This is a genomic window from Stenotrophomonas sp. Pemsol (assembly GCF_003586545.1).
GTDB classification, from domain to species: domain Bacteria; phylum Pseudomonadota; class Gammaproteobacteria; order Xanthomonadales; family Xanthomonadaceae; genus Stenotrophomonas; species Stenotrophomonas sepilia.
On sequence record NZ_CP025780.1, the window covers coordinates 4,211,657 to 4,268,280 of the forward strand.

The 56,624-nt window shown below is 67.5% G+C and carries 50 protein-coding genes and 1 riboswitch (2 of these 51 running past the window's edge); of the genes, 29 read left to right on the top strand and 21 right to left on the bottom strand.

The window, feature by feature from the left end:
- Both PEM_RS19400 and PEM_RS19405 read right to left on the bottom strand, forming a co-directional pair.
- Positions 1–741 carry the 5' portion of a glycosyltransferase family 2 protein gene (locus tag PEM_RS19400; RefSeq protein WP_119706159.1) on the bottom strand. It extends 399 nt beyond the left edge of the window, so the window shows 741 of its 1,140 coding nt (coding positions 1–741); its start codon is at positions 739–741; its stop codon lies beyond the left edge, outside the window.
- Positions 741–1,352, bottom strand: coding sequence for a PIG-L deacetylase family protein (locus tag PEM_RS19405; RefSeq protein ID WP_053500821.1), 612 nt, complete (start codon positions 1,350–1,352; stop codon positions 741–743). Before PEM_RS19405 ends, PEM_RS19400 begins: the two co-directional genes overlap by 1 nt.
- 165 nt (positions 1,353–1,517) lie before the next feature.
- Here PEM_RS19405 and PEM_RS19410 point away from each other — a divergent pair, with 165 nt between their 5' ends.
- Together PEM_RS19410 and PEM_RS19415 are read left to right on the top strand one after the other, a co-directional pair.
- The gene (locus PEM_RS19410) at positions 1,518–2,105 is read left to right on the top strand and encodes an O-methyltransferase (protein ID WP_111127429.1); all 588 of its coding nucleotides are present in this window, start codon (positions 1,518–1,520) and stop codon (positions 2,103–2,105) included.
- Positions 2,106–2,190: 85 nt separating this feature from the next.
- Entirely contained in the window at positions 2,191–2,934 is a 744-nt protein-coding gene (locus PEM_RS19415) for a pseudouridine synthase (RefSeq protein ID WP_111127426.1), read from the top strand.
- Positions 2,935–3,009: 75 nt separating this feature from the next.
- Here the strand turns inward: PEM_RS19415 and PEM_RS19420 are convergent, their stop codons facing one another.
- Complete coding sequence (locus tag PEM_RS19420) at positions 3,010–3,543, bottom strand: DUF2059 domain-containing protein (protein ID WP_005420757.1); 534 nt, start codon at positions 3,541–3,543, stop codon at positions 3,010–3,012.
- 133 nt (positions 3,544–3,676) lie between these two features.
- Here PEM_RS19420 and arfB point away from each other — a divergent pair, with 133 nt between their 5' ends.
- From arfB to dcp, 3 genes are all read left to right on the top strand, one after another.
- Entirely contained in the window at positions 3,677–4,108 is a 432-nt protein-coding gene (gene arfB / locus PEM_RS19425) for an alternative ribosome rescue aminoacyl-tRNA hydrolase ArfB (protein ID WP_005420755.1), read from the top strand.
- Positions 4,109–4,112: 4 nt separating this feature from the next.
- A complete protein-coding gene (locus PEM_RS19430; RefSeq protein WP_005420754.1) occupies positions 4,113–4,715 on the top strand; it encodes a lysophospholipid acyltransferase family protein in 603 nt (200 codons plus the stop codon).
- Positions 4,716–4,825: 110 nt separating this feature from the next.
- Entirely contained in the window at positions 4,826–6,982 is a 2,157-nt protein-coding gene (gene dcp / locus PEM_RS19435; protein WP_111127423.1) for a peptidyl-dipeptidase Dcp, read from the top strand.
- A 116-nt stretch (positions 6,983–7,098) separates the two neighbouring features.
- Here the strand turns inward: dcp and PEM_RS19440 are convergent, their stop codons facing one another.
- Both PEM_RS19440 and PEM_RS19445 read right to left on the bottom strand, forming a co-directional pair.
- A complete protein-coding gene (locus PEM_RS19440) occupies positions 7,099–7,545 on the bottom strand; it encodes a 3-dehydroquinate dehydratase (protein ID WP_004153636.1) in 447 nt (148 codons plus the stop codon).
- A 3-nt stretch (positions 7,546–7,548) separates the two neighbouring features.
- Positions 7,549–7,950 carry a hypothetical protein gene (locus tag PEM_RS19445; RefSeq protein WP_019661885.1) on the bottom strand — a complete coding sequence of 134 codons (402 nt, stop codon included), beginning with the start codon at positions 7,948–7,950 and terminating at the stop codon, positions 7,549–7,551.
- 257 nt (positions 7,951–8,207) lie between these two features.
- Here PEM_RS19445 and lepB point away from each other — a divergent pair, with 257 nt between their 5' ends.
- Positions 8,208–8,834 carry a signal peptidase I gene (lepB, locus tag PEM_RS19450; protein ID WP_111128746.1) on the top strand — a complete coding sequence of 209 codons (627 nt, stop codon included), beginning with the start codon at positions 8,208–8,210 and terminating at the stop codon, positions 8,832–8,834.
- A 124-nt stretch (positions 8,835–8,958) separates the two neighbouring features.
- Positions 8,959–10,215: an MFS transporter gene (locus tag PEM_RS19455; RefSeq protein WP_111128745.1), complete on the top strand. Its 1,257-nt coding sequence runs from the start codon at positions 8,959–8,961 to the stop codon at positions 10,213–10,215.
- A gap of 93 nt (positions 10,216–10,308) precedes the next feature.
- On the opposite strand, the gene PEM_RS19460 is transcribed toward PEM_RS19455, so the two are convergent.
- Complete coding sequence (locus PEM_RS19460) at positions 10,309–11,217, bottom strand: LysR family transcriptional regulator (RefSeq protein WP_005420736.1); 909 nt, start codon at positions 11,215–11,217, stop codon at positions 10,309–10,311.
- A 326-nt stretch (positions 11,218–11,543) separates the two neighbouring features.
- Positions 11,544–12,512: a LysR family transcriptional regulator gene (locus PEM_RS19465; RefSeq protein ID WP_111128743.1), complete on the bottom strand. Its 969-nt coding sequence runs from the start codon at positions 12,510–12,512 to the stop codon at positions 11,544–11,546.
- Between the two features lie 110 nt (positions 12,513–12,622).
- Between PEM_RS19465 and aceB the strand changes: the two genes are divergently transcribed.
- The 4 genes from aceB to PEM_RS19485 all read left to right on the top strand — a co-directional run bounded on the left by aceB (position 12,623) and on the right by PEM_RS19485 (position 19,595).
- Positions 12,623–14,245 (top strand): malate synthase A, encoded by a 1,623-nt coding sequence (gene aceB / locus PEM_RS19470; protein WP_005420731.1) that lies wholly within the window; start codon positions 12,623–12,625, stop codon positions 14,243–14,245.
- Between the two features lie 64 nt (positions 14,246–14,309).
- On the top strand, positions 14,310–15,611 hold the full coding sequence (gene aceA, locus PEM_RS19475) for an isocitrate lyase (protein WP_111128742.1): 1,302 nt from the start codon (positions 14,310–14,312) through the stop codon (positions 15,609–15,611).
- Positions 15,612–16,048: 437 nt separating this feature from the next.
- Complete coding sequence (locus tag PEM_RS19480) at positions 16,049–17,089, top strand: GGDEF domain-containing protein (protein WP_032954692.1); 1,041 nt, start codon at positions 16,049–16,051, stop codon at positions 17,087–17,089.
- 4 nt (positions 17,090–17,093) lie between these two features.
- The gene (locus tag PEM_RS19485) at positions 17,094–19,595 is read left to right on the top strand and encodes a putative peptide modification system cyclase (RefSeq protein ID WP_111128740.1); all 2,502 of its coding nucleotides are present in this window, start codon (positions 17,094–17,096) and stop codon (positions 19,593–19,595) included.
- A 7-nt stretch (positions 19,596–19,602) separates the two neighbouring features.
- On the opposite strand, the gene PEM_RS19490 is transcribed toward PEM_RS19485, so the two are convergent.
- On the bottom strand, positions 19,603–19,899 hold the full coding sequence (locus tag PEM_RS19490) for an NHLP-related RiPP peptide (RefSeq protein WP_065178400.1): 297 nt from the start codon (positions 19,897–19,899) through the stop codon (positions 19,603–19,605).
- A gap of 138 nt (positions 19,900–20,037) precedes the next feature.
- On the opposite strand from PEM_RS19490, the gene PEM_RS19495 reads away from it, so the two are divergent.
- Positions 20,038–21,204 (top strand): putative peptide maturation dehydrogenase, encoded by a 1,167-nt coding sequence (locus tag PEM_RS19495; protein ID WP_069138098.1) that lies wholly within the window; start codon positions 20,038–20,040, stop codon positions 21,202–21,204.
- A gap of 19 nt (positions 21,205–21,223) precedes the next feature.
- Here the strand turns inward: PEM_RS19495 and PEM_RS19500 are convergent, their stop codons facing one another.
- From PEM_RS19500 to PEM_RS19510, 3 genes are read right to left on the bottom strand one after another with little or no spacing between them, the layout of a single operon-like run.
- On the bottom strand, positions 21,224–23,206 hold the full coding sequence (locus PEM_RS19500; protein WP_111128748.1) for an acetyl/propionyl/methylcrotonyl-CoA carboxylase subunit alpha: 1,983 nt from the start codon (positions 23,204–23,206) through the stop codon (positions 21,224–21,226).
- A 26-nt stretch (positions 23,207–23,232) separates the two neighbouring features.
- A complete protein-coding gene (locus PEM_RS19505; RefSeq protein WP_111174940.1) occupies positions 23,233–24,843 on the bottom strand; it encodes a carboxyl transferase domain-containing protein in 1,611 nt (536 codons plus the stop codon).
- A 10-nt stretch (positions 24,844–24,853) separates the two neighbouring features.
- Positions 24,854–26,017 (bottom strand): isovaleryl-CoA dehydrogenase, encoded by a 1,164-nt coding sequence (locus tag PEM_RS19510; protein WP_005420715.1) that lies wholly within the window; start codon positions 26,015–26,017, stop codon positions 24,854–24,856.
- A gap of 158 nt (positions 26,018–26,175) precedes the next feature.
- Between PEM_RS19510 and PEM_RS19515 the strand changes: the two genes are divergently transcribed.
- The 3 genes from PEM_RS19515 to PEM_RS19525 all read left to right on the top strand — a co-directional run bounded on the left by PEM_RS19515 (position 26,176) and on the right by PEM_RS19525 (position 29,136).
- A complete protein-coding gene (locus tag PEM_RS19515; RefSeq protein WP_005420712.1) occupies positions 26,176–26,793 on the top strand; it encodes a TetR/AcrR family transcriptional regulator in 618 nt (205 codons plus the stop codon).
- Between the two features lie 195 nt (positions 26,794–26,988).
- Positions 26,989–27,507, top strand: a complete 519-nt coding sequence (locus tag PEM_RS19520) for a c-type cytochrome (protein ID WP_005420711.1) — start codon at positions 26,989–26,991, stop codon at positions 27,505–27,507.
- Between the two features lie 174 nt (positions 27,508–27,681).
- Positions 27,682–29,136, top strand: a complete 1,455-nt coding sequence (locus PEM_RS19525; protein WP_111174941.1) for an ExeM/NucH family extracellular endonuclease — start codon at positions 27,682–27,684, stop codon at positions 29,134–29,136.
- Positions 29,137–29,197: 61 nt separating this feature from the next.
- Here PEM_RS19525 and PEM_RS19530 read toward each other — a convergent pair whose 3' ends face one another.
- The gene (locus tag PEM_RS19530) at positions 29,198–30,055 is read right to left on the bottom strand and encodes an EamA family transporter (RefSeq protein WP_119706160.1); all 858 of its coding nucleotides are present in this window, start codon (positions 30,053–30,055) and stop codon (positions 29,198–29,200) included.
- Positions 30,056–30,098: 43 nt separating this feature from the next.
- On the opposite strand from PEM_RS19530, the gene PEM_RS19535 reads away from it, so the two are divergent.
- From PEM_RS19535 to PEM_RS19550, 4 genes are all read left to right on the top strand, one after another.
- Positions 30,099–30,770, top strand: a complete 672-nt coding sequence (locus PEM_RS19535; protein WP_111128864.1) for a CocE/NonD family hydrolase — start codon at positions 30,099–30,101, stop codon at positions 30,768–30,770.
- Positions 30,767–31,867 carry a cell division protein ZapE gene (zapE, locus tag PEM_RS19540; RefSeq protein ID WP_065178408.1) on the top strand — a complete coding sequence of 367 codons (1,101 nt, stop codon included), beginning with the start codon at positions 30,767–30,769 and terminating at the stop codon, positions 31,865–31,867. Before PEM_RS19535 ends, zapE begins: the two co-directional genes overlap by 4 nt.
- Positions 31,868–32,491: 624 nt before the next feature.
- On the top strand, positions 32,492–34,894 hold the full coding sequence (locus PEM_RS19545) for a ribonucleoside-diphosphate reductase subunit alpha (RefSeq protein ID WP_095378594.1): 2,403 nt from the start codon (positions 32,492–32,494) through the stop codon (positions 34,892–34,894).
- 147 nt (positions 34,895–35,041) lie between these two features.
- A complete protein-coding gene (locus PEM_RS19550; RefSeq protein WP_005420683.1) occupies positions 35,042–36,061 on the top strand; it encodes a ribonucleotide-diphosphate reductase subunit beta in 1,020 nt (339 codons plus the stop codon).
- A 102-nt stretch (positions 36,062–36,163) separates the two neighbouring features.
- On the opposite strand, the gene PEM_RS19555 is transcribed toward PEM_RS19550, so the two are convergent.
- Entirely contained in the window at positions 36,164–36,799 is a 636-nt protein-coding gene (locus PEM_RS19555; RefSeq protein ID WP_111128866.1) for a LysE family translocator, read from the bottom strand.
- Between the two features lie 90 nt (positions 36,800–36,889).
- On the opposite strand from PEM_RS19555, the gene PEM_RS19560 reads away from it, so the two are divergent.
- The 3 genes from PEM_RS19560 (at position 36,890) to PEM_RS19570 (ending at position 39,401) form a co-directional block, all read left to right on the top strand.
- The gene (locus tag PEM_RS19560) at positions 36,890–37,291 is read left to right on the top strand and encodes an acyl-CoA thioesterase (protein WP_065724127.1); all 402 of its coding nucleotides are present in this window, start codon (positions 36,890–36,892) and stop codon (positions 37,289–37,291) included.
- A 43-nt stretch (positions 37,292–37,334) separates the two neighbouring features.
- A complete protein-coding gene (locus PEM_RS19565; RefSeq protein ID WP_069138089.1) occupies positions 37,335–38,141 on the top strand; it encodes an NAD-dependent protein deacetylase in 807 nt (268 codons plus the stop codon).
- A gap of 159 nt (positions 38,142–38,300) precedes the next feature.
- On the top strand, positions 38,301–39,401 hold the full coding sequence (locus PEM_RS19570; protein ID WP_005420676.1) for an NADH:flavin oxidoreductase/NADH oxidase: 1,101 nt from the start codon (positions 38,301–38,303) through the stop codon (positions 39,399–39,401).
- A 3-nt stretch (positions 39,402–39,404) separates the two neighbouring features.
- Here the strand turns inward: PEM_RS19570 and PEM_RS19575 are convergent, their stop codons facing one another.
- The gene (locus tag PEM_RS19575; RefSeq protein ID WP_069138218.1) at positions 39,405–40,316 is read right to left on the bottom strand and encodes a LysR family transcriptional regulator; all 912 of its coding nucleotides are present in this window, start codon (positions 40,314–40,316) and stop codon (positions 39,405–39,407) included.
- Between the two features lie 114 nt (positions 40,317–40,430).
- On the opposite strand from PEM_RS19575, the gene purU reads away from it, so the two are divergent.
- On the top strand, positions 40,431–41,282 hold the full coding sequence (purU, locus tag PEM_RS19580) for a formyltetrahydrofolate deformylase (RefSeq protein WP_005420671.1): 852 nt from the start codon (positions 40,431–40,433) through the stop codon (positions 41,280–41,282).
- A 287-nt stretch (positions 41,283–41,569) separates the two neighbouring features.
- Here the strand turns inward: purU and pncA are convergent, their stop codons facing one another.
- The 4 genes from pncA to PEM_RS19600 form a co-directional block, all read right to left on the bottom strand.
- Entirely contained in the window at positions 41,570–42,196 is a 627-nt protein-coding gene (pncA, locus tag PEM_RS19585; RefSeq protein WP_111128867.1) for a bifunctional nicotinamidase/pyrazinamidase, read from the bottom strand.
- A 55-nt stretch (positions 42,197–42,251) separates the two neighbouring features.
- On the bottom strand, positions 42,252–42,923 hold the full coding sequence (locus PEM_RS19590) for an epoxyqueuosine reductase QueH (RefSeq protein WP_069138087.1): 672 nt from the start codon (positions 42,921–42,923) through the stop codon (positions 42,252–42,254).
- A gap of 138 nt (positions 42,924–43,061) precedes the next feature.
- Positions 43,062–43,276: riboswitch (cobalamin riboswitch) on the bottom strand.
- A 98-nt stretch (positions 43,277–43,374) separates the two neighbouring features.
- Positions 43,375–44,784, bottom strand: a complete 1,410-nt coding sequence (locus tag PEM_RS19595; protein ID WP_111128869.1) for a nicotinate phosphoribosyltransferase — start codon at positions 44,782–44,784, stop codon at positions 43,375–43,377.
- Between the two features lie 65 nt (positions 44,785–44,849).
- The gene (locus PEM_RS19600) at positions 44,850–45,905 is read right to left on the bottom strand and encodes a bifunctional nicotinamide-nucleotide adenylyltransferase/Nudix hydroxylase (RefSeq protein WP_111128870.1); all 1,056 of its coding nucleotides are present in this window, start codon (positions 45,903–45,905) and stop codon (positions 44,850–44,852) included.
- 188 nt (positions 45,906–46,093) lie between these two features.
- Between PEM_RS19600 and PEM_RS19605 the strand changes: the two genes are divergently transcribed.
- Positions 46,094–47,986 (top strand): patatin-like phospholipase family protein, encoded by a 1,893-nt coding sequence (locus PEM_RS19605; RefSeq protein ID WP_111128950.1) that lies wholly within the window; start codon positions 46,094–46,096, stop codon positions 47,984–47,986.
- Positions 47,987–48,344: 358 nt separating this feature from the next.
- Here PEM_RS19605 and PEM_RS19610 read toward each other — a convergent pair whose 3' ends face one another.
- Positions 48,345–49,712, bottom strand: a complete 1,368-nt coding sequence (locus PEM_RS19610) for a short-chain fatty acyl-CoA regulator family protein (protein ID WP_095378603.1) — start codon at positions 49,710–49,712, stop codon at positions 48,345–48,347.
- A 115-nt stretch (positions 49,713–49,827) separates the two neighbouring features.
- Here PEM_RS19610 and PEM_RS19615 point away from each other — a divergent pair, with 115 nt between their 5' ends.
- The 5 genes from PEM_RS19615 to mmsB are packed head-to-tail and all read left to right on the top strand — an operon-like array spanning position 49,828 to position 55,367.
- Positions 49,828–51,333, top strand: a complete 1,506-nt coding sequence (locus PEM_RS19615) for a CoA-acylating methylmalonate-semialdehyde dehydrogenase (RefSeq protein ID WP_053498738.1) — start codon at positions 49,828–49,830, stop codon at positions 51,331–51,333.
- 14 nt (positions 51,334–51,347) lie between these two features.
- Positions 51,348–52,514, top strand: coding sequence for an acyl-CoA dehydrogenase family protein (locus PEM_RS19620; protein WP_095378605.1), 1,167 nt, complete (start codon positions 51,348–51,350; stop codon positions 52,512–52,514).
- On the top strand, positions 52,511–53,308 hold the full coding sequence (locus tag PEM_RS19625; RefSeq protein WP_111128872.1) for an enoyl-CoA hydratase: 798 nt from the start codon (positions 52,511–52,513) through the stop codon (positions 53,306–53,308). Before PEM_RS19620 ends, PEM_RS19625 begins: the two co-directional genes overlap by 4 nt.
- The gene (locus PEM_RS19630; RefSeq protein WP_111128874.1) at positions 53,305–54,480 is read left to right on the top strand and encodes an enoyl-CoA hydratase/isomerase family protein; all 1,176 of its coding nucleotides are present in this window, start codon (positions 53,305–53,307) and stop codon (positions 54,478–54,480) included. The genes PEM_RS19625 and PEM_RS19630 overlap by 4 nt, the downstream gene beginning before the upstream one ends.
- A complete protein-coding gene (gene mmsB / locus PEM_RS19635; protein ID WP_005420650.1) occupies positions 54,477–55,367 on the top strand; it encodes a 3-hydroxyisobutyrate dehydrogenase in 891 nt (296 codons plus the stop codon). The genes PEM_RS19630 and mmsB overlap by 4 nt, the downstream gene beginning before the upstream one ends.
- A gap of 231 nt (positions 55,368–55,598) precedes the next feature.
- Here the strand turns inward: mmsB and PEM_RS19640 are convergent, their stop codons facing one another.
- Positions 55,599–56,024 carry an organic hydroperoxide resistance protein gene (locus PEM_RS19640; protein ID WP_004153735.1) on the bottom strand — a complete coding sequence of 142 codons (426 nt, stop codon included), beginning with the start codon at positions 56,022–56,024 and terminating at the stop codon, positions 55,599–55,601.
- Between the two features lie 111 nt (positions 56,025–56,135).
- Positions 56,136–56,624: the 3' portion of a cation transporter gene (locus PEM_RS19645; protein ID WP_069138079.1), read on the bottom strand. Its footprint extends 468 nt past the window's final position; the window shows 489 of its 957 coding nt (coding positions 469–957); its start codon lies beyond the right edge, outside the window — the gene reads right to left on this strand; the stop codon is at positions 56,136–56,138.

Below are 56,624 nucleotides of genomic sequence, written 5' to 3' on the forward strand. Positions count from 1 at the left end.
GCGCCGCCATTCCTCCACCAGCGTGTTGCATTCCTGCGGGTAAACCACGCAGCGCACGCTCTGGCGGACGCGGTACCCCTGCGCGACCAGCGACCAGGACATGTCCAGGTCTTCCACGCGGGTGCGGTCGGAGAAGCCGACCTTGCGCAGCACCGAGGTACGGAACAGGCCACACGAACCGGAGACAATGAAGGGGGCGCCGCCCAGCCACTGCTGGAAGCTGCGCTTGATGACGATCATCGGCAGCTTCAGGCTGGCGCGCACATGCGGCAGGAAGCCGGCACCCTGCAGGCTGGACGACGGCACGCCACCGACCGCATCGGCACCGCGCTCGATCTCGTCCAGCAGGTGGCCCAGGCCGTGGCCGCGCGGATCGATATGGGTGTCGGCGTCGGTCAGGAACACCTGCTCGGCGGTGGCGTGCTGCAGGCCATGCATCAGCGCGCCGCCCTTGCCGGTGTTGGACTGATGCACCGCCACCAGGCGCCCGGGCCAGTGCGCCTGCAGCGCATCGAGCACCTGCGCGGTGTTGTCGGTGGAACCATCGTTCACGCAGATCACCCGCGCCACGTAGGGGTTCTGCAGCAGGCTGGTCAACGAGCGCTCCAGGCAGGGGGCTTCGTTGTAGGCCGGCACGATCGCATCGATGCTGTACAGGCGCGTGCTGGGGCGGCGCAAGGCCTGCACACACACACGCACCAGGATGAAGGCACACATGGCCAGGAACAGCAGCGTTTTCATCACAGCACCAGCCGGTAGGGCACGAAGCCTTCACTGGGGCCGATGCCGATCTGCTGGCCGCGGAACTGCGCATGGCAGCGCAGGTGATCCTCCTGCATGTAGTGGCGATCGCCCTGGCTGGCATGCTCGCGCAAGGCATGGATCTTCAGGTCCAGCTGTGCGCTGATGTCCTCGAATACCTGCGGTGCGAACTGTGGCAACGTGCTGGGGCTCTCGTAGCAGAGGATCTGCGGGATGCTGCGGCAGGCGATGATCGACGCTTCGTGGACGGTGCGATGGTCCTGGTGATGGTCTTCGCCGCACATCGTGTAGACGCGATGCGGTGCGATCTGCGCGCAGGCCTGCTCGAGCGCCGCGACGATGTCGTTGCGGCAGGCAGGAAAGCGGGTATCCGGGAAGTCCCGCTGGATCACCTCGGCCACACCCAAGCGCCGCAACGCGCGGTGCGATTCGTCGCCGCGGTCGATGCCGGCATGGCAGCCACGGCCCCCACGGCTGAGCACCAGCGCATGGATGCGTGCACCGGCGCGGGCCAGTTTGGCCAGGCTGCCGCCGCAACCGAGTTCGATGTCGTCGGGGTGGGCGCCGATTGCCAGAATGTCGAGAACCATGGCCGTGTCCTTGCGGAAACCAAGAGGGCAGCGGGCGGGTGCACCGTCCCGCGTGAAGAAGGCGGGAACTATCGCAACGTGAGCGCGGCGCGGGGCTAGGAGGAGTACGAAATGTGGCCGGACGGGCCACAATGCTCACCCTTGCTGCGGCAATTGAAAGAAGCGATGACGATGCGGCTTTCGGAATTGAAGAACGAACTGATGCACTTCGGTGCTGAAAACGACGCGCATGAAACCGAGCGCGCTCGGCGCATGCTCAACATCACGCCGGACACCGGTGAATTCCTGTCGGTACTGGTGCGTTTCGGCACCGCGCGCCGGGTGCTGGAAATCGGCACCTCCAATGGCTACTCCACGCTGTGGCTGGCCGAAGCCGCCGCCGCCATCGACGGCCACGTGACCACGCTGGAATTCGCCGAGGACAAGGTGGCGATGGCGCGATCCACGTTCGCGCGCAGCGGGTTGGCCGCGCACATCACGCTGGTGCATGGCGATGCCGGGCAGTGGTTGGCAGAGGCCGGCGAAGGCTGCATCGACCTGTTGTTCCTGGATTCGGACCGCGGGCAGTACGCCGGCTGGTGGCCGCAACTGCGCCGCGTGCTGCGGCCAGGGGGCCTGCTGGTAGTGGACAACGCCACCTCGCACGCGGAAGAGATGAAACCCTTGTGCCTGCTGCTGGACGCTGATCCGGACTTCAGCACCAGCGTGGTGCCGGTGGGCAACGGCGAACTGCTGGCCGTGCGCAACGCCTGATTGCCACGCCACAGACCCGGGGTCAGATCCCTTTTCCCGTGGAAAAGGGATCTGACCCCATACAGGGCACCCTTATAATCCCGCGGTGAGTACCGAACCTGACACCCTCGCCGCGGTCGAGACTGAAACCGCGCCCCTGCAGCTGCTGCACCTGGATGAGCGCCTGGCCGTGGTCAACAAGCCTGCCGGGCTGATGGTCCACGACAGCAAGCTGGCCCGTGGCGAAGATGATTTCCTGGCCGACCGCCTGCGTGAGCAGCTGGGGCGGCCGATCTTCCTCGTGCACCGCCTGGACCGGGCCACCAGTGGCTGCCTGCTCCTGGCCTTTGACCGCGAAACCGCCAGTTCGCTGGGCAAGGCACTGATGGGTGGCGAAGTGGCCAAGGACTACCTGACAGTCTGCCGAGGCTGGCCGGCCGAGCTGTCCTGGCGGGTGGACCATGATCTGGACGGTGGGCCGGGCAAGCCGGTGAAGAAGCCGGCGATCACCGATTTCCAGCGCCTGACCACTGGCGAGCTGTCGGTGCCGGTGGGCGAATTCAGCAGCTCGCGCTACGCGCTGCTGCGCTGCCAGCCGCAGACCGGGCGCTTCCGGCAGATCCGCCGTCACCTCAAGCACCTGTCACATCACATGATCGGCGATACCAGCCACGGCGATGGGCGCCACAACCGCATCTTCCGCATGCAGGGCGTGCACCGCATGCTGCTGCACGCCGAGCGCCTGCGTTTTCCGCATCCGGAGGGCGGCAACGTGGATGTCAGTGCGCCGCTGGACCGCCAGTTCCAGAAGGCACTGGACCTGTTCGGCTGGCAGGTGGACGCAGTTTGACGGTAGTGCCGGCCGCTGGCCGGCAGCTGCGTGATTCCAAGTGTACTGGGGAGCCGGCCAGCGGCCGGCACTACCTCATTCTCGTTTCTTTTCCGGCTCGTTGACGATCGCTTCCAGGTCTTTCTGCAGGTCCGCAAACAGCGGCTGCATGCGCGCCTGGATGGCCACCATCACGTTCTGCATCAGTGCCGGGGTCTTGTCCAGCAGGCTCTGGCCTGCCGCGCTCTCGTAGAACTCGGCCATCGCCAGCACGTCTTCCTTGCTGAACGTCTTCTTGTACAGGTCCACGTACATCGGCCGCAGCTGCTGCCACGACATGGCCTGGCGCAGGGTCTGGCTGGTCCGCGCCTGGATCCGCTTCAGCTGCTCCTGCTGCTGGGCGGTGAGCTGGCGCTGCGCGGCCACCTGCTGGAACTGCTGCTGCTGCATGGCTTCGATCTGCGGCACCATGGTGTCGATCATGCTCTGCGCGCGCGAGGCCGACAGCAGGCGGTTGATGTCGCCGTCGGTCGGCGGGGCGGCCAGGGCCGGGACGCTGGCCGTGGCCAGTGCCAGCAGCAGGGCGGCGCGGCGCAGCAGGGACGGCAGGGCGGGTGCGAAGCGGGTCATGCGGGCTTCCTGCGGTACATGGGACCGCCAGCATACCCGCAGCCCAGGCGAAGGCGGCGTGTTCGGCGCCTGATCGGCGGCATACGGGGCGCGATGGCGCACTCCACCACGTGCCTGCCGCTACAATGCGTGGATGGGCAGTGGACCGGTCACCATCAGCGCGCAGCTTGAAATCCCCGACGGCGAGATCGTCGAGCGGTTCGTGCGCGCCAGCGGCGCCGGCGGCCAGAACGTCAACAAGGTGTCCACTGCGGTGGAACTGCGTTTCGACGTGGCCAACTCGCCCTCGTTGCCCGAACCGTTGCGCGCGCGGCTGTTGGCGCGGCGTGACCGGCGCATGACCGGCGAAGGCGTGCTGGTCATCGACGCGCAACGTTTCCGCACCCAGGATCGCAATCGCGAGGATGCGCGCGAGCGGCTGGCGGCCTTCATCCAGGCCGGGCTGAGCGTGCCCAAACCGCGCAAGGCCACCAAGCCGACCCTCGGGTCGAAACTGCGTCGTCTGGACGCCAAACGCGGGCGCGCGCAGATCAAGCGCGGGCGCTCATCACGTGACTGGGAGTGATTGCTTGAACAACCCGACTTCGTTGCTGCCGGCCGTGCCGCCGCAGATGCCGCAGGTCAAACCCAACGCCTTCCTGCGCTGGCTGGCGCGCTGCACCCTGCGCATGGGGGGCTGGAAGGTGACCGGCACCCTGCCTGACATCCCCAGGCTGGTCTTCATCATCGCCCCGCATTCGTCCAACTGGGACGGGCTGTGGGGCATGGCAGCGAAGATCGCGCTCGGCATGAAGGTGAAGGTGCTGGGCAAGGCGTCGCTGTTCTGGTGGCCGCTGGGCCCGCTGCTGCACCGGCTGGGCGTGATTCCGCTCGATCGCAGCTCGCCACAGGGCACGGTGGGCCAGGCGGTGGACCTGCTGCGCAACAACGAGAAGATGTGGTTCGCCATCACGCCCGAGGGCACCCGCAAGGCGGTGAAGGAGTGGAAGGCCGGCTTCCTGAAGATCGCCCGGATGGCCGACGTGCCGATCCTGACCGCGTATTTCCACTATCCGGAAAAGACCATCGGCATCGGTCCGCTGTTCACCCCGAGCGGCGACGATGTGGCCGACATGGCTGCCATCCGCGAGTTCTACCGGCCCTGGATCGGCAAGACCCGCGGTACGGTCTGAGCCTGCCGCAGGCCGCCGCATAGACGCCACGTCCGGCACATGCCGGGCGAGCGCGACAGGAGTAGGGTGGAGGGCTGGTATCCATACCGTCTGCCCAAGGAGCGTTTTACATGTCGCGTACCGTAGTCCTGGCCGCCGCCATCAGCCTGGCGCTGGCGGCCTGTTCCGGCAAGGAGTCCACCCCCGTGTCCGATGCCCAGAAGACCCCGGCCCCGCAGCCGGCCGAAGCCTCCACCAATCCGCTGCTGAGCGCCAGCACGCTGCCGTTCCAGGCGCCGCCGTTCGACAGGATCAAGGACAGCGACTACCTGCCGGCCTTCGAAGAAGGCATGCGCCAGCACCTGGCCGACGTGCGCAAGATCGCCGACAGCAGCGAGCCGGCCACCTTCGACAACACCATCGTGGCGATGGAGCGCAGCGGCGAGACCCTGACCCGCGTGTCGCGCATCTTCTTCGGCCTGGTCCAGGCCGACACCAACGATGCGCGCCAGAAGATCCAGGAAGAAGTGGCGCCGAAGCTGGCCGCGCACCAGGACGAGATCAACCTCGATCCGAAGCTGTTCGCGCGCGTGAAGTCGCTGTACGACCAGCGTGACACGCTGGAGTTGGACCCGGTGCAGAAGCGCTTGGTCGAGCACTATTACGATGGCCTGGTGCGCGCCGGTGCGCAGCTGTCCGACGCCGACAAGGCGACCCTGCGCAAGCTCAACGTGGAAGAGACCACGCTCTCCACCCAGTTCCACACCCGCCTGGTGGCCGCGACCGCCGCTGCGGCTGTTGTCGTTGACGACAAGGCCAAGCTGGCCGGCCTGGACGAGGGCGCGATCAACAACGCTGCGGCCGCCGCCAAGGACCGCAAGCTGGATGGCAAATTCCTGCTGCCGCTGCAGAACACCACCCAGCAGCCGGTGCTCGGCTCGCTGAGCGATCGCGACCAGCGTGCCGCCGTTCTGAAGGCCTCTGAAACCCGCGCCGAGCGCGGTGATGCCAACGACACCCGGCAGACCGTGCAGCGCCTGGCCCAGCTGCGTGCGCAGAAGGCCAAGCTGCTCGGCTTCGACACCTTCGCCGACTATCAGCTGGGCGACCAGATGGCCAAGACTCCGGCTGCCGCGCTCAAGCTGCTGACCGACACCGTGCCGGCCGCCACCGCCAAGGCGCGCGCCGAGGCCGGTGAGATCCAGAAGGTCATCGACGCGCAGAAGGGCGGATTCCAGGTCGCCGCTTCGGACTGGGACTTCTATGCCGAGCAGGTGCGCAAGGCCAAGTACGATCTGGACGAGTCGCAGATCAAGCCGTACTTCGAACTGGACAACGTGCTGCAGAACGGCGTCTTCTACGCCGCCACCCAGCTGTACGGCATCACCTTCAAGCCGCGCACCGACATTCCGACCTACAACCCGGACATGAAGGTGTACGAAGTGTTCGACAAGGACGGCACCTCGCTGGCGCTGTTCTACACCGACTACTTCAAGCGTGACAGCAAGTCCGGCGGCGCCTGGATGGACGTGTTCGTCGAGCAGGACGGCCTGACCGGTGCCAAGCCGGTGGTCTACAACGTCTGCAACTTCACCAAGCCGGCCGCCGGCCAGCCGGCGCTGATCAGCTTCGACGACGTCACCACGATGTTCCATGAGTTCGGCCATGCGCTGCACGGCATGTTCTCCAACGTGAAGTACCCGTCGATCGCCGGCACCGCCACCTCGCGTGACTTCGTCGAGTTCCCGTCGCAGTTCAACGAGCACTGGGCACTGGACCCGAAGGTGTTCGCCAACTACGCCAAGCACTACAAGACCGGCGAGGCGATGCCGCAGGAACTGGTCGACAAGATTCTCAAGGCGCGCAGCTTCAACCAGGGCTATGCGACCACCGAATACCTGTCGGCCGCGCTGCTCGACCTGGCCTGGCACACGCAGAAGGCCGATGCACCGCTGCAGGATGTCGGCGCCTTTGAAGCCAGCGCGCTGAAGAAGTTCAAGGTCGACCTGCCGCAGGTGCCGCCGCGCTACCGCACCACCTACTTCGACCATATCTGGGGTGGTGGTTACTCGGCCGGTTACTACGCCTACTTCTGGGCCGAAGTGCTGGACCATGACGCCTACCAGTGGTTCACCGAACACGGTGGGCTGACGGCGGCCAACGGCCAGGAGTTCCGCGACAAGATCCTCTCGCGCGGCAACAGCGTGGAGCTGTCGACCCTGTACCGCGATTTCCGCGGCAAGGACCCGTCGGTGGAACCGTTGCTGAAGTTCCGCGGGCTGAAATAAGAAAGCGGAAACGGCGGGGGCAACCCCGCCGTTTTTCTTTGTGTAGAGCCGAGCCCATGCTCGGCTGGCTTTTTCTGGAGACGCAGCCGAGCATGGGCTCGGCTCTACACACAGCGTTACGTCCCCACGTGCACGCGGTTCGCCTGCTCGGCCAGGCCCAGGTGATCGAGCGCGATATCCAGCGCCAGCACATAACTCTGCGCGCCATACCCAGCAGCGATGCCCAAGCGCTGGCCGACACCGGCCGGCAGGCACGGTTCGGCCACTGCGCCGTCGTCATGCACCTCTACGTACGCGTTGTGCAGATAGGGCAGCAGCCGCTGCAGGCGCAGACTGTTGGCACACGCACCCGGATCGAGCAGCGTCACCTCGCCGCGGCTGTGATCGGCCACGCGCAGCGCATCAAGCAGTTCCTGTTCCGAACCGCAGGCACGGATCGCCACGCTGGTTCCGGCGTCGATCGCGCGATGCACCAGCGACTTCAGGACCGGTGCCGGCAGCGGCATCGCGGTGCGGATCAGGGCGCCGGCCGCTTCCGGGCCGCGGATGATGAAGATCGACATGACTCAGCCCTCCTGCGCCAGGCGGCGGCCGACAATGGCCAGCGACAACGGGTAACCGGCCTGCTGGCTGCGCTGGTCGACCACCACGGCGGCGGGGCCGTGCTGCAGGCGCAGGCGTGCATCCAGGCCAGGTTCGCTGGGTGCCTGCAACTCGATGTACTGCGCCGGCAGCCGTTCCAGCGCCGCCTGCAGCGCGCCACCTTCGGCCTGCCATTGCGCCTCGTCGGCGGCACCGACATCCAGCAGTACCCAGTCGGCCGAGCGCGCCTGCGGCTGGCACAGGCACTGGCGTACCTCGGACAGGCTGGCGCAGTCGCTGCACAGCACGCGATGGCCGGCGAGCTGTGCCGGCAGTTGGGGGCGCGGTGCCGACGAAGAGGCGTGGCGGATCACCAGGAGGGTCATACAACACCTTGCGGAATGCGCCGTGTGGCGCGGTGGGCACACGATGCGCGTGCTGCCCGTAAAGGTGCGATGCCCGCCGCCGGGCCGGGGCGTAAAACCTGCGTAACCCTTCCTGTAGAGCCGAGCCTACGCTCGGCTGGCTTGCGCCGACGCTCGAAGAGCAGCCGAACGCGGGCTCGGCTCTACAACAAGCCGGCGCGGGAACCTCTCCCGCCCGGATGTGGTCTGATGCAGCTACCACTCACCCGGAGCCTGTCATGGATGCTGTTGCCCGTCCTCCCTTTTCCGAACGCGCGCTGGTCTGGCTGAAGAAGGAAGCATTGCCGCTGCTGGTGATGCTCGGCCTGCTCGCCGCCGCCCGCGATACCCTGGCCAACCACTATGTGGTGCCGAGTGGCTCGATGCAGCCGACCCTGCAGCCCGGCGACCGGGTGGTGGTGGACATGCGTGCCTATGGCCTGCGCCTGCCGTTCACCGGCAAGGAACTGATGACCACCGGCGTTCCGCAGCGTGGTGAAGTGGCGGTGTTCGATTCACCGGCCGACGGCACCCGCCTGATCAAGCGCGTGGCGGCAGTGGCGGGCGACCATGTGCAGATGCGCGAGGGCCATCTGAGTATCAACGGCCAGCCGTTGCAGATGGCCGACCTGCAGGACGTGGAAGCCTTCGGCGAGCGACGTGCCCGCCTTGATCTGGACATGGGCGGCGGTCCGGACATCGCCGACCTGGTGGTGCCGGCTGGCAAGGTGCTGGTGCTGGGTGACCACCGCGGCAACAGCTTCGATGGCCGCTTCTTCGGCTTCGTCGACGCCGACAAGCTCTACGGCCGCGCGGTGGCGGTGTACTACCGCCGGGGCGACGGCTTCGAGTGGCAGCGCCTGTAAGCTGAATTGATACTTCTCGTATATCAATCATTACCTATCAGGTTATGGATCGACTGGATAGACGGGCCTAGTCTGAGGCCCGTTCCCTCCCGCGCTTGGCCGCCCCCACCGGCCCATCGATCCCATGACTGGCGAAACCGCGGCGGCCGTCGAACGCCGCCCCCCCACTGTCGACTCCAGCGCCGAGACCCGCATCCAGCAGGGCACACCGGCCTTCCGCCGCACCGCGCTGGCACTGTTCCTGACCGGCTTTTCCACCTTCGGCCTGCTGTACACGGTGCAGCCGCTGCTGCCCGAGTTCAGCCGCCATTTCGGCGTGTCCGCCGCCGGCAGCGCGATGTCGTTGTCGCTGACGACCGGCACCTTGGCCGTGGCGATGCTGCTGGCTGGTCTGCTGTCCGATGCGGTCGGCCGCCGCCCGTTGATGATCGTCGCGTTGCTGGTCTCGGCCATGCTGTCGCTGAGCTCGGCGCTGGTGGATGACTGGACCACGCTGCTGGTATTGCGCACGCTGCTCGGCCTGGCGCTGAGCGGCGTGCCGGCGGTGGCGATGACCTACCTGGTCGAGGAAATGGACAGCCGCGCGCTGGGCCTGGCGATGGGCCTGTACATCGGCGGTAACGCCATCGGTGGCATGAGCGGACGCCTGCTGGCCGGCATCATCGCCGACCACTGGGGCTGGCGCTGGGGTATCGGCGTGGTCTCGATCATCGCGGTGGCCAGCACCGTGCTCCTGTGGCTTCAGCTGCCGCCGTCGCGCCACTTCCATCCCCGTCGTGACGGCCTGCGCCAGTTGCCGTCGCGCTGGCGCACGCTGTTCGCCGACCCGGGCCTGCCGTGGCTGTTCGCCACCTCGTTCGTGCTGATGGGCGTGTTCGTCACCCTCTACAACTACCTGGGCTACCACCTGCTGGCGCCGCCGTACCACCTCAGCCAGACCGTGGTCGGCCTGATCTTCAGTGTCTACCTGGTGGGCACCTTCAGTTCGGCGTGGATGGGCCAGCAGGCAACGCGCTACGGGCGCGGCCGCATCCTGTCGATCTCGTTCGCGTTGATCGGCGCGGGCATCGCACTGCTGGCAATGCCGTGGCTGAGTGCGATGGCACTGGGTATCGCACTGGTCACGTTCGGCTTCTTCGGCGGCCACTCGGTGGCCAGCAGCTGGGTTGGCAGCCGCGCCGGTACGATGCGCGCCGAAGCCTCGGCGATGTACCTGTTCGCCTACTACCTCGGGTCCAGCGTGCTGGGCGGGGTCGGTGGCCTGGCCTATGCGGCCTGGGATTGGCTGGGTGTGTGCCTGTTCGCTGCCGTGCTGACCCTGATCGGTGGTGGCATCGTCTGGGCACTGCAGCAGCGCGCGCCGCAGCCGGTCACCGCGTGACCCACCGCGTACGGTAGTGCCGGCCGCTGGCCGGCATGCCGGCCCATGTGGGGTTGCCGGCCAGCGGCCGGCACTACCCGGGTGGGTTGCACTTCACCCTTCGGCGAACGCCTCACGCAGCAGCGTGGCGAAATTGCGGATCAGCGGCGTTACCCGTTCGCGGTGCCAGGCCAGCTGCACTTCCGAATGCGCGCCGGCATCGGCCAGTGCCACGAAGCGCGATCCTTCCACGCGTATGTGATCGCATGACGACGGCAGGATCGCCGCACCCAGGCCCGCAGCGGCCAGGCTGATCAACGTCGATGCTTCACCGGCTTCCTGCACGATGCGCGGCGTGAAGCCCGCCGCCGCGCACAACGCGATCATGTGGTCGTGGATGCCCGCGCCGGCGCTGCGGCGGAACGCCACGAAAGGCTCCTGCGCGAAGTCGCGCAGCGACAGCGTGCCCTGCTTCGACAGCCTGCGCAGGGCAGGGTGGTCGGCGTGCACGATCAGCGCCAGCGGGTCGACGAACAGGCTGTGCGCCACCAGTTCCGGCGGCAGCGCGCGCTTGCGGATGATGCCCACGTCCAGTGAACCGTCGAGCAGCGCGTCGATCTGCTGCAGCGTGTTCATCTCGCTCAGCTGCAGCCGCACCTGCGGGTACTGCTGACGGTAGCGCAGGATCGAACGCGGAATCTGCGGCGACAGCGGCGTGGCGCGAGTCAGACCGATGTGCAGTTCACCCTGCTCACCACGCTGTGCACGCTGCACCTCGTCCACGGCCGTCTCCACCTGCTGCACGATGGCGCGTGCACGTTCCTGCAGCAGTTCGCCCGCAGGCGTCAGCTGCACGCGGCGATGGCTGCGCACGAACAGGCGCGCGTCAATCAGTTCTTCCAGCTGGCGGATCTGTTGGCTGAGCGGCGGCTGTGACATGCCCAGCCGCTCCGCCGCCTGGCCGAAGTGCAGCGTATCGGCGACGGCGAGGAAGTAGCGCAGGTGGCGGAGTTCGATGGACATGGGTCCAGTTTATTCATCGTCAGCCGGAAATGAATCAGAGGCGGGGTCAGAGCCCGTTGCGCAGCAACGGGATCCGACCCCGTGCCGACCAACGGTCGGCACCCACCATGGGAAGCATTTCCCACAGTTCGCAGAAAACGGTCGAAGGCGGGGTGGGTCCGGTTGCGGGGGCGTGAGCGCCATGGATGGCGCGACCGAGCCTCCATGGACGGATTTACGGCGTCCCCCGTAACCGGACCCACCCCGCCATCCCACGGAAAGCCCGCTGTCGCCGTTGCTGTTGCTTCGGCCTCTGCAGGTGCAGGGCGCAGCCCTGCCGAACACCCCTACCGCTCGGAATGCCCGCTCTGATCGTAATCGCGCGGACTGAACAACTCCGGCTGGATCAGCTCGATGAACGCCCGCGCCTGCGCCGACAGCGCCTTGCCCCGGCGCACGATCACCCCGTAGCTGCGCTCGGGGAACCAGCGCTTCATCGACCGCGCCGCCAGCCGCTCGTGGTCGGCCACGTTCAGGCACAGCGCCGGCACGATGGAAATGCCCATGCCCATCGCCACGTACTGCTTGATCACTTCCCAGCCCCCCACTTCCAGCGCCACGGTGTAGGCGATGCGGTGGCGCTGGAACACCTGGTCCACCAGGCGGTAGGTGATCTGCCGCTTCGGCGGCAGCACCAGCGGATAGCGCGCGATGTCGGCCAGCTCCAGCTCGCCGCCCTTGGCCAGCGGATGATCGTGCGGTGCGATCAGCACCTGCTCGAAGCGGTAGGCCGGGGCGTAGGTCAGGTCGGCCGGCACATCGGTCATCGAACCTATCGCCAGGTCGGCGGCATCCTCGCGCAGCAGGTCGGTGCCGTCGGCGCTGATCGCGTTGTGCAGGGTCAGGCGCACGTCCGGGTGGTGCAGGCGAAAGCGTTCGATGATCTTCGGCAGCAGGTACAGGATGGTCGAGCTGTTGGCGGCAATGTTCAGCTCGCCCGCGTCCAGGCCGCGCACCTTGTCGCGGAAGCGCGCCTCCAGCCCGTCCAGGTTCTCCACCAGCGGCTGTGCCATCTCGTACAGCAGCTGGCCCTCGCGGCTGGGCACCAGGCGCCTCCCGCTGCGCTCGAACAATGGCACCCCCAGCTCCCGTTCCAACGCCTGCAACTGCAGGCTGATGGCCGGCTGGCTGACGAAAAGTGCCTCAGCCGCCCGTGAGACGGAGCCGAGGCGCACGGTCTGGCAGAACGCGCGCAGCGGCTTGAGCCGGTCGGATTTGTAGGAAAAACGAGGACTTGGCGGGGTGCGTGTGCTCATCGTGTAACGAGTATTAGCACAACTTATGTAAAACATTGCAAAAACTGTTTTGCCAAATACTGAGGCCGGGCGGCACCGTGGAGACGTTCCCCCACCGCTGGAGTAGCCCCATGTCCGCCGTCGCTTCCGCCGTTCCCACCCCCGCCACCAAGGCCACCCCCGGCATCGCCCTGGCGACCCGCGTGGCCGGCCAGGACACCGTGCTGCCGGCGCCGCTGCTGGCCCTGCTGGTGTCGCTGCACCGCGCGGTGGAACCGGGCCGGCAGGCGAGGCTGCAGGCCCGCCGTGAACGCCAGGCGTTCTTCGACCAGGGCGGCCTGCCGGACTTCCGTGAAGACACCACTGCGATCCGCAGCGGCGACTGGCGCGTTGCGCCGCTGCCGGCCGCGCTGCAGGACCGCCGCGTCGAGATCACCGGCCCGACCGACCCGAAGATGGTCATCAACGCGCTGAACTCCGGCGCCAAGGTGTTCATGGCCGACTTCGAGGATTCGACCTCGCCGACCTGGCGCAACCTGCTGGCCGGGCAGCAGTCGCTGGCCGCGGCGGTGCGCGGCGATCTCGAATACACCGCCCCCAATGGCAAGCATTACACGCTGCGCCCATACGACGAACAGGCGGTGCTGATCGTGCGCCCGCGTGGCTGGCACCTGGACGAGAAGCACGTACGCGTCGACGGCCAGTTCCTCGCCGGCGGCCTGTTCGACGCAGCGGTGTTCGCCTTCCACAACGCCCGCTCCCTGCAGGCCAAGGATCGTGGCCCGTACTTCTACCTGCCCAAGCTGCAGAGCATGGAAGAGGCGGCGCTGTGGGAAACCGCGCTGTCGCACATCGAAGGGATGCTCGGCTTGCCGCACGGCCAGATCAAGGTGACCGTGCTGATCGAAACGCTGCCGGCGGTGTTCGAGATGGACGAGATCCTGCACGCGCTGCGTGATCGCATCGTCGGCCTGAACTGCGGGCGCTGGGACTACATCTTCTCGTACCTGAAGACCTTCCGCCGCCACGCCGACCGCGTCCTGCCTGAACGTGGCCAGGTGACCATGACCCAGCCGTTCCTGAAGGCCTATTCGGAACTGCTGATCCAGACCTGCCACCGCCGCGGTGCGCATGCGATGGGCGGCATGGCCGCGCAGATTCCGATCAACCACGATGCCGCCGCCAACGAGCAGGCCATGGCCCGCGTGCGCGCCGACAAGCTGCGTGAAGTCAGCGCCGGCCACGACGGCACCTGGGTCGCGCATCCGGCGCTGATTCCGGTGGCGATGGCGATCTTCGACGAGCACATGCCCGGTGCGAACCAGCACAGCGTGCTGCGCCAGGACGTGCGCGTCGGCCGCGACGAACTGATCGCGCGGCCGCCGGGCACCATCACCCGCGCCGGCTTCGAAGGCAACGTGGAAGTCTGCGTGCGTTACCTGGCGGCGTGGCTGGATGGCAACGGCTGTGTGCCGATCCATCACCTGATGGAGGACGCGGCCACCGCCGAGATCAGCCGCAGCCAGTTGTGGCAGTGGCTGCATACGCCGGGCCAGCAGCTGGACGATGGCACCGCGATCGACCTGGCCCTGCTGGATTCCACCCTGTCGCAGCTGCCGGCACGGCTGGGCGATACCGCCGCGCTGCCCGGTGGCGCGCGCATCAGCGAGGCCATCGCCCTGCTCGGCGAACTGAGCCGCAGCGAAGAACTGACCGATTTCCTGACCCTGCCGGCCTACGCGCGCATCGATTGACTGCCGCCCGCGTCTACCGCCGTTTCCCTCCCCGCTGCACGCACGAACCGAACTGGAGAAAGACATGAGCAAGCTGCCCACTGCCGAACAGATCCAGCACGACTGGGATACCAACCCGCGTTGGGAAGGCATCCAGCGCAACTACAGCGCCGCCGACGTGGTGCGCCTGCGCGGCACCGTCCACATCGAGCATTCGCTGGCCCGCCTGGGCGCCGATAAGCTGTGGGCGTCGCTGCACGAGCGCGAGTTCGTCAACGCGCTGGGTGCACTGACCGGCAATCAGGCCATGCAGCAGGTCAAGGCCGGCCTGAAGGCGATCTACCTGTCCGGTTGGCAGGTGGCGGCCGACGCCAACCTGGCCGGCCAGATGTATCCGGACCAGTCGCTGTACCCGGCTGATTCGGTGCCGGCGGTGGTCAAGCGCATCAACAACACGCTGCTGCGCGCCGACCAGCTGCACCACGCCGAAGGCAAGGATGACATCGACTTCCTGCAGCCGATCGTGGCCGATGCTGAGGCCGGCTTCGGCGGCGTACTCAACGCCTTTGAACTGATGAAGGCGATGATCGAGGCCGGCGCCGCCGGCGTGCACTTCGAGGACCAGCTGGCCTCGGTCAAGAAGTGCGGGCACATGGGCGGCAAGGTGCTGGTGCCGACCCGCGAGGCGATCGAGAAGCTCAACGCCGCACGCCTGGCCGCCGACGTGATGGGCGTGCCGACCCTGCTGGTCGCGCGCACCGATGCCGAAGCTGCGGATCTGCTGACCAGTGACATCGACGGCAACGACAAGCCGTTCACCACCGGTGAGCGCACCGTCGAAGGTTTCTACAAGACCCGCAACGGCCTGGACCAGGCGATCAGCCGCGGCCTGGCCTATGCACCCTATGCCGACCTGGTGTGGTGCGAGACCGGCAAGCCGGACCTGGAGTTTGCACGCAAATTCGCCGAGGCGATCCACGCGAAGTTCCCGGGCAAGCTGCTGGCCTACAACTGCTCGCCCAGCTTCAACTGGAAGAAGAACCTGGACGACGCCACCATTGCCAAGTTCCAGCGCGAACTGGGCAGCTACGGCTACAAGTTCCAGTTCATCACCCTGGCCGGGTTCCATGCGTTGAACTACGGCATGTTCAATCTGGCCCACGGCTACGCGCGCCGCCAGATGAGTGCGTTCGTGGAACTGCAGGAAGCCGAGTTCGAAGCGGCCGAGCGCGGTTTCACTGCGGTCAAGCACCAGCGTGAGGTCGGTACCGGCTATTTCGATGCGGTGACCCAGGCGATCCAGCAGGGCCAGTCGTCGACCACCGCGCTGACCGGATCGACCGAGGAAGAGCAGTTCCACGGCGGGCGCAGCGAACGCGCGGCGTGATCCGGTGCGCAGCGTGATCCGGTAGTGCCGGCCGCTGGCCGGCAATCACAGGATGCTCCGGGCGCTGCGTGGCAGCCGGCCAGCGGCCGGCTCTACCGGGGCCTGGAAATCCGATCAGGGTGGCCAGGGAAGGGCCAGGCAACGCCGGCCGGTCGGGGGACCTGCCGGCGTTGTTGTATCGATGCAAGGGGGGCAGCCAGCGGGCAGCGTCAATCAGGCGCACCCCGGGTTCCGGCAACTTGGCCGAAACCCTGTGAAACCCGGCATCGAATTGATCCAGCAGGGGTTTTGCCCGGGCACCCGTGACCAGAACGGGCCACCATCGATCTTCACATCAATCAAGATCGGCAGAACGGTCAAAATGAGATAGGGCGCACACTTTAAAGCGGTGCTATGCTCCGCGGCTCACCAGGGGACGCTGGCGGCGGGTGCAGGGAATGACCGGCAGGGGTGCGGCCGAGAACAGTGATGTGACGACAGGTATCGCCCGGGTGGCGATGGCCGAGATCGTGCACGCGCTGTTGTCAGATGCCGAGGTGGCATTGTTTGCCAGATTCGCCCGCGCATGCAAGCTCCGTGCCGGACAGTGGCTGTTCCAGCGTGGCCACCGCGGCGAGCGCATGTATGTGATCCTCGAAGGCCAGATCGAACTGGACTTCGGCGAGGACCTGGTGATCAAGACACTCGGGCAGCATGAGTTCTTCGGAGAACTGGGCCTGCTGGTCGGCGACCACCTGCGCAGCGCCAGCGCGCGCGCGCTGGTCGACTGCGATGTGCTGGAACTGGGGCCGGCTGATTTCCACCGGCTGGTCGAATCCGATCCGGGCCTGGTGGCCTACTTCCTGCGCCGCACGATCATGCGCGTGCTGGCCAACGAACAGGCCCTGATCAGCCAGTTGCGCCGGCGCAACCACGATCTGGAAACCGCGCTGGACAACCTCTACATCACCACCCACCAGCTGACCCACACCCGCGAGCTGGTGCGTACCGATGAACTGACCGGTCTGCACAACCGCCGTGGCCTCACCCTGTACCTGCAGGAGTGCCGCGAGCGTGCCGAGGGGCCGCCGCAGGCGCTGCTGCTGATCGATTGCGACCGTTTCAAGCAGATCAACGACCGCCACGGCCACCAGGCCGGCGACCGCGTGCTGCAGAGCATGGGCAACATCCTGCGCTCGATGGCTGGCGAACAGGACCTGGCCTGCCGGCTTGGCGGTGATGAGTTCTGCCTGATGCTGCGCCGTGGCAACCGCGAGATCGTGCAGCACGCTGCCGAGTTCATCCTCAGCGCGGTGCACGGCCTGCTCGAGCGCAGCCATGGCACGCCGCATGTAAGCCTGGTCAGCATCGGAGCCAGCCTGCTGGATGCCGACGCGGACTGGAGCGAGTGGTATGCCAGCGCCGATCGGGCGCTGTACCGGGCCAAGCGTGATGGCGGCAACTGCCTGCGCTGGGTGGATGATCCGGACGGCCAATAGGGAGATGCAGGCGATGAATGGCGACAACGGAACGTCAGCCCCGCATAGCCCACAGCTACGCGCCCTGCTGTTCACTGATCTGTGTGATTCGCTGCAGCTGGTCGAGCGGATCGGCGACGTGGCGGCGGCGAGCCTGTTCCAGGAACACGACCGCCTGGTGCTGGTGCTGCAGCACCGCTGGAATGGCCAGCTGATCGATCGTTCGGACGGCCTGTTCATGCTGTTCGAGCGCGCCATCGATGCCCTGGGCTTCGCCCTGGACTACCAGCGCGAACTGCATGCGCTGGGCCAGCAGCGTGCGATTGAACTGCGCGCGCGTGCCGGCCTGCATGTGGGTGACGTGCTGACCTGGGAAAACAGTGCAGAGGCGGTCCGCGCCGGCGCCAAGTCGATGGAAGTGGAAGGCTTGGCCAAGCCGATGGCGGCGCGCCTGATGATGCTGGCGCGGCCCGGCCAGATCCTGTTGTCGGCGGTAGCCGAATCGCTGACCCGCCGTGCCACCGATGCGTTGGGCGAGCGCGGCACGCGCCTGTTGTGGAAGTCGCACGGGCGCTGGCGCTTCAAGGGCGTGCCGGTGGTACAGGAAGTGATCGAAGTGGGCGAGATCGGCTCCGCACCGCTGCGCATGCCGCGTGCCAATGCCAAGGCCCGCCGCGACCTGCCGTTGTGGCGGCAGCCGCTGGTGCTGGCCGCCGAAGGCCTGGTGCTGGCGGTGGCGGTGCTGGGCGGCTGGCTGCTGCTGCGGCCGGAACCGGCGATCGCGTTCGCCGAGCGCGACTGGGTGGTGCTCGGTGATGTCGACAATCTCACCGGCGACCCGATCTTCGACGACTCGATGCGGCACGCGATCCGGATCGCGCTGGAGCAGTCGCGCTACGTGAACGTGCTGTCGGAGGGCAAGATCCGCGAAAGCCTGGAAATGGCGCGGCTCTCGGGCGATACCCGGCTCAGCCGCGATACCGCGGCCAACGTGGCGGTGCGGGAAGGCGCGCGCGCCGTGCTGCTGCCGACGGTGCGGCAGAAGATCGGTGGCTACGAGCTGGCCATCGATGTCGCCGCACCCGGCAGCGGCCAGGTGATCCAGACGTTCACCGCCACCGTGGATCGATCCGATCAGATGGTGTTCGCGGTGGACGATGTGGTCGGGCGCCTGCGGCGCGGACTGGGCGAATCGGTGGCGAGCCTGGAACAGTCGTTGCCGCTGCCGCGGGCATCGACCCAGGACCTGCGCGCACTGCGTGCATTCGCGCTGGCGGAGAGTGCACTGGGCCAGCGTCGCTTTGAGGAGGCGCGCAACCTTTACCAGGCGGCGATCGATATCGATCCCGGTTTCGCCCTGGCCTACATGGGCGTGGCCAAACTGCATGCGCGCGTCGAGGAAGGGCGGCGAGCACGCGAAGCCATGCAGCATGCGCTGGACCTGCAGGATCGGCTGCCGCCACGCGAGCGGCTGTACCTGAAGGCCTGGACGGCCGAGCTGGAGCCGGGTGGCTGGGCGCTGGAGCAATGGCGCACGCTGGCCAAGGTCTATCCGGATTCGTTCGCGGGGCTGTCCAACACGTCCTGGTACCTGCTGCAGGCCAACCAGTTCAGCGAGGCCGAGCCCTATGCGCGTGCCGCCGCAGTGCCGCAGGATCCGCTGCGGCTGTATCCGCTGGTTCACCTGGTGCGGATACAGATCGCTGCCAATCAACCGCAGCTTGCCGCCGAAACACTGGCACAGGCGCAGATCCTGCGCGGCCGTGATGACGCCGATGAGACCGGCGTGGATGTGCTGGTGGCGCAGGGGCAGTACGCCAAGGCAGCGAAGCTGTTGCCGCAGATCCATGCCAGCGATGCCCTGCAGCAGCGGATGAAGCTGCGTGCGAAGCTGCTGCTGGCGGCCGCGCAGCGCGACTGCCCGGCGATGCAGCGGGCGATACGCGAAGATGCAGCGGCGCCGACGCTGGTCGATCTTCAGGTGCAGCAGCGCCTGCAGCACGCCAGCGTGGCGGCGTTGTGCCCGGGCGCTGACCGTGCCGGGCTGCAGGCGATCGCGGCGCTGCTGCAGCCGATGCTGCAGGAGCGTGATGATCCCATGCTGCATGCCCGTGGCCTGCAGTGGCTGGCACTGGTCCACCTGGCGCAGCGGCAGGGCCAGTTCGAACTGGCCAGGCGTTGGCTGGACGAGCAGCGGCCCCTGCTGCGCAGCCTGCGCAGTCCGGTCGCGGACCGCTGGCTGCGCATCGTCAGCGCCATGGATGAGCTGCAGATGCAGCGCCCCGAGGCTGCCCGCGCCCTGATCGAGCCGATGCTGGATGGCAGCGAGCCGGTGCAGGCGCGCGTCGTGCTGCTGCTCGCGCTGCGTGCGCAGGGCGATGAAGCCGCCGTGCGCCGCCAGCAGGCCTGGCTGGCCCAGCATCGCGGCCAGGCCATTGCCGAGGTCACCGCCATGCAGGTCTGGCAACCACTGAACGTGCATGACGTGTCCACGTGGGCATCGCCGGCCACGGCCGGCGCACCCTGATGGCGGGTCAACCGTCGATGCGCTCGCCGACCTTGCCCGCTTCGAAGCAGAACACCACGGTCATGGCCGCCACCGACCCGGACAGGTGGGCCTGCAGCCCGTCACGCACTTGGCTCAGCTCTTCGACCGAGGCCAGGGTGCCGATCTTCATGCAGTCGTTCTCGCCAACGGCACCGTCCAGCCCGATCGAGGCCAGGGCCTTGGCCGGCGACGCGGTGAAGTGGCGGCGGAAGTCGTCGCTGCCGATCAGGTGGTCCAGCAGGGTGCTGGCGTCTGCGGCGGAAAGGCGGGGATGGGTGCTCATGGGGATCGTCCGTAGGTGGAGTTTCTCGTATCGGCCGCGACAGCCTGCCATTGAGGGCCGCGCTGCGCACATCGCTAAAGTTGGCCGCGCCGCGGTCGTTGCTGCTATGCCGGTTGTGCGGCAGAAGGAAGGAAACTTATGCGCCTGCGCCGCTGCGCCAGCCTGATGTTCGAGCCCCGCGAGGCGGTCACCCTGGACCTGCGCGCGATGCTGGCCGGCCACGCCGAGATGGACAGCCAGATCAGCTGGGTGGCGCTGGCCGCGCATCTGGACCAGCCACTGCCGGTGGACGCCGAGGAGCGCCAGCTGCTGGGCGAGCTCAGCGCGCACCGCTGGAGCGAACCGCCCGCCGATGCCTCCCCGGCGATGCTGGCCCGCCTGGTCGAGCAGGGCCTGCTGCTGACCGACCCGCCGAGCGAGGTGGGGCACCAGCTGCGCGACGAGGCGCTGCGGCGCAGCCAGTGGTGGCCGCTGGCTGCACTGGCCCATCGCCATGCACGCTGGCAGGCCGTGGACAGCGTGGAGGACATGCGCCGGCAGGGGTTGGACACCGCTGCCGGCCTGCGCCAGCGCCTCGGGCCGCCACCGCCGGTGGTGCAGCCCATGCAGGGCGACTACCAGCCGCTGCCGCGCAGCGAAGAGGCCGCGTTCGACGCACTGCTGGCGCGCCGCACCACCTGCCGCAATTTCGACCCGCAGCGCGCGCTGCCGCTGCCATTGCTGGCCCAGGTGCTGCAGCGCACGCTGATGGCGCACGCGGTGCAGAAGGTGGAGCGCGATACCGAGTTCCTGAAGAAGAACGTGCCTTCCGGTGGCGGCCTGCATCCCACCGAAGGCTTCCTGCTGGTGCAGAACGTGGAAGGACTGGCACCGGGCCTGTATCACTACCACCCGGTGCAGCACGCCGTGCTGCCGCTGCCCTCGCCACCGCCGCAGGCACTGCCGGCGCTGGCGCGGCGGATGCTGTCCGGGCAGGCGTGGTTCGCCGATGCGCCGGCGATGCTGGTGCTGGCGCCGCGCTATGACCGCTGCTTCTGGAAGTACCGCAACCACGCCAAGGCGCATCGTGCGGTGACGCTGGACGTCGGCCACATCTCGCAGCTGCTGTACCTGTGCGCGACCGAGCGCGGGCTGGCGGCGTTCGTGACAGCGGCCATCAACGATGCCGATGTCGATCGTGCCTTCGGCTTCGATGGCATCGGCCAGAGCGCGATGGCCATCTGCGGCCTGGGCTGGCGCAGTGCCACACTGGACACGGCAGAATTCGATCCCGCTGGTCGGGTGACGGCGGGCGACGACCGCTGAGCGACCGTCGCCCCGGCGTTCACGCCGCTTCGAAGTCCACCAGCACCGCGCCGTCGTTGACCTGGTCACCGGCCTTGGCGCGGTAGCCCTTCACCGTGCCGTCGGCCGGCGCCTGCAGGGTGTGCTCCATCTTCATCGCTTCCAGCACCACCAGCGGCGTGCCGCGCTTGACCTCGGTACCGGCGGCGACCAGCGTGGCCACGATCTTCCCGGGCATCGGTGCCAGCAGGCTGCCGGCATCGGCCACGGCGTGGTCCGATTCGCTCACCGGATCATGCAGGGTGAAACGGTGCTGGCCGTCGGTGCCGAACAGGTACAGCTGGTCACCGTCGCGCAGCAGCTGCAGCGACCCGCGGCGGCCGCCCAGCTGCACCGCCAGCCCCCGTACATCGGCTGTGCCGATCACCTGCACGGGTGCCGCGTCATCGCACTGCACGCGCCAGCCATCGGTCTGCGCCCACACCTTCAGCGTGTGCCGGCGTTCACCCTGCTGCAGCGGAAGCACGCGCGGCGCGGGCGCGCCAAGGCGCCAGCCATCCTGCACCTGCCACGGCGAATGCGGGTCGCGCGCGTCGCTGGCTGCACCTGCAGTAGTGGCCACGGCGGCCACCGCCGCCAGCAGCCACAGCGCATCATCGCTGTCACCCACCCGGCCCAATGCGGCCTGCTCGCGCTCGATCAGCGCGGTATCCAGCTTGGCGTGGGTAAACGAATCGGTGTTCACCAGGCGGCGCAGGAAACCGGCATTGGTGGTCACGCCCACCACCTGGCAGTCGGCCAGGGCCTGGCTCATGCGGCGCAGCGCGGCGTCGCGGTCCACGTCCCAGACGATCAGCTTGGCAATCATCGGATCGTAGTACGGGGTGATGCTATCGCCTTCCTCGACACCGGTATCCACGCGCACATGAGTCGACGGCGACGGCAGGCGCAGGCGGCGCAGGAGGCCGGTGGACGGCAGGAAACCACGGTCGGCGTCTTCGGCATACAGCCGCGCCTCGATGGCATGACCATGAATCGCCAGCTGATCCTGGCGCAGCGGCAGCGGCTGGCCCGAGGCCACGCGCAGCTGCCACTCCACCAGGTCGGTGCCGGTGATGTACTCGGTGACCGGATGCTCGACCTGCAGGCGGGTGTTCATTTCCATGAAGTAGAAATCGCCGTCCGGGCCGGCGATGAATTCCACCGTCCCGGCACCGACGTAGCCCACCGCGCGCGCGGCATCGACCGCGGCCTTGCCCATCGCAGCACGACGTTCGGGGCTCATGCCCGGGGCGGGCGCCTCTTCCAGCACCTTCTGGTGGCGGCGCTGCACCGAGCAGTCGCGCTCGAACAGGTAGACCGCCTCACCGTAGCTGTCGCCGAACACCTGGATTTCGATATGGCGCGGGCGCTCGACGTACTTCTCGACCAGCACATGGTCGTTGCCGAATGCCGAGGCGGCCTCGCGCTGGCAGCTGGCCAGTGCATCGACGAAGTCCTCGCTGCGCTCGACCTTGCGCATGCCCTTGCCACCGCCGCCGGCGCTGGCCTTGATCAGCACCGGGTAGCCGATGGCGTCGGCCTGCGCGCGCAGGAAATCCGGCGCCTGCTGGTCGCCGTGGTAGCCCGGGGTGAGTGGCACACCGGCCTTGGCCATCAGGGCCTTGGCCGCGCTCTTGTCGCCCATCGCGCGGATGGCGCTGGCCGGTGGCCCGATGAAGGTGATGCCGGCGGCAGCGCAGGCATCGGCGAAGTCGGCATTCTCGGACAGGAAGCCGTAGCCGGGGTGGATCGCCTGCGCGCCGGTCAGGCGTGCGGCCTCGAGCAGGGCATCGCCGCGCAGGTAGCTCTCGCGCGCGGCAGCCGGGCCGATGTGGATGGCTTCGTCGGCCAGGCGCACATGGCGCGCGTTGCGGTCGGCATCGGAATACACCGCCACGGTGGCGATGCCGAGGCGGCGGCAGGTGGCGATGACGCGGCAGGCGATTTCGCCGCGGTTGGCGATCAGGACTTTGGTGAACATGGCAACAGGCTCGGTCATGGCACGGGTTACATGCGGAACACGCCGAAGCGCGTCTGCTGCGGGGCGGCGTTGAGGCTGGCCGACAGCGCCAGCGCCAGCACCCGGCGGGTGTCGGCCGGATCGATCACGCCGTCGTCCCACAGGCGCGCGCTGGCGTAGTACGGGTGGCCCTGCTGCTCGAACTGGTCGCGGATCGGTGCCTTGAACGCGTCTTCCTCCGCTGCCGGCCACTGGCCACCCTTGGCCTCGATGCCATCGCGCTTGACCGTGGCCAGCACGCTGGCGGCCTGTTCGCCACCCATCACGCCGATGCGCGCGTTCGGCCACATCCACAGGAAGTTCGGCGAATAGGCGCGGCCGCACATGCCGTAGTTGCCGGCACCGAACGAGCCACCGATCACCACGGTGAACTTGGGTACCCTGGCGCAGGCCACCGCCATCACCAGCTTGGCCCCGTCCTTGGCGATACCACCCTGTTCGTACTTGCGACCCACCATGAAGCCGGTGATGTTCTGCAGGAACACCAGCGGGATATTGCGCTGGGTGCATAGCTCGATGAAGTGCGCGCCCTTCAGTGCCGACTCGGAGAACAGGATGCCGTTGTTGGCGATGATGCCGATCGGGTAGCCGTTCAGATGGGCGAAGCCGGTGACCAGCGTTGCGCCGTAGCGCGGCTTGAATTCGTCGAAGCGTGAGCCATCGACCAGCCGCGCGATCACTTCGCGTACGTCGTAGGGCTTGCGCGTATCGGCCGGGATCACCCCGTACAGTTCGTGTGCCGGCAGCAGCGGTTCCTCGGGCGCCTGCACCGCCATGGCCGGTTCCGGCTTGCGCCAGTTGAGCTGGGCGATGATCGCGCGCACCCGTGCCAGTGCCTGCAGGTCGTTGTCGGCCATGTGGTCAGCCACGCCGGAGATGCGCGTGTGCACATCGGCACCACCCAGTTCCTCGGCCGTCACCACTTCGCCGGTGGCCGCCTTCACCAGCGGCGGGCCGCCGAGGAAGATCGTGCCCTGCTCGCGCACGATCACAGTCTCGTCGCTCATCGCTGGCACATAGGCACCACCAGCGGTGCAGCTGCCCATCACGCAGGCGATCTGCGGAATGCCCTGTGCCGACAGGTTGGCCTGGTTGTAGAAGATGCGGCCGAAATGGTCGCGGTCGGGAAAGACTTCGTCCTGCAGCGGCAGGAACGCGCCACCGGAATCGACCAGGTAGATGCAGGGCAGGTGGTTCTGCTCGGCGATCTCCTGCGCGCGCAGGTGCTTCTTCACCGTCATCGGGTAATAGGTGCCGCCCTTGACCGTGGCGTCGTTGGCCACGATCACGCATTCCACGCCGCTCACCCGGCCGATTCCGGCCACTACGCCAGCGGCCGGCACGGCGTCTTCGTACATGCCGTGCGCGGCCAGCGGCGCGATTTCCAGGAACGCGCTGCCCGGGTCGAGCAGGGCGTCGATGCGGTCGCGCACCAGCAGCTTGCCGCGCGCGGTGTGCTTGGCGCGTGCGGCTTCGCTGCCACCCAGCGCGGTGCGGGCGAGGGTGGCATGCAGGTCGTCGACCACGGCCTGCATGGCCGCGCGGTTGCTTTCAAACGTTTCGCTGCCCGGTTGCAGCTGGGTGCTCAATACGGTCATCGCAGTGGCCTTACAGGGTGCGCTGGAACAGTTCGCGGCCGATCAGCATGCGGCGGATCTCGGACGTGCCGGCGCCGATCTCATACAGCTTGGCATCGCGCCACAAGCGGCCGGTCGGGTATTCGTTGATGTAGCCGTTGCCGCCCAGGATCTGGATCGCCTGGCCGGTCAGCCAGGTGGCCTTCTCGGCGGCGTACAGGATGGCACCGGCGGCGTCCTGGCGGGTGGTGCGGCCCTGGTCGCAGGCACGTGCCACGGCATAGACATACGCGCGGCAGGCACCCAGGCCCACGTACATGTCGGCGATCTTGGCCTGGATCAGCTGGAAGCTGCCGATCGGCTCGCCGAACTGGTGGCGCTCGTGCACGTACGGCATCACCACGTCCATCGCCGCAGCCATCAGGCCCAGCGGGCCACCGGACAGCACCACGCGCTCGTAGTCCAGGCCGGACATCAGCACGCGCACGCCACCGCCAACCTGGCCCAGCACGTTCTCTTCAGGAATCTCGCAATCCTGGAACACCAGCTCGCAGGTGGGCGAAGAACGCATGCCCAGCTTGTCCAGCTTCTGCGCGGTGGAGAAGCCCTTCATGCCCTTCTCGACCAGGAACGCGGTGATGCCCTTGGCACCGGCGTCCATGTCGGTCTTGGCGTAGACCACCAGCACGTCGGCGTCCGGGCCGTTGGTGATCCACATCTTGTTGCCGTTGAGCACGTAGCGGTCGCCGCGCTTGTCCGCACGCAGCTTCATCGACACCACGTCCGAACCGGCGCCCGGTTCGCTCATCGCCAGCGCGCCCACCTTGGCGCCGCTGCACAGGTCGGGCAGGAAGCGCTGCTTCTGTTCCTCGTTGCCGTTCTTGCGCAGCTGGTTCACGCACAGGTTGGAGTGCGCGCCATAGGACAGGCCGATGCCGCCGGACGCGCGCGAGATCTCTTCCATCGCCACCACGTGGGCCAGGTAACCCATGCCGGTGCCGCCGTATGCTTCTTCCACGGTGAGGCCCAGCAGCCCCTGTTCGCCCAGCTTCGGCCACAGCGCCAGCGGGAACTGGTTGCTGGCATCGGCCTCGGCGGCCAGCGGAGCGACCTCGGCGGCGGCAAAATGGGCCACGCTCTGGCGCAGCAGGTCGATGTCTTCGCCAAGATCGAAGTTCAGGGATGGCACGTGCATTGTGGTGGCTCCACGGCGGGATGGCAGGAATGGACGCACCCGGCGGGGGAGTGGGGGGCGGTCTGCAGGACCTCCACCCACACGGGCGATGGCCCCAGCGTAGCGGGGTTCGGGTAAGAAGTGAATACGAATTCAAAAATTGAAACTAGAATCAGAACATGGCTTATAAACGCTCTGCATTGATGGAAGAACGCCTGGCGGGCGCCCGTGAACGGATCCTGCTGGCCACCCGCGAGCTGGTCGCCACTGGCGGCTGGCGCAATGCCCCGGTGACGGCCGTGGCGACCCAGGCCGGGGTGTCCACCGGCCTGATCTATCGCCACTTCCCGTCCAAGGCAGAGCTGTTCGTGGAAGTCCTCAATGCCGCCGTCGCCCACGAGGTCGCGATCATGGAGCGCATCGCCAGTGGCCCGGAGGCGGCCAGCGAGCGGCTGCGGCTGGCGATCACCGCCTTCGTCCGCCGTGCCCTGGCCGGGCCGGGGCTGGCGCACGCCTTCATCGTTGAACCGGTCGACCCGGACGTGGAAGCCGAGCGCATGCGCGGCCGTCGCGCCTTCGGCGACGTATTCCTGCGGCTGGTGGAGGAGGGCGTAGCGGCCGGCGAGCTGCCGGTGCAGGACGCGCATGTGGCCGCCGCGTGCCTGGTCGGTGCCTTCACCGAAGCGATGGTCGGCCCGACCGCGCCCAGCCGCGAAGCGCACCGCGACGAAGACGCGCTGGTGGATGCGATCTGCAGCTTCTGCCTGCGCGCGATCGGCGCCCCGGCAATCCGGTAGCGCCGGCCGCTGGCCGGCTTCTGTTGCTCGGGTCAGATCCCTTTTGCGGCGCAAAAGGGATCTGACCCCAGCCCCGGCATGCTGCGCCGCATCAGCAGTGACGCCTGTTGTCGCACGCAAAGTGCGTTCTATACTCGGCCCATCACGCAGTCGCTCAGCCGTGGTCCAACGACTATCAGCCAGGGGTAACGAAGAGTGCGGAATTACGATCTGGAGTTCCTGAAACGCTTCTCCATGGTGATCGCGCTGCTGGCGACCATCACCCTCGGCCTCATCCTCCTTGCCGCCTACATCCACACCCGGATTCCGCCCGAGGTGTCGCCGACCGCGGCCAAACGCACCGAACAGCGCATCTCGCCCACCGGCGCCGTCTATGCCGGCAGTACCGGCGCCGCCGCGCAGGCTGCCGCCAAGGCCGCCGCGCTGGCCAAGGCCGCGTCGCAGGTGGCCTACGGCGGCACCAAGGATGGCAAGGTGATCTTCGACAACCTGTGCACCGCCTGCCACACCACCGGCGTGGGCATGGCACCGACGCTGGACCATTCGCACTGGGACAAGCGCATCGCACAGGGCAAGGACACCCTCTACAAGCACGCCATCGAGGGTTATACCGGCCCCGACGGCGGCATCATGCCGCCCAAGGGCGGCAACCCGGCCCTGACGGAAGAACAGATCCACGCCACCGTGGACTGGATGCTGGCCAATCTGAAGTAAGCGGTAGTGCCGGCCGCTGGCCGGCAACCACACATCGCACGAAGGTCATGAGGTTGCCGGCCAGCGGCCGGCACGACCCAGGCTTTGCCCACCAAGGTCAAAACCCCGCTGCGCAGGCGGCGTTTCGCATTTCAGGGTTAGTCTGTGCGCCCTCTTCCAAGGAATCGCCCGTCGATGCGCCGCCGTTCCCTCGCCCTTGCCCTGTCCCTGCTGCTGCCGGCCAGCGCCTTTGCCCAGGCCCAGCCGCAGGTCGCGCAGGTCGCGCCGGTCGCGGCGCCCGCCGCCGCGCGCAGCAGCGCCACCGTGGTGCTGACCGCCGCGCCGGCCGACTGGCGCGCGCTGGATGGCCAGCGCGTGCGCATCGCCGCACCGCTGACCCTGGCCGGTAGCGACGGCCTGGAGCGCTTCGGCCAGCTCACCGTAGCCTTCGATGGCCGCCTCTGGCAGCCGACCGAAGTGGCCGCGCCGGGTACGGCCGGCTATGAGCAGGTGATGGCCGACAACCAGCGTCGTCGCCTGGCGCTGGACGATGGCAGCGATGCCCGCGATCCGGCCAGCGTGGCCTACCTGCCGGGCAACCCGGTGCTGCGCACTGGCATGCAGCTGCGCAATGTGGAGGGCATCGTGCGCGTGGATGCACAGGGCCGTCCGCGCCTGCAGGTCGAGGGTGCGCTGAAACTGCCGGAACTCAAGCGCCCCGCAGTGCCGACCGTGCCGGGTAGCCTGCACGTGGCCGCCTTCAACCTGGAGAACTTCTTCAACGGTGATGGCCAGGGCGGCGGCTTCCCGACCCTGCGCGGCGCCCGCACGCTGGACGAGCACAAAGCGCAGGTGGCCAAGCTGGTCGCCGCGGTCAACGCGCTGGGCGCCGACGTCGCCGCGCTGATGGAGCTGGAGAACGACGGCTACGGACCGCAGTCGGCCATCGCCGAACTGGTCGATGCGCTCAACCGTGACCGCGGCACGCAGGGCGACTGGCGCTTCGTCGATGCCGGCAACGGCCCCGGCGACAACCCGATCCGGGTCGGCATCATCTACCGCAGCTCACGCCTGCAGCCGGTCGGCACGCCGGCCACGTTGACCGGCGGCCCGTTCGTCGAGCACAGCCGCGTGCCGCTGGCGCAGGCCTTCCAGGGCAAGCAGGGCGCGCCGTTCGTGGTGGTGGCCAATCACTTCAAGTCGAAGGGCTGCCGCGACGCAAGCGGCGCCGACGCCGACCGCAACGACGACCAGGGTTGCTGGAACGCCACCCGCGTGACCTCGGCGCAGCAGCTGCATGCCTGGCTGCAGACGGATCCGACCGGTACCGGTACAAAGGACGCGGTACTGCTGGGCGATTTCAACGCCTACGCGATGGAAGACCCGATCCGCACCCTGTACGACCTGGGCTGGCAGGACGCGTTCAAGGTCGCCAAGGTCGAGCATCCCTACAGCTACGTCTACAACGGCTACACCGGCCGCCTTGACCACGCGTTGCTCAGCCCGGGCATGGCCAAGCGCCTGCGCGGTGCCGCCGAATGGCACAGCAACGCCGACGAGCAGGACGCCAGCGGTTACCAGGGCCGCAACGTGCAGGGCCCGTGGCGCAGCTCCGACCACGACCCGCTGCTGCTGGGTTTCGACAAATAACCCTCAACGCCGGGGTCGGATCCCATTCCCACGGAATGGGATCTGACCCCGATGCACATGCTCACCCCCAGGCGATCAAGCCGATCGCCAGCACCGCCAGCGCCAAACCGGCACGGTTCCACTTCGTGGTGGCCTCGCCGAAGGCAAACACGCCCACCAGTGCACCCAGCACCACCACGCCGATGTTCATGCCGGCGAACACGGTGGCCGGGTTGTCCGGCATCGACTGGTGCGCATGCACATAGAACAGGATGTTGCTGCCATTGAGCAGGCCCAGCAGCGCACCCGCGCCGAGGTTCCGCCAGGCCAGCCAGCTGCGGCCACTGACATGCCGCCACAGCTGCAGGGCCAGCATCAGCACGAAGGCCACGCTGAAGCTGGCCAGCACCGCCGCCATCGACGGCGTGCCCGACAGCGCCACCTGCTTGAGCAGCACGTCCACCACCGCAAACCCGCCCCATACGCCCAGCAGCCAGCCCCAGCCGCCGGGCGAGGACGCCACCGCCGGGCCGCGCGGGCGCAGGCTGATCGCCACCATGGCGACCAGGCCCAGCGCCAGGCCGACCAGCTTCCACGGCGTCGCGCTCTGGCCGAAGAACAGGAAGGCGGCAGCCAGTGACAGCAGCAGCGACAGGCGCTGCGCCACATCGCTGCGCACGATGCCGGCCACCGCCACTGCGCGGCCCAGCACCAGGAAGATCGAGGGCAGCACCACCGCCAGCGCCAGCAATGACAGCCACGGCGCATGCGGCGCGCGCAGCGCATCCAGCGGCGGCTGCAGCACCACCGCGGTGAGCGTTGCCGCCACCAGATAGTTCCAGGTGACCATCTGCGCGACATCCAGCTGGCGGCGTCCAGCCACCTTCAACACCACCGAAACCAGCACGCTGCAGATCACGGCCAAAGACAGGTAGAGCATGGGGCGGGCACAGGGCAGGGGCGGGGGACGGTATCATGGTGCCATGCACAAGCCCTCGTTCCCCGTCGCCCCCGGCGAAACCGCCTGTCTCCAACTGGATGGCCCGGCCGGCCCGCTGGAAGTGGTCGTCGACCTGCCCAAGGCCGATGTGCCGGTGCAGCCGATCGTGGTCATTGTCTGCCATCCGCTGTCCACCGAAGGCGGCACCCTGCACAACAAGGTGGTCACCATGACCGCCACCACCCTGCGCGAGCTGGGCATCGCCACGGTGCGCTTCAACTTCCGCAGCGTCGGCGCTTCGGCCGGTACCTTCGATGGCGGCGTGGGCGAGCAGGATGACCTGAAGGCCGTCGCCGCCTGGGTACGCAGCGAGCGCCCGGACGACCGCCTATGGCTGGCCGGTTTCAGCTTCGGTTCGTTCGTTTCGCTGAAGGCGGCTGCCGCGCTGCAGCCGGAAGCGCTGATCTCGATCGCGCCGCCGGCTGGTCGCTGGGATTTCGACGGTATCGCACCGCCGGCCCGCTGGCTGGTGATCCAGGGCGAGCAGGACGAGATCGTCGACCCGCAGGCCGTCTACCAGTGGCTGGACACGCTGGAGTTCCCGCATGAGCTGGTGCGCATGCCCGAGACCAGCCACTTCTTCCACCGCAAGCTGATCGACCTGCGCGGCGCGCTGACCCACGGCGTGAAGCATTGGCTGGGCGCGGCGGCATGAGTGCAACCGAGTTGACCCCGTCGCAGCGGTACGCGGAAGGGGTCGCCCGTGGTGACTGGCAGGACGACCCGGCCCAGCATGCAGCGCTGGCCGAGCTGGACCGCATCCACCTGGGCCTGCTGGACAGTGCCGAGGACGGCTGGCTGGACCGCCTGTCCTCGTTCTGGAAGAAGCCCGAGCCGGTCAAGGGCCTGTACTTCTGGGGCGGCGTCGGCCGCGGCAAGACCTTCCTGGTCGACCTGTTCTACGACGGGCTGCCGATCAAGCAGAAGTACCGCACGCATTTCCATCGCTTCATGCGCAGCGTCCACGAGCGTCTGCGCGAGCACCAGGGGCAGAGCGACCCGCTGGCGAAGATCGCCCAGGAGTGGCGCAGCAACCTGCGCGTGCTGGTGCTGGACGAGTTCTTCGTCACCGACATCGGTGATGCGATGCTGCTGGCGCGGCTGCTGGAGCGCCTGTTCGCCGAGGGCGTGACCCTGGTCACCACCTCCAACACCGCAGTGGAGAACCTGTACCTCAACGGCCTGCAGCGCGAGAGCTTCCTGCCGGCCATCGGCCTGTTGCAGCGCTTCTGCGTGGAGCTGTACGCCGAAGGCACCGAGGACTACCGGATGCGCGCGCTGACCCGCTCGCCGGTGTACCGCGCACCGTTGGCCGCAGACAGCGACGACTGGCTGGCCACGCGCTGGAGCGAACTGAGCGGCGGCCAACCGGCCAGGCCCGGCAACATCGAGATCGAGGGCCGCAAGATTCCGGTCCGCGGCCGCGGCAAGAGCATCGCCTGGTTCGATTTCGCCGCGCTGTGCGAGGGCCCGCGCGGGCCCTCGGACTACATCGAGATCGCGCACGAGTTCAACACGGTGCTGCTGGGCGGCATTCCGGCCTTCGATCGCCTGAACGAAGATGCCGCGCGCCGCTTCGTCAACCTGATCGACGAGCTGTACGACCGCCACGTCAATCTGGTCTGCACCGCCAGCACCTCGCCGGTCGAGCTGTACACCGGCCAGCGCCTGCAGGGCGCGTTCGAGCGCACCGCCTCGCGCCTGATCGAGATGCAGAGCGCCGAGTACCTGGGCACCCCGCACCGGGCGTGAGGGGGCCTGAGGGCGTGCGTTGCCGGCCAATGGCCGGCACGACCACCCCGGAATTCCGGTAGTGCCGGCCGCTGGCCGGCAATGATCGGGGGCAGGACGCAACGGCGTTTCCCTGCGGCCACTCCTCCGGCCCGGCCGACACATGCGGCCTCGCGTCGCTGCCCGGCGGGTGATCCCGACGTCCACCGGATGCCCACCACCTATCCACAGGGTTGTCCCTAGCCAGCTTCATCACTGTCATGTGAAGCTGTCATTGTTCCGTTTCCGCGGTGCGTTGTGCCACCGCAGTGACGCCTTTCGGGCTTGACTGCGCAGCCCGTTCCGGCAGGTCTGAAGCGTCTGATCCGGGCGCCGTCGGCACGATCCTTGCGGCGCAAGGGATTGCCGAATTTCACTACATTTGGCGTTGACGGACCCCACTACCCCCACTATCTTGTGGCCGTCGGTCGCAGCAACCCCAGGTCTGGGGGTTGGCAGCAGCACCCATCCGCGATCGTCAACGGCAGTGGCAGGCGCAGGGTCTCATCCCCTGCGACGCCGTCCTGCCATCCTGGGCCGTCATGTCCCGGGCTGCGTCACCCCGATGCATCGAGCACCCCCAATCACGCCAAGAGGACACACGCCGTGACCACCGAATCCAGCGCCACCATCGAGAAGGAAAGCGAATTCCTGTTGACGTCGCCGCCGACGGCCAACGCGATGAGTGTGACCAAGCGCAATGGCACGACCGAACTGGTGGACCTGAACAAGATCGTGCGCGCGGTGCAGCGTTCCTCCGAAGGCCTGCACGCCGTCGATCCGATGCGCGTGGCCACCCGCACCATTTCCGGCCTGTACAACGGCGCCACCACCCGCGAGCTGGACGAACTGTCCATCCGCACCGCCGCCCTGCTGATCGGTGAAGAGCCCGAGTACGGCCGCCTCGCTGCGCGCCTGCTGGCCAACTACATCGCCAAGGAAGTCTCGGGCCAGGAAATCTACGCTTTCTCGCAGTCGGTCAGCCGCGGCCATGAAGTCGGCCTGATCAACGACCGCCTGCTGAACTTCGTGCAGACCAATGCACGCAAGCTCAACGACGCCATCGACGGCGCGCTGGACCTGAACTTCGATTACTTCGGCCTGCGTACCCTGTACGACCGTTACCTGCTGCGCCATCCGCACACCCGCAAGGTGATCGAGACCCCGCAGCAGTTCTTCCTGCGCATCGCCAGCGCGCTGAGCGAGGACGTGTCCGAGACCCTGGCGCTGTACAAGCGCATGGGCAACCTGGACTACCTGCCGTCCAGCCCGACCCTGTTCAACTCCGGCACCACCCACGAGCAGCTGTCCTCGTGCTTCCTGCTGGACTCGCCGCAGGACTCGCTGGAGTCGATCTATGCCAAGTACGGCGACATCGCCCAGCTGTCGAAGTTCTCCGGCGGCATCGGCGTCAGCTACACCCGCGTGCGTTCGCGCGGTTCGCTGATCAAGTCGACCAACGGCCACTCCAACGGCATCGTGCCGTGGCTGAAGACCATGGATTCGTCCGTGGCCGCGGTGAACCAGGGCGGCAAGCGCAAGGGCGCAGCCTGCGTGTACCTGGAAACCTGGCACGCCGACATCGAGGACTTCCTCGAACTGCGTGACAACACCGGTGACGAAGCCCGCCGTGCGCACAACCTGAACCTGGCCAACTGGGTGCCGGACCTGTTCATGAAGCGCGTCGAGGCCGACCAGGAATGGTCGCTGTTCGATCCGCGCGTCGTGCCGGAGTTCACCGACCTGTTTGGCGAAGCCTTCGAGGCTGCCTACCTGCAGGCCGAAGCCCAGGGCAAGGCCAACCGCACCATCTCCGCGCGCAAGCTGTACGCCCGCATGATGCGTACGCTGGCCGAGACCGGCAACGGGTGGATGACCTTCAAGGACAAGTGCAACCGCGCCAGCAACCAGACCCTGCGTCCGGGCAACGTGATCCACCTGTCCAACCTGTGCACCGAAATCCTGGAAGTCACTTCCAACGATGAAACCGCAGTGTGCAACCTGGGTTCGATCAACCTGGGCAACCACTTCGACGAGCACAACGAGTTCGACTTCGAGAAGCTGGCCGAGACCGTGCGCCTGGCCGTGCGCCAGCTCGACCGCGTCATCGACCTGAACTTCTACCCGATCGAAACCGCCCGCCGCGCCAACCTGCGCTGGCGTCCGGTCGGCCTGGGCTGCATGGGCCTGCAGGATGTGTTCTTCCGCAAGCGCCTGCCGTTCGACAGCGCCGAAGCCCGCGCGCTGTCGAAGAAGATCGCCGAAGCGATCTACTTCCACGCGCTGGAAACCTCCTGCGAGCTGGCCCAGGAACGCGGCAAGCACCCGTCGTTCAACGACACCCGTGCCGCCAGCGGCGAACTGCAGTTCGATGCCTGGAACGTGGTGCCGGAAGACACTGCGCGCTGGGATGCCCTGCGTGAGCGCATCAAGGAACACGGCCTGCGCAACTCGCTGATGATCGCGATCGCGCCGACCGCGACCATCGCCTCGATCGCCGGCTGCTACGAGTGCGTCGAGCCGCAGGTGTCCAACCTGTTCAAGCGCGAGACCCTGTCCGGTGACTTCCTGCAGGTCAACCGCTACCTGGTCAACGAGCTGAAGAAGCTGGGCCTGTGGACGCCGGAGATGCGCGATGCCATCAAGCTGGCCGAAGGCTCCATCGCCGGCGTGGCGCAGATCCCGGAAACGCTGCGCGAGGTCTACCGCACCGCGTGGGAACTGCCGATGCGTTCGCTGATCGACATGGCCGCCGAGCGTGGCGCCTTCATCGACCAGTCGGCCTCGCTCAACCTGTTCATGGAAAGCCCGAACATCGGCGCGATGTCCTCCATGTACATGTACGCCTGGAAGCAGGGCATCAAGACCACCTACTACCTGCGTTCGCGCCCGGCCACCAAGATCGCCAAGACCACGGTGAGTGCCGCCGCACCGGCCAAGGTGTTCAGCCCGGACGAAGCCATCGCCTGCTCGCTGGAAAACCCGGAAGCCTGCGAGGCCTGCCAGTAACACGCCGCGCGGTGGGTGCCGACCGTTGGTCGGCACTCGAACACCTCGCACCTGTAGAGCCGAGCCATGCTCGGCTGCAGCACGGAAACACCAAGGTAGCGCCGGGCCATGCCCGGCGTTTTGACCCGAGAATTCAAGGAAACACCCATGGCCGACAAGCCCAAGCAGATGCTGCTCGATCCCGGTTTTGAACTGACCCTGCGCCCGATGCGCTACCCGCAGTTCTATGACATGTACCGGAATGCGATCAAGAACACCTGGACGGTGGAAGAGATCAACTTCCAGATCGACATCACCGACCTGCACAGCAAGATGTCGCCGGGCGAGCGCCACCTGATCCACCGCCTGGTCGCGTTCTTCGCCACCGGCGACTCGATCGTGTCCAACAACCTGGTGCTGAACCTGTACCAGCACCTCAATGCGCCGGAAGCGCGCATGTACCTGTCGCGCCAGTTGTATGAAGAAGCGCTGCACGTTCAGTTCTACCTGACCCTGCTCGACAACTACCTGCCGGACCCGGAAGAGCGCGCCAAGGCGTTCTCGGCGGTGGAGAACATCGACTCGATCAAGAAGAAGGCCGATTTCTGCTTCAAGTGGATCGACTCGATCCAGGACCTGACCCGCATCGAGACCCGCGAACAGCGCCGCCAGTTCCTGCTCAACCAGATCTGCTTCGCTGCCTGCATCGAAGGCCTGTTCTTCTTCGCTGCGTTCGCCTACGTGTACTACTTCCGTTCGCGCGGCCTGCTGCCAGGCCTGGCCTCGGGCACCAACTGGGTGTTCCGCGACGAAAGCGCGCACATGGAGTTCGCCTTCGAGTCGGTGCGCGTGGTGCGTGAGGAAGAGCCGGACCTGTTCGACGATGAAATGAAGCAGCAGGTCTACGACATGCTGGCCGAAGCCATCGAATGCGAAGTGCAGTTCGCCGAGGACGTGCTGTCCGGTGGCGTGGCTGGCATTTCCACCCGCGACATGCGCCAGTACCTGCAGCACTGCGCCGACCAGCACTTTGCCAAGCTGGGCATGGAAAAGAAGTACAACGTGCGCAACCCGCTGCCGTTCATGGAACTGCAGGACGTGCAGGAACTGACCAACTTCTTCGAACGCCGCGTCTCGGCCTACCAGGTCGGCGTGCAGGGCGAAGTCGCCTTCGACATGAACTTCTGATCGAACCGGTCAGGCCTGTCGCAACGAAAGACCCCGGCCGATGCCGGGGTTTTTTGTTGCGCGCCTGGCTTTTGTAGAGTCGAGCATGGCTCGACTCTACGATCAGCGCCGCCCTTCCACCGCCATGCGCACCGCCAACCCGGCCAGCACCGTGCCCATCAGCCAGCGCTGCACCGCCTGCCAGGTTGGGCGCGCCGTCAGGAAGCCGGCGATGCTGCCGGCCATCACCGCGATCACCGCGTTGACGCTGACACTGATCGCAATCTGGGTGAAGCCCAGCACCAGCGACTGCATCAGCACGCTGCCATGCCCTTCCGGGTGCAGGAACTGCGGCAGCAGCGACAGGTACATCACCGCGATTTTCGGGTTCAGCAGGTTGGTCAGGAAGCCCATTGTGAACAGTCTGCGCGGGCCATCCGGCGGCAGGTCGCGCACCGCGAACGGCGAGCGGCCGCCCGGCTTCACTGCCTGCCAGGCCAGGTACAACAGGTACAGCGCGCCACCGATGCGCAGCGCGTCGTAGGCGAACGGCACGGTCATCAGCAGGGCGGTGATGCCCAGTGCCGCGCACAGCATGTAGAACACGAAGCCCAGCGCCACCCCGCCCAGTGAGATCAGGCCGGCGCGACGGCCCTGGCAGATCGAGCGCGACACCAGGTAGATCATGTTCGGCCCGGGCGTGAGCACCATGCCCAGCGAGATGAGGGCGAAGGCCAGCAGGTCGGAGGTCGCGGGCATGGGCGGTCCTGGCAGGGGGCGTGGCGCAGTGTAGCGCCCCCTGCACGGGGCCTGGCTTAAAATTGCCGGACCCCACACCGAAGCACCCCCATGACCCCGATCCCCGAGACCGTGCCGCCCACCGAAGTGCGCATGGCCGAAATCGTCTTCCCCAACCACACCAACCACCTCGGCACCCTGTTTGGTGGCCAGGCGCTGGCATGGATGGACAAGGCGGCCTTCCTGGCCGCCGCCCGCTACTCGCGCCGCACCGTAGTGACCGCGCGCAGCGACCAGGTCGACTTCAAGCTGCCGATCCGCATCGGCCAGATGGTCGAGACCATCGGCCGCATCGTCGAAGTCGGCCGCAGCTCGATGAAGGTCGAGGTGGAGCTGGTCGCCGAAGACCTGCACAGCGGCGAGCGCAAGCTGTGTACCCGCGGCCACTTCGTGATGATCGCGCTGGACGAGGAAGGCCACCCGATCGCGGTGCCGCCGCTGCCGACGGCCTGAGCCGCCGCTTGCGGGGGCGCCCACGCGCCCCCATCTGGCTCCCATGACCCCGCCGCTGACCGACTTCATCGACCGCGCCCAGCGCCTGTTCGTGCTGACCGGCGCCGGCTGCAGCACTGCCTCGGGCATTCCCGACTACCGCGATGCCGACGGCCAGTGGAAACGCACGCCGCCGGTGACCTACCAGGCGTTCATGGGCGAGGCGGCTACCCGCCAGCGCTACTGGGCGCGCAGCCTGCTGGGCTGGCCGCGCTTCGGCCTGGCCCGGCCCAACGGCACCCACCAGGCCCTGGCCGCCCTGGAAAGCCGCGGCAAGCTGCAGGTGCTGCTGACCCAGAACGTGGATGGCCTGCACCAGCGCGCCGGCAGCCACAACGTGATCGACCTGCATGGCCGCTTGGATCAGGTGCGCTGCATGGGCTGCGAACGCCGCAGCGGTCGCGAGGACTTCCAGCAGCGCCTGCTGGACGCCAACCCGGGCTGGGACGCGCTGGAGGCCGGCATCGCCCCGGATGGCGATGCCGATCTGGAGACCGATTTCTCCAGCTTCGTGGTGCCCGATTGCCCGTCCTGCGGCGCCCTGCTGAAACCGGACGTGGTGTTCTTCGGCGAAAACGTGCCCCGTGAACGGGTGGCGGCGGTGCATGACCACCTGCAACAGGCTGATGCCGTGCTGGTGGTGGGCTCGTCGCTGATGGTCTATTCCGGCTTCCGCTTCGTGCAGGCGGCCGCGAAGGCAGGGTTGCCGGTGGTGGCGCTGAACCGAGGCCGCACCCGAGCCGACGACCTGCTGTTGTTCAAGGATGAGCGGGACTGCGCTGAAGCGCTGGCCACGTGGGCTGCGCGCTGAGCCAAGCACGGGCTCGGCTCTACAAGGGGCGAGGGCTTCTGTAGAGCCGGGCGCACGCTCGGCTGCTGCAGGTCACACGAAACAGCGATCCATCCAGATGGTTGATCCGCGAGCCGCGCAGCGGTGCAATACGCACCCCCTACGTCGTTCATCACCGTCTTGAGCCAGCTGTTCTCGCCGATCTCGTTCGGCCCCCTCACCCTGTCCAACCGCATCGTCATCGCGCCGATGTGCCAGTACTCCGCCGAAGACGGTCGCGCCAGCGACTGGCACGCCATGCACCTGGGCAACCTGGCGCAGTCCGGCGCCGGCCTGCTGATCCTGGAAGCCACTGCGGTCGAGCCGCGCGGCCGCATCAGCTGGGCCGACCTGGGCTTGTGGGACGACGGCACCGAGGCCGCGTTGGCACAGGTGCTGGCCAGCGTCCGCCGCTGGTCGCCGATGCCGCTGGGCATCCAGCTCGGCCACGCCGGTCGCAAGGCCTCGGTGAAGCGCCCGTGGGACGGCGGCGGCCAGCTGCCGGGCGATGATGCGCGTGGCTGGGCCACGGTGGCGCCGTCGCCGCTGCCGTTCCATGCCGCCGATCCGGCACCGCAGGAACTGGACGAGGCCGGCATCGCCGAGCTCATCGCCGCTTTCGCCGCCAGTGCGGTGCGCGCCGAGCGCCTGGGCTTCGAGCTGATCGAGCTGCATGCCGCGCACGGCTACCTGCTGCACCAGTTCCTGTCGCCGCTGAGCAACCACCGCACCGATGGCTATGGCGGCTCGCTGCCGAACCGCCTGCGCCTGCTGGTGGAGGTGTTCGACGCCGTGCGTGCGGCGGTATCGGACAAGATCGCCGTGGGCGTGCGCATTTCCGCCAGCGACTGGGTCGAGGGTGGCTGGGACCTGGTGCAGAGCGAAGCGCTGGCCCAGGTGCTGGACGCGCGCGGCTGCAATTTCCTGCATGTCTCCAGCGGTGGCCTGGACGAACGCCAGAAGATCACCGTCGGTCCCGGTTACCAGGTGCCGTTCGCCGCGGCGATCAAGGCCAAGGTACGCATGCCGGTGATCGCGGTGGGCATGATCACCGAACCGGAGCAGGCCGAATCGATCCTGCGCCATCGCCACGCCGATGCGGTAGCGCTGGCACGCGGCATCCTCTACGACCCGCGCTGGCCGTGGCACGCTGCTGCCGCATTGCGCGACAGCGTGGAGCCGGCGCCGCAGTACCTGCGCTGCGAGCCGCGCGATGCGCGTGGCGTGTTCAAGGCGCGCTGAGGCTCACACCCGCCAGGCCGGCGCCATGCCGGCCTGCAGATGCTCGAACAGCGCGCGGATCTTGGCGGTGAAGTCGCGGCGGTCGCTGACGCAGAAATAGACCTCCATCGGCTCCGGGCGCCACGCCGTGTCGGCGCCGAACACCGCCTGCAGGCGGCCGTCGCGCAGGTAGGGCTCGGCCACGAACGCAGCCAATCGTGTGATGCCGGCACCGGCCGCCGCCAGCGACGCCAGCGCATCGATGTCATCGCAGACCATGCTCGGCGGCAGCGCGGCGTCCACGCGCTGGCCGTCCTTCAGCAGGCCCCAGCGCAGCGGCCGGCCATCGGTGGGGAAGCGGTGCAGCAGCCCGCGATGGCTGCCCAGGTCCGAGGGTTCCTGCGGCGTGCCATGGGTCTTCAGGTAGGTTGGTGAGGCGCAGAACACGAATGGCACGCGCGCCAGCTGCCGTGCGACCACACCGTCCTCCAGCTGCGCGCCGATGCGGATGCTGGCATCCACCGCCTCTGGACCATGCTGCACGGCGCGGTCGGTCAGGCGCAGCTCCAGCTGCAGTTGCGGGTAGCGCTGCTGCAGTGACGGCAGCAACGGTGCCAGCACGTGGCGGCCGAAGGCGCTGCTGCTGGCGATGCGCAGGGGACCGGCCGGTTCGATATCACCGGCAGTCACCATCGCCTGCGCGCGCGCCAGGTCGCCCTCGATGTGGCGCACCTGCGCCAGGTACAGCGCGCCGGCCTCGCTGAGGGCCAGCTGGCGCGTACTCCGGTTCAGCAGCCGTACGCCCAGATGCGCTTCCAGTCGGTTGATGTTCTGGCCGACTGCGGTGGCGCTGATGCCAAGGATGCGGGCCGCGGCGGCAATGCTGCCGGTCTCTGCGGTGCGGGTGAAGCTGCGGATCAGTTGCAACAGGTTCATGACCGACCAGCTTGCCACGGTGATGGCCAAGTATCGCTTGGGACTGAACCAAGCGGTTCGGTTGCATCGGTGATCATCCGGCTGCTGGGCAGGAAGCTGCCCTACACTGTGGCGATGCGCCCCGATTCCATCCTCACCCTGTCCTGCCCCGACCGTACCGGTATCGTCTACCGAGTGTCCGGCCTGCTGTTCGACCACGGCTGCAACATCCTCGACGCCCAGCAGTTCGGCGATGAGGAGAGTGGCCGCTTCTTCCTGCGCGTGCATTTCGACCGCGATGCCAGCCTGCTGCTGGAGACCGTGCATGCCGCGATGGCCAAACTTGCCGAAGGCTTCGGCATGGACTGGCAGCTGCATGATGGGCGCCGCCGGGCACGCCTGCTGGTGCTGGTCAGCAAGCAGGGGCACTGCCTCAACGACCTGCTGTTCCGTGCCCACAGCGGCCAGCTGAAGGTCGATATCGCGGCGGTGGCGTCCAACCACGCCGACTTTGCGCCATTGGCCGCGTCTTACCAGGTACCGTTCCACCACCTGCCGGTGACCGCCGATACGCGTGCGGTGCAGGAGCAGCAGATCATCGACCTGGTCGAGCGTGAGCGCATCGACCTGGTGGTGCTGGCGCGCTACATGCAGATCCTGTCACCCACGCTGTGCCGCGCGCTGGCCGGCCGTGCGATCAACATCCATCACAGCTTCCTGCCCAGCTTCAAGGGCGCGCAGCCGTATCATCAGGCGCACGCGCGCGGGGTCAAGATCATCGGTGCCACCGCGCATTACGTCACCGAGGATCTGGACGAAGGCCCGATCATCGAACAGGACGTGGCCCGCGTGGACCACGCGATGGCTCCGCGCGAGCTGGTGCGGCTGGGCAGCGATACCGAATCGCTGGTGCTGGCGCGCGCGGTCCGCCGCCATGTGGAGCACCGCATCCTGCTCAATGGGCATCGCACGGTGGTGTTCCGGTAATCGCCCATCCCGCGTCCGCCGGGCATGGCCCGGCGCTACCACGGGTGCTATCCGGTAGTGCCGGCCGCTGGCCGGCAACTGCAGAGATCCCGAGGTTGCCGGCCAGCGGCCGGCACTACCGAATCCTGATTTCATCCAATGAAAAGCCCCTGGTTCGGCCGTCCCGCGATCTGTAGGGGGGCGTAGTTAGGGGGCTGGATGAATCGATTGTGTTGTTGTGGGCAGGAGCGCGCAAGCGGCATAAGCGACGTACGCGGTAGCGCCGGGCCATGCCTGGCGGCCACGCCTCAGGCGATCGCGATCCCTGCCTTGCCCAGCGCTTCGCGCACCATCGCATTGTTGGCTTCGGTCACCGGGCGGGTCAGGTCCCAAAGGAACTTCACCCGGAAGCCGGATTTGACCGCGTCCTGCGCGCTCCACAGCACGCAGTAGTCGCGTGCCAGGCCGCACACGTGCACCTCGCGGATGCGGCGCTCATGCAGCCAGCCGGCCAGGCCGGTGGCCGGGCGCTCGCCATCGGGGCCGTGGTTCTCGCGGAAGGCGCTGTACGAATCCACCTGTGGGCGGGTGCCCTTGCGCAGGATCAGGTCGGCCACGGTCCAGTCCACGCCCGGGTGCAGCGCGGCGCCATCGCTGCCCTGCACGCAATGGTCGGGCCACAGGGTCTGTGGCTGCGCGTGCAGCAGGATGGTCTCGAACGGTCGCTTGCCGGGGTGCTGGCTGGCGAACGAGGCGTGGTCGGCCGGGTGCCAGTCCTGGGTCGCCACCACGGTGCGGTAGCGACGCTGTGCCAGCAGGTCGGCAATCGGTGCCACCAGCGCATCGCCCTGGTCGCAGGCCAGCGCACCGCCGGGCATGAAGTCCGGCTGCAGGTCGATCACCAGCAGGGCGACATCGGCGGGCAGGGCAATCATGGCAGATCCACTACATCAGAAGGAGCGACCAGCGTGGCCGCCCCATGCCTGCACGTCAATCGCCCTGCGGCGCCTCAGCGTCCTGCCCGTAGTACAGCAGTCCGATCTTGATCCGTTCGCGCCCGTTCTCACGGCGATGGCGGTTGGCATCGCGCAGCGAGTACACGCAGCCGCAGTACTCCTGCTGGTAGAACTGCTCGCGCTTGCTGATCTCGATCATGCGGCTGGCACCGCCGCCCTTGCGCCAGTTGTAGTCCCAGTACTGCAGGCCTTCATAGCGCGACGCCGCGCGGATGCCGCAGTCGTTGATCTGCGCCATGTTCTTCCAGCGCGAGATGCCCAGCGACGAACTGATGGTGTCGTAGCCGTGCTCGTGCGCGTACAGCGCGGTGCGTTCGAAACGCATGTCGAAGCACATCGTGCAGCGGATGCCGCGCTCGGGCTCGTTCTCCATGCCACGCGCACGGCTGAACCAGTTGTCGGTGTCGTAGTCGCAGTCGATGAACGGAATGCCGTGCTGCTCGGCGAAGCGGATGTTCTCCTGCTTGCGCAGCTCGTACTCCTTCACCGGATGGATGTTGGGGTTGTAGAAGAAGATCGCGTAGTCGATCCCGGAAGCGGTGATCGCCTCCATCACTTCGCCCGAGCACGGCGCGCAGCACGAATGCAGCAGCAGGCGCTTGCCATCGGCGGGCAGGGTCAGGGTGGGGCGTTGGAACTCGGTCATCGTGGCGTGCGTCAGGGCGTGGGAGCGGTCTGGCCGGTTACCGTGAACAGGACGCGCGCGGCCACGCCGCCTGTACGTGCAGGCGGGCGATGGCCCCGGCACCCTCCCCGCGGAGAGTCCAGGTCGAATCAGGGGACGGTCGTGTCCCCCGGCCGGGGCCGGTATTCGGGCTGATGGACACGGGCCGCAGCCCACCTACTCCCTGCCGCTTCCCAGGCGCGAGCCCAGTGCTGTTGGCAGGATTCGTTTCCATTCACCGCTGCGGGGCAGCTCCGGAATGGGCGCACGAAGCGCCTTCACCGGATTCCCGTTTAACTCCCTGCCGCCATCCAGCCACGGCAGGGATACCTTCGGCGTGCCCACGGTGGACGCGTTGCCGGCGTGGGTCAAGGGGCACCGGGGTCGGAGCCCTTTGCGCTGCAACGGGATCCGACCCCGGTCGGGATGCGCCTCAACGCCCCGCCGCAGCCCGCGCGCGGATCTCATCCAAGCGCTGGTCGTGCAGCAGGCGCCCGTTCTCCCACACGGTCACCATCGCATCCTCGAAGCCGGTCGGCAGCGCCTCGTCACCGCTGGGAGGCAACGCCACCGTGTGCAGGCTGCCGTCATCCAGGCGCCGCAGCAGGCGCATGCGGCCACGCTTGCTGGTCTTGCCGGCATCGGTGACCGGGTCCTTGTAGACGTCGATCCACTCACCCTCGACCCGTGCTGCCGAGCACTTCAGCGCGAACTTCTGGGTGTCGCGGTCCAGCCGCTGCAAAAGCGCGCCGCCCATGCCGAAGGCCACGTTGTCGGCGGCGTAGCCGTCTTCGGTGATGCGCTGCAGGATGGCGCGGATCGTATCCGGGTTGATGCCATCGCCCTGGATCACCCGCACGTGGTTGAGTACGCGGTAGCCCTTGCCGTTGAGGGTGTGGCCGAATGCTTCATCCAGCCGGCGCAGGCTTTCGGCCACCACGTCCACCGGGTCACCCGAGTCGGGGCGGATGACCAGGGTGGCGCCCGAAGCGATCACTTCATCACGCAGCGTCGTGCCCCAGTGTTCACTGATCGCGCGGTAGATGTCATAGCTGTCCGACACCACTGCCACGATCGCGCCCGGCTTGCCGAACTGGCGCAGCATGTTGCGGTAGGCGTCCACTTCGCGCTCGCGGCCCCAGCTGGTGATGGTGCTGTGCTCGGCGGCGGGAATCGAATAACCGGCCATCGGCGCGTGATAGTGCGCGCGGGCCAGGCACAGGGCCGAGACGGTGTCGGTGCCGAGGAAGTTGACCAGGTGTGCGGCACCGCCCAGCGCGGCCGATTCCAGGCTCGATACACCGCGGGCGCCGAAGTCGTGCAGCTTGAACGGCAGCTGCCCCTGCGGATCGTCGCTGGTCTGCTGCAGGAACGCAGCAATGGTCTGCCGTGCATGCCAGCTGATGGTGGCCACGGTGACCGGGTACCACACGCGCAGCAGCAGCGTTTCCAGGTACGACGGCACCCAGAATGCAGCCGGGTCGGTCGACTCGACGGTCATCAGTGCCTGGTGGGTGGGTACCACGCTGCCCTCGGGCACGGCACGGATGCGCACCGGCAGGTGGCCGCCGAGCCGATCGACGATATCGCGCCAGCCGGCTTCGTTGAACGGCTCGCCATGGGCGGCGAATACCGCAGCAGCGTCGTCGATGTCAGCGTGGGTGACCGGTCGTGCCAGGGCGTCCTTGAGGATCGCCTGCAGGCCGAAGAACACCGTGCGATCGTGCAGGCCGCCACGTGATTCCACGTAGAAGAACGTGGCATCGGTACCCGGCGGGTACTGCAGCCAATGGCTGGCCTTGTAGCTGTCGGTGTTGAGGAGAAGGTTATCGAGGTAGTGCATGACGGAAGCTCCTTCGCGTCGAGTGACACCAGCGGTCTATCCGCCGGTGGGGAGAGCCGGGCAGGTCAGCCGCGGCCGAGGAAATACTCCAGGATGTGCAGGTGGTCTTCGAACAATTGCGGGCCCATGTCCAACGCCTCACTCACCGGTATCCAGCGCGCCTTGTCGGCGTCGTCGCCACCGCGCACCGGCGGCAGGTCACCGGCCGGGAATTCGAAGTGGAAACCGTGGGTGATGGTGCGGCCGCGCTGGCTGCGGTCGGGGTGGTCGAATACCTGCTGGCCCTTCAGCGAACCCTTCAGCACCGGCAGCGGAATCTTAAGGCGGGTTTCCTCGCGCAGTTCGCGCAGGCAACTGTCCAGCAGGCTCTGCTCCTGGCCAACGAAACCGCCGGGCAGCGCCCACAGGCCCTTGCCGGGCTCCGAACGGCGCCGTACCAGCAGCACGTGGCCCGAATGCACCACCACCGCATCGGTGGTGACGAAGGTGGGCGCGTAGGGCGCATCCTTCCAGGCGGCCTTGTACTGTTCGATGAAGCGGTACTCGGCCACCAGCTGGGCATACGCAGGCGCGCTTTTGCGGAACGCTTCGAGCATGTCGTACACCGGCGCCGGCACATTGCCACGCAGCATCAGCAGCGCGCCGTGGAAGTCGACGTCGCCGGCTTCGAACAGGTAGCGCCGCAGCTCGGTGGCCGACAGGGTGGCGGTGTGCTGCACGTCCACCAGCGGCCATTGCGGGAACTCCCTCAGGTAGTAGCTGGAGGCATCCTTGTCCATGCCGATCAGGCCGACCTTGGCATCGGCGGCGGCGCCGTCGTTGCGCAGGGCTTCGGCCACCTGGCGCTGCACGTTGGCGATCCACTGCGCTTCGTTGTACAGGTGGTCGCGCAGCGGGCGGATCAGCAGGCGGTCGGTGTGGCCATCGAGGGCGGCCTGGATCATCACGGCGCGTTCGGCCACGGTCCAGGGATTGCGGAGGCTGCGGGGGGTATCGGCAGAGCCGACCAGGAAGATCAGCTTGCGGGCCCGGCTCAGGGCCAGGCGGGCAACGGCGGCGTGGCCGTTGTGGAAGGGCTCGAATCGCCCGATGAAGACGAGATAGTCGAATTCCATGAGAATCCCTCATGTCGTTGTGGCAGCCGCGGGTCTGTCCCTTGGCTTGCTGCAGATGCTACGCCGATGGTGGGGCCGGTCAAGCCTGCAGGCCTGCCATCTGCTGAACGCCGCAGATTCCTGCCCGGACTGCGGTGGTGTTCTCAGGCCCTGAGAAGCCGCTGCGCCATACTGGCATCCACGCGGCGGACGGCATGCTCGGGGGCAAGACGGTGGCGGACAAGTACTGCGATCTGGTCATGAAAGGCGGCATCACCAGCGGCATCGTGTACCCCAATGCGGTACTGGCGCTGGCACGCGAGTATCGGTTCAAGAGCATCGGCGGCACCTCCGCTGGCGCCATCGCTGCGGCGGTAGCGGCTGCGGCGGCATGCGGTGATCGCCGCATGCAGGCCGGCGAGCACCTGCCCGGTGATGCCGGTTATGGCGGGCTGTCGGCGGTGTCGACGCAGTTGTCGCGGCGCGGGTTCATCTACAGCCTGTTCCAACCGGCGCGGGGCGCGCGCGCGGCCTATCGGCTGCTGGTGGTGCTGACCGGCAATGCCGGCCTGCCGCACAAGCTGCTGTGCCTGGCGGTGGCGGTATTCGAGATCGCGCCGCTGGAAGTGCTGGTGTCGCTGGCGCTGCTGCTCGGCCTGGGCTGGTGGGGCGGTGGCTGGAGCGGCGTGGCCGCAACGCTGCTGCCGTCGCTGCTGTGCGCCTACGGTGCAGGCGTGGCCGGAGCCGCGTTGCGCGTTGCGCGTGTGGCCCGGCGCAACCTGCTGGGCCTGTGCAGTGGCCTCGGCCGCGATGCACGTAAACCGGCATTGACCGAGTGGCTGCATGAATGCCTGCAGCAGTTGTCCGGCAAGCCGCTGGATGCACCGCTGACCTTTGCCGACCTGCACGAGGCGCCGCGCTATGCCGGCGAGCCGGACAGCCCGCATGCGATCAGCCTGCAGATGATCACCACCTGCGTATCGCACAACGAACCACGCACACTGCCGCTGGGCGGCGCGCAGTTCTGGTTCCTGCGCGAGGAGTTCGAGCAGTTGTTCCCCGCCAGCGTGGTGCAGTGGCTGGTGACGCAGGCCGGCCCCCCGCTGGAGGTGGAAGGGCGCCGGTACTACCACCTGCCGCAGGGTCCGAAGCTGCCGGTGCTGGTGGCCACGCGCATGAGCCTGAGCTTCCCGTTGCTGATCAGCGCGGTGCCGCTGCATGAGCCCTCGCGCCGCGAGCGCCGCTGCGAACCCACTGCACCTGCCGCCGATCAGGAACACAACGTGGCCGACAGCATGGAAGGGCTGACCAGCGCCGGGCAGACCTGCGGCCCGGTGATCACCGCGTTCCGCATCTGCTGGTTCTCCGATGGTGGCATCAGCAGCAACTTCCCGATCCATCTGTTTGATGCCGCGCTACCGCGCTGGCCGACCTTCGCCATCAACCTGGTCTACCCGCAGCATGCCGAAGACGTGGGCCGCGGCAGTGATGGCCGACAGGCGCTGGAAAGTGCCGTGTTCCTGCCCACCGAAAACCGCCACGGTTGGCAACGGCATTACCAGTCCATTGCCACGCCGCTAGCCGCAGCTGAGCTGGGGCGCTTCCTGTTCGCGGTGGTGGCGACCATGCAGAACTGGCGCGACCTGCTGCAGGCGCGCGCGCCGGGTTACCGTGACCGCATCGTGCACGTCAGCCTGCAGGGCGACGAAGGCGGCATGAACCTGGACATGCCGCAGGAGGTGCTGACCCGCATCGCCGACAAGGGCAGCCTGGCGGGTGCGCGCTTCTGTTCGTTCTCGTTCGGGAACCACTACTGGATCCGCTGGCGCAACCTGGCCTCGGCCTACCAGCGCTACACGTTGGAAGTGGCGCGTACCGACGACCCGGGGCAGCAGGTGCTGGCCTATCGCGCGGCGTACTCGATGGTTGCCCGTGGCGAGCCGGCACCGCCGTCGTACAAGCTCGGCTCGGAAGACAAGCGTCGCGGCTCGCAGCTGCTGTGGGCGCAGATGGTCGAGCAGGGCCGCACCTGGGAAGACCTTGGCCCGGACCTGACCGATGGCGCACCGCGCCCGCTGCCGCAGATGAAGGTGACGGCGATCTACTGACCCGGTAGTAGATCCACGCCATGCGTGGATGAACGTCCATCGAAATCGAATATTTCGAACATTCATCGAAGAGCATCCACGCATGGCGTGGATCTACCGTGTCGACCAAGGTCGACACCTACCAGAGCAATACGTCGTTCCGACAGATGGAAGGAAACTGTCGAAGGCGGGGTGGTGTCGGATTGCGGGGTGTCCGCGGCATGGATGCTGCGGCCAAGCCCCCAGGGACGGGTTCACGGCGTCCCCGCAATCCGACACCGCCCCGCAATCCCACGGAATGCCAGCTTTTGCTGTTGCTGTTGCTGTTGCTTCGGCTTCGGCTTCGGCAGGTGCAGGGCGCAGCCCTGCCGAACCAACCCTACCTCCCCGGCAACTGCGCGAACGCACGCTGCATGCAGTCCTCGCGTGGGCACACCCGGCAACCCGGTCCGATCGAAACCGAGTTCCCTGGGCTCTGCACATCCAGCCCCAGCGAATACACCAGGCGTTCGGCATGCTGTAGATCGCAGCCCAGCGCCACCGCGAAGGTCTTGCGCGGCTGGCCATGGCCGACCGGGCCACTGCTGACCTGCCGCGCCAGCCAGAAATGGCGGCGCCCGTCGGGCATGCGCGCGGTCTGGGTAAGGATGCGACCGGGCTGGTTGAACGCTTCGTAGACGATCCACAGCGGGCACGAACCGCCCACCTGCGAGAAGTGGAAATCGGTGGCCGAATGGCGCTTGGATACGTTGCCCGCGCGGTCCACGCGGATGAAGAAGAACGGCAGGCCGGGCGCACTGCGCCGTGCCAGCGTGCTCAGCCGGTGGCAGACCGCCTCGAAGCCGACGCCGAACTGGTGCGCCAGCAGTTCGATGTCGTAGCTGCTGGCCTCGGCCGCACGCAGGAAGCGCATGTAGGGCATGACCAGCGCGCCGGCGAAGTAGTTCGAAAGACCCACCCGCGCCTGCGCGATGCGTGCGTCATCGGTGAAGCCGGCACGCGCCACCACCGCATCGATCTGCGGCAGGTAGCCGTGCAGGGCCAGTTCGGCGGCCATCTGGAACGCCTGCTGGCCCGGCTCCAGGTAGTCCGGCAGCCACAGCCGCCGCGTACCCGCATCGTACTGGCGCTTCTCGCGCCCGGCCTGCAGTGCGGCCACTTCCACCAGCACGCCGTGGCGGTCGGCCAGCAGCTGGCGCAGGCGTGGCGCCACATGCCCGGGCGAGAGCCCCCACTCGGCGAACAGGCGTTCGGCCAGCTCGTCCAGTTCGGGAATGTGGTTGTGCATGCGGTTGAAGAACTCACGCACCTGGTCACCGGCGGGCAGGGTGCTGCCGGCGCCGGGCTCGCCCAGCTGGAACTCCAGCGCGGCGGCATGTTCGCGCAGTGCCAGGTGGCGGCGGTGCAGGTCCAGCAGCGCACGGCTGACCTGCGGCAGGTTGCCCGCCAGGGTGCGCAGTTCGGTGGCGCTGACTTCGGCCAGGCCCAGGTCGCGCAGGGTCTCGCCCAGCGCTTCCTGCAGCGCGGCGGGCTCATCTTCGTCGAACAGTGCGGAAACATCGCCGAGTACCTGGCCCAGCTTCTTCTGCACGGCCGGGGTCAGTGGGCGCTTGTTGCGCTCGATCTGGTTCAGGTAGCTGGCCGACAGCCCTAGCGCCCGCGCCAGGTCAACCTGGCTGTAGCCGCGCTGTTCACGCAACCGCCGCAGGCGCAGGCCGAGTTGCCGCTGGGGAGCTGAGGGATTCACAGAATTAACAGGAATCGTGGGGCGTGTTGGCCAGATTAAGCGGATTCAGCCCAGAAATCGAGCTGGGTGCTGTGAATAATGCCAAGCATCTTTCGCACCCTGTGGGATTGTCGTCATGACTGTTGCAGCGCCCCGTATCCGCATGCTGATCGATGGCCAGTTCGTTGAATCGGCCACCTCCCACTGGCAGGACGTGATCAATCCGGCCACCCAGGACGTGCTGGCCAAGGTGCCCTTCGCCACCACCGGCGAAGTGGACGCCGCCGTCGCCGCCGCCAAGGAAGCCTTCAAGACCTGGCGCAAGACCCCGATCGGCACCCGCGCGCGCATCTTCCTGAAGTACCAGCAGCTGATCCGCGAGAACATGAGCGAGCTGGCCCACATCCTCACCGCCGAACAGGGCAAGACTCTGCCCGACGCCGAAGGCGATGTGTTCCGCGGCCTGGAAGTGGTCGAGCACGCCGCCGCCATCGGCAACCTGCAGCTGGGCGAGCTGGCCAACAACGTGGCCAATGGCGTGGACACCTACACGATCATGCAGCCGCTGGGCGTGTGCGCCGGCATCACACCGTTCAACTTCCCGGCGATGATCCCGCTGTGGATGTTCCCGATGGCGATTGCAACGGGCAACACCTTCATCCTCAAGCCGTCCGAGCAGGACCCGATGGTGACCATGCGCCTGGTCGAGCTTGCCCTGGAAGCCGGCATTCCGAAGGGCGTGCTGAACGTCGTCCACGGTGGCGAAGAAGTGGTCAACGCGATCTGCGACCACCCGGACATCAAGGCCGTGTCGTTCGTCGGTTCCACCCGCGTCGGCACCCACGTCTACAACCGCGCCTCGCTGGCCGGCAAGCGCGTGCAGTGCATGATGGGCGCCAAGAACCACGCCGTGGTACTGCCGGACGCCAACAAGGAACAGACCCTCAACGCGATGGTCGGTGCCGCCTTTGGTGCCGCGGGCCAGCGCTGCATGGCCGCCTCCACCCTGGTGCTCGTCGGTGAGGCGCGCAACTGGGTGCAGGACCTGGTCGAAAAGGCCAAGACGTTGAAGGTCAGCGCCGGCACCGTGTCCGGCACCGACGTCGGTCCGGTCATTTCCTGCAGTGCCCGCGAGCGCGTGGAAGGCTTGATCGCCTCGGGTGTGGAGCAGGGCGCCTCGCTGGTGCTCGATGGCCGCAACCCGCAGGTGGATGGCTTCGAGAAGGGCAACTTCGTCGGCCCGACCATCTTTGCCGGTGTCACCACCGACATGCGCATCTACCAGGAAGAAATCTTCGGGCCGGTGCTGGTCATCCTCGAAGCGGAGACGCTGGAAGACGCCATCGCGATGGTCAACAGCAACCCGAACGGCAACGGCACCGCACTGTTCACCCAGTCCGGCGCGGCCGCGCGCAAGTTCCAGGAAGACATCGACGTCGGCCAGGTCGGCATCAACGTGCCGATCCCGGTGCCGGTGCCGCTGTTCTCGTTCACCGGTTCGCGCGCCTCCAAGCTGGGCGACCTGGGCCCATACGGCAAGCAGGTGGTGCTGTTCTACACCCAGACCAAGACGGTCACCGCGCGCTGGTTCGATGACGAAACGCTGAGCCACGGCGTCAACACCACGATCAGCCTGAAGTAACGGCAGGAGCAGCCATGAGCCACTCGATGACGACGGAACTGGAAGAAGCGCAGCAGGCGTACCGCGAGGCAGCGCGCGACTTCGCACAGGCCGAACTGGCGCCACACGCCGCGCGATGGGATGCGGAGGGCATCTTTCCGCGCGAGGCGATAGCCAAGGCCGGTGAACTGGGCTTCTGCGGTCTGTACATGGACCCGGAAGTGGGCGGCAGCGGCCTGAGCCGGCTGGACGCCGCCGTCGTCATCGAGGAGCTCGCCAACGTCGATCCGTCGACTGCGGCCTACATCAGCATCCACAACATGGCCTCGTGGATGGTGTCCACGTGGGGCCAGCCAGCACTGCGCGATGCGTGGGGCACTGACCTGTCCTCGGGCAACAAGCTGGCCTCGTACTGCCTGACCGAACCGGGTGCCGGCTCCGATGCGGCCTCGCTGAAGACCACCGCCGTGCGCGACGGCGATCATTACGTGCTGAACGGCTCGAAGGCCTTCATCTCCGGCGCCGGTGCCACCGAACTGCTGGTGGTGATGGCACGTACCGGCGGTGCCGGTGCTGGCGGCGTCAGCGCCATTGCAGTGCCGTCGGACCTGCCGGGCATCAGCTTCGGCCGCAAGGAAGAGAAGATGGGCTGGAACAGCCAGCCCACCCGTGGCATCACCTTCGAAAACGTCCGCGTACCGGTCAGCCACCTTCTGGGAGAGGAAGGCGGCGGCTTCAAGCTGGCGATGAAGGGGCTTGATGGTGGCCGCATCAACATTGCCGCCTGCTCGCTGGGTGCCGCGCAGGGCGCGCTGGATGCCGCGCGCCGCTACATGGGCGAGCGCCGCCAGTTCGGCAAGGCGCTGGCCGAGTTCCAGGCGCTGCAGTTCAAGCTGGCCGACATGGTCACCCAACTGGTGGCCGCGCGGCAGATGGTGCACACCGCCGCGCGCAAGCTCGATGCCGGTGCCAGCGATGCCAACGTATGGTGCGCGATGGCCAAGCGCTTCGCCACCGATGCCGGTTTCAACGTCTGCAATGAAGCGCTGCAGATCCACGGTGGCTACGGCTACATCCGCGAGTACCCGATCGAGCGCCTGCTGCGTGACTGCCGCGTGCACCAGATCCTGGAAGGCACCAACGAGATCATGCGGGTGATCGTTGCCCGTCACCTGCTCAACACCGAAGAGGAACTGCGATGAAGGATTGGCGTACCCAGGAGCACGTGGGCCTGAAGGTCGAGGTCGATGGCCACACCGCCGTGGTCACCCTGAACAACCCGCCGGCGCATACCTGGACCGTGCACAGCCTGTCGGCGCTGCGCGACCTGGTCGGCGCGCTCAACGCAGACCGCGACATCTACGCGCTGGTGATCACTGGCGAGGGCGAGAAGTTCTTCTCCGCCGGTGCCGACCTCAACCAGTTCGCTTCCGGCGACAAGGCCGCAGCGCGCGAAGCCGCGCGCCGTTTCGGCGAAGCCTTCGAGGCGTTGTCCGGTTTCCGTGGCGTGTCGATCGCCGCGATCAACGGCTACGCGATGGGCGGAGGCCTGGAATGCGCACTGGCCTGCGACCTGCGCATCATCGAAGAGCACGCCCAGGTGGCGCTGCCGGAGGCCACCGTTGGCCTGCTGCCGTGCGCCGGTGGCACCCAGAACCTGCCGCGCCTGGTCGGCGAAGGCTGGGCCAAGCGCATGATCCTGCTGGGTGAGCGCATCAACGCCGAGACCGCGCTGCGCATCGGGCTGGCCGAAGAGAAGGTCGGCAAGGGCGAAGCCAAGGCACTGGCGCTGGAATGGGCGAAAAAGGCCGGCAAGCAGAGCCCGACCAGCATCGCCGCCTGCAAGACGCTGGTGCAGTCCACCCGCACCGGCACCCACGCCTCGGCGCTGGTGGCCGAGCGCGAAGCCTTCGTCGACCTGTTCGACACCGCCGACCAGGTCGAGGGCGTGACTGCCTTCCTGGAAAAGCGCGCCGCGCAGTGGAAGAACGCATGAGCGCCGACACCGCTGCCGACGACGCACCGGTGCTGTTCGAGGAGCGCGTGGCCGGTAACGGCGTGCGCATCGGCCTCGCCACGCTCAACGCGCCGCGCACGCTCAATGGCTTCTCGCTGCCGATGGCACACCTGCTGCTGGAGCAGTTGAACGCTTGGGCCGACGACGACGGCATCGCCATGGTGGTGCTGCAGGGTGCTGGCGAAAAGGCGTTCTGCGCTGGCGGCGACCTGCACAGCCTGTACAAGGCCATGGTCGCCTTCCGTGAGGACGGCCGCAGCGACATCCGCGAGAACGACTACGCCGCCGAGTTCTTCGACGTCGAGTACCGCGTCGATTACCTCATCCACACCTATACCAAGCCGATCCTGTGCTGGGGCCACGGCATCGTGATGGGCGGCGGTATCGGCCTGATGTCCGGCGCCAGCCACCGCGTGGTCAGCGAGCGCTCCAAGCTGGCCTTCCCGGAAATCACCGTTGGCCTGTTCCCGGATGTCGGTGGCAGCTGGCTGCTGCCGCGCGTGCCGGGCAAGGGCGGCCTGTTCCTGGCCCTGACCGGCGCGTTGCTCAATCCGGGCGATGCCATCTATGCCGGCCTGGCCGATGTGCACGTGGCTGAAGAACGCCGCAGCGCGGTGTTCGATGCGCTGCTGCAGGTGGCCTGGTCCAGTGATTCCGCACACAACCACGAACGCCTGACCCATCTGCTGCAGTCGCATGCCAGTGATGCTGCGACCGGTCCGCTGCTGGCCAACGCGGCGCAGGTCGATGCGTTGTGCGAAGGCGATGGCCTGCCCGCGATCATCAAACGCATCAGCGCGCTGCAGACCGACGATGCCTGGCTGCAGGCGGCACAGAAGACGCTTGCCGCCGGCGCGCCCGGCTCGGCACGTCTGGCGTTCGAGCTGCAGCGCCGCAGCGCCGGCCAGGACCTGGCCAGCGTCTACCGGCTGGAGTACATCACCGCGCTGCACTGCGCCGCCCACGGCGATTTCGCCGAAGGCATCCGCGCACTGCTGATCGACAAGGACCGCAATCCGCAGTGGAACCCGGCCACCCTGGCCGAGGCCACCGGCGCGTGGGCCGACACCTTCTTTGCTTCCCCCTGGGCCGCTGCCGCGCATCCGCTGGCCGACCTGGGCACTCCCCTTGTTGAAAGGAGCCTTGCATGAGCCGCATTGCATTCATCGGGTTGGGCAACATGGGTGGCCCGATGGCCGCCAATCTGGTCAAGAACGGCCACACCGTGCGCGTGTTCGATCTGGTCCCGGCTGCGGTGCAGGCCGCCGTCGATGCCGGTGCCAGCGCGGCGTCGTCGGCACGCGACACCCTGGCCGATGCGGAAGTCGTGATCTCGATGCTGCCGGCCAGCCGCCACGTCGAAGGCGTGTACCTGGGCGATGACGGCATCCTCGCCGCCATCCCAGCGGGTGCACTGGTCATCGACTGCAGCACGATCGCACCGGCCAGTGCCCGCAAGGTTTCCGAAGCGGCCGCCGCGCGTGGCCTGCAGATGATCGACGCGCCGGTCTCCGGCGGTACCGCGGGCGCCCAGGCCGGCACCCTGACCTTCATCGTCGGTGGCGAAGAGGACGCGCTGGAACGCGCTCGCCCGGTGCTGCAGGCGATGGGCAAGAACATCTTCCATGTCGGCGCCAGCGGTGCCGGCCAGGTCGCCAAGCTGTGCAACAACATGGCGCTGGGCGTGATCATGGCGGTGACCGGTGAAGCCATCGCGCTGGGTGTTGCGCACGGGCTGGACCCGAAGGTGCTGTCGCAGATGATGGCGGTCAGCACCGGCCGCAGCTGGGCCACCGAAGTGTGCAACCCGTGGCCGGGCGTGCTGGAAAATGCGCCGGCCTCGCGCGGCTACAGCGGCGGTTTCGGCAGCGATCTGATGCTGAAGGACATGGGCCTGGCGGTGGAAGCGGCGATGAGTGTCGGCGCCTCGATCCCGCTGGGCGAAGTGGCCCGCAACCTGTACTCGATGAACCACCAGGCCGGCCGCGGCAAGCTGGATTTCTCCAGCGTCGTGCAGCTCATCACCAGCGACCGGTAACCGGTCGCTGGTCCGCGCATTCCACCTTATCCCCGCGCCGTTGGCGCACCCCCTTGAACAACAAGGGGGCTCTCCTCCAGAAGGATGGATGCGCGCCGTAGCGAATGCGTCCCCGGCCACGTGCCGGGGCCCACCCGAGGTGGGATGGGCGGATGCTCGGTTTCGACCGGCATCCGCCCATTTTTTTGCACCGCGCGCGGGTAGTGCCGGCCGTTGGCCGGCAGCACCGCATCAGGCAACGATCAGCGTCACGTCGATGTTGCCGCGGGTGGCATTCGAGTACGGGCACACGATGTGCGCCTTCTGCACAAGCTCTTCGACCTGCTCGCGCGGCACGCCCGGCACGTTGATGGTCAGCTCGGCCTCGATGCCGAAACCGGTCGGGATCTGACCGATGCCGACCTTGCCGGTGACGGTGGTGTCGGCCGGCAACGCGACCTTGGCCTGGCCGGCCACGAACTTCAACGCGCCCAGGAAGCAGGCCGAGTAGCCGGCGGCGAACAGTTGTTCCGGGTTGGTGCCCGGGCCGCCGGCGCCGCCCAGCTCGCGCGGGGTCGACAGCTGGATGTCCAGCACGTTGTCGGAGGAGACGGAACGGCCTTCGCGGCCGCCGGTGGAGGTGGCCTGGGCGGTGTACAGAACCTTTTCGATGGACATCGGGATGCTCCTGGTCAGTGGGTGGGTGTTGCGTTGGAGCCTACTTTGCCCGCTTTCCGCGTACGTTGGGTTGCAACGCGTACGAAAAACTTGATCGATCGTCCTGTTGGCCTAGATCGTCCACTCGCGGTCGGTGGTGAACATGATGGTCAGCCAGCGGTCTGGCGAGGCCTCGCCCAGCGCTTCGCCGATCTCGTCGCGCAGCCGGTCCCATTCCACCAAGGGCCGCGGCGGGTCGTCTTCCGGCACCACGAAGAACAACTCGATCTGCTCGCCACGCCCCACCTGCGCCACGTAGCTGCGGTGCTCGACGAAGCCGTGCCTGGCCACGATCGCGCGTGCCACCGTATCCACATGCGCCTGCAGTTCCGGCGGAGTGACCAGCAGGATGCCGGCCAGCGCCCGGCGCACGGTGCCGAGCGGGGCGATCATCACCAGCACGCAGACGAAGGCGAGGATGGCCGGGTCGATGTACGGCCCGACCCACGCCAGCGAGGTGCCCTGCACCAGCACGCCGCCGAGGAAGGCCAGCAGATAGCAGGCCGACATGCTGGCGGCGATCGCCCAGTTCTTCGCGTCCAGTGCGATGAACTCCGAACC

Excerpts from the sequence above, each read along its gene's own strand:
- PEM_RS19410 (WP_111127429.1), top strand. The coding sequence starts at position 1,518 with ATGACGATGCGGCTTTCGGAATTGAAGAACGAACTGATGCACTTCGGT.
- PEM_RS19550 (WP_005420683.1), top strand. The coding sequence starts at position 35,042 with ATGGCCGACAAGCCCAAGCAGATGCTGCTCGATCCCGGTTTTGAACTG.
- zapE (WP_065178408.1), top strand. The coding sequence starts at position 30,767 with ATGAGTGCAACCGAGTTGACCCCGTCGCAGCGGTACGCGGAAGGGGTC.
- PEM_RS19505 (WP_111174940.1), bottom strand. The coding sequence starts at position 24,843 with ATGACCGTATTGAGCACCCAGCTGCAACCGGGCAGCGAAACGTTTGAA.
- PEM_RS19535 (WP_111128864.1), top strand. The coding sequence starts at position 30,099 with ATGCACAAGCCCTCGTTCCCCGTCGCCCCCGGCGAAACCGCCTGTCTC.
- aceA (WP_111128742.1), top strand. The coding sequence starts at position 14,310 with ATGAGCAAGCTGCCCACTGCCGAACAGATCCAGCACGACTGGGATACC.
- PEM_RS19595 (WP_111128869.1), bottom strand. The coding sequence starts at position 44,784 with ATGCACTACCTCGATAACCTTCTCCTCAACACCGACAGCTACAAGGCC.
- PEM_RS19575 (WP_069138218.1), bottom strand. The coding sequence starts at position 40,316 with ATGAACCTGTTGCAACTGATCCGCAGCTTCACCCGCACCGCAGAGACC.
- PEM_RS19555 (WP_111128866.1), bottom strand. The coding sequence starts at position 36,799 with ATGCCCGCGACCTCCGACCTGCTGGCCTTCGCCCTCATCTCGCTGGGC.
- PEM_RS19560 (WP_065724127.1), top strand. The coding sequence starts at position 36,890 with ATGACCCCGATCCCCGAGACCGTGCCGCCCACCGAAGTGCGCATGGCC.
- PEM_RS19465 (WP_111128743.1), bottom strand. The coding sequence starts at position 12,512 with ATGAGCACACGCACCCCGCCAAGTCCTCGTTTTTCCTACAAATCCGAC.
- dcp (WP_111127423.1), top strand. The coding sequence starts at position 4,826 with ATGTCGCGTACCGTAGTCCTGGCCGCCGCCATCAGCCTGGCGCTGGCG.
- PEM_RS19530 (WP_119706160.1), bottom strand. The coding sequence starts at position 30,055 with ATGCTCTACCTGTCTTTGGCCGTGATCTGCAGCGTGCTGGTTTCGGTG.
- PEM_RS19420 (WP_005420757.1), bottom strand. The coding sequence starts at position 3,543 with ATGACCCGCTTCGCACCCGCCCTGCCGTCCCTGCTGCGCCGCGCCGCC.
- PEM_RS19525 (WP_111174941.1), top strand. The coding sequence starts at position 27,682 with ATGCGCCGCCGTTCCCTCGCCCTTGCCCTGTCCCTGCTGCTGCCGGCC.
- purU (WP_005420671.1), top strand. The coding sequence starts at position 40,431 with ATGCGCCCCGATTCCATCCTCACCCTGTCCTGCCCCGACCGTACCGGT.
- PEM_RS19495 (WP_069138098.1), top strand. The coding sequence starts at position 20,038 with ATGCGCCTGCGCCGCTGCGCCAGCCTGATGTTCGAGCCCCGCGAGGCG.
- PEM_RS19510 (WP_005420715.1), bottom strand. The coding sequence starts at position 26,017 with ATGCACGTGCCATCCCTGAACTTCGATCTTGGCGAAGACATCGACCTG.
- PEM_RS19605 (WP_111128950.1), top strand. The coding sequence starts at position 46,094 with ATGCTCGGGGGCAAGACGGTGGCGGACAAGTACTGCGATCTGGTCATG.
- PEM_RS19460 (WP_005420736.1), bottom strand. The coding sequence starts at position 11,217 with ATGTCCATCGAACTCCGCCACCTGCGCTACTTCCTCGCCGTCGCCGAT.
- PEM_RS19640 (WP_004153735.1), bottom strand. The coding sequence starts at position 56,024 with ATGTCCATCGAAAAGGTTCTGTACACCGCCCAGGCCACCTCCACCGGC.
- PEM_RS19620 (WP_095378605.1), top strand. The coding sequence starts at position 51,348 with ATGAGCCACTCGATGACGACGGAACTGGAAGAAGCGCAGCAGGCGTAC.
- PEM_RS19440 (WP_004153636.1), bottom strand. The coding sequence starts at position 7,545 with ATGTCGATCTTCATCATCCGCGGCCCGGAAGCGGCCGGCGCCCTGATC.
- PEM_RS19565 (WP_069138089.1), top strand. The coding sequence starts at position 37,335 with ATGACCCCGCCGCTGACCGACTTCATCGACCGCGCCCAGCGCCTGTTC.
- PEM_RS19590 (WP_069138087.1), bottom strand. The coding sequence starts at position 42,923 with ATGACCGAGTTCCAACGCCCCACCCTGACCCTGCCCGCCGATGGCAAG.
- mmsB (WP_005420650.1), top strand. The coding sequence starts at position 54,477 with ATGAGCCGCATTGCATTCATCGGGTTGGGCAACATGGGTGGCCCGATG.
- arfB (WP_005420755.1), top strand. The coding sequence starts at position 3,677 with ATGGGCAGTGGACCGGTCACCATCAGCGCGCAGCTTGAAATCCCCGAC.
- PEM_RS19405 (WP_053500821.1), bottom strand. The coding sequence starts at position 1,352 with ATGGTTCTCGACATTCTGGCAATCGGCGCCCACCCCGACGACATCGAA.
- pncA (WP_111128867.1), bottom strand. The coding sequence starts at position 42,196 with ATGATTGCCCTGCCCGCCGATGTCGCCCTGCTGGTGATCGACCTGCAG.
- PEM_RS19500 (WP_111128748.1), bottom strand. The coding sequence starts at position 23,206 with ATGTTCACCAAAGTCCTGATCGCCAACCGCGGCGAAATCGCCTGCCGC.
- PEM_RS19445 (WP_019661885.1), bottom strand. The coding sequence starts at position 7,950 with ATGACCCTCCTGGTGATCCGCCACGCCTCTTCGTCGGCACCGCGCCCC.
- PEM_RS19515 (WP_005420712.1), top strand. The coding sequence starts at position 26,176 with ATGGCTTATAAACGCTCTGCATTGATGGAAGAACGCCTGGCGGGCGCC.
- PEM_RS19485 (WP_111128740.1), top strand. The coding sequence starts at position 17,094 with ATGCAGGCGATGAATGGCGACAACGGAACGTCAGCCCCGCATAGCCCA.
- PEM_RS19490 (WP_065178400.1), bottom strand. The coding sequence starts at position 19,899 with ATGAGCACCCATCCCCGCCTTTCCGCCGCAGACGCCAGCACCCTGCTG.
- PEM_RS19455 (WP_111128745.1), top strand. The coding sequence starts at position 8,959 with ATGACTGGCGAAACCGCGGCGGCCGTCGAACGCCGCCCCCCCACTGTC.
- PEM_RS19480 (WP_032954692.1), top strand. The coding sequence starts at position 16,049 with ATGACCGGCAGGGGTGCGGCCGAGAACAGTGATGTGACGACAGGTATC.
- PEM_RS19625 (WP_111128872.1), top strand. The coding sequence starts at position 52,511 with ATGAAGGATTGGCGTACCCAGGAGCACGTGGGCCTGAAGGTCGAGGTC.
- aceB (WP_005420731.1), top strand. The coding sequence starts at position 12,623 with ATGTCCGCCGTCGCTTCCGCCGTTCCCACCCCCGCCACCAAGGCCACC.
- lepB (WP_111128746.1), top strand. The coding sequence starts at position 8,208 with ATGGATGCTGTTGCCCGTCCTCCCTTTTCCGAACGCGCGCTGGTCTGG.
- PEM_RS19630 (WP_111128874.1), top strand. The coding sequence starts at position 53,305 with ATGAGCGCCGACACCGCTGCCGACGACGCACCGGTGCTGTTCGAGGAG.
- PEM_RS19615 (WP_053498738.1), top strand. The coding sequence starts at position 49,828 with ATGACTGTTGCAGCGCCCCGTATCCGCATGCTGATCGATGGCCAGTTC.